Annotated in this window: 54 protein-coding genes (2 of these 54 only partly in view); 26 read left to right on the forward strand and 28 right to left on the reverse strand. The window is 33.8% G+C overall.

What is annotated here, in order from left to right; all coding sequences use genetic code 11:
- The 3 genes in view from AMQ68_RS06535 to AMQ68_RS06545 are tightly spaced (at most 9 nt apart) and all read right to left on the reverse strand, a layout consistent with a single transcriptional unit that may run on beyond the window.
- Window positions 1-325, reverse strand: the 5' portion of a protein-coding gene (locus AMQ68_RS06535) for a molybdenum cofactor biosynthesis protein MoaE (RefSeq protein WP_241775066.1). 95 nt of this gene lie to the left of the window's left edge; 325 of the gene's 420 nt are visible here — the first part of the coding sequence; the start codon lies at window positions 323-325; its stop codon lies beyond the left edge, outside the window.
- Window positions 326-329: 4 nt separating this feature from the next.
- Window positions 330-572: a MoaD/ThiS family protein gene (locus AMQ68_RS06540; RefSeq protein ID WP_054509763.1), complete on the reverse strand. Its 243-nt coding sequence runs from the start codon at window positions 570-572 to the stop codon at window positions 330-332.
- Window positions 573-581: 9 nt separating this feature from the next.
- Complete coding sequence (locus AMQ68_RS06545) at window positions 582-1337, reverse strand: sulfite exporter TauE/SafE family protein (protein ID WP_054509764.1); 756 nt, start codon at window positions 1335-1337, stop codon at window positions 582-584.
- 407 nt (window positions 1338-1744) lie between these two features.
- On the opposite strand from AMQ68_RS06545, the gene AMQ68_RS06550 reads away from it, so the two are divergent.
- Together AMQ68_RS06550 and AMQ68_RS06555 are read left to right on the forward strand one after the other, a co-directional pair.
- Entirely contained in the window at window positions 1745-2194 is a 450-nt protein-coding gene (locus tag AMQ68_RS06550; RefSeq protein WP_054509765.1) for a MarR family winged helix-turn-helix transcriptional regulator, read from the forward strand.
- Between the two features lie 21 nt (window positions 2195-2215).
- Window positions 2216-3064 carry a universal stress protein gene (locus tag AMQ68_RS06555; RefSeq protein WP_054509766.1) on the forward strand — a complete coding sequence of 283 codons (849 nt, stop codon included), beginning with the start codon at window positions 2216-2218 and terminating at the stop codon, window positions 3062-3064.
- 114 nt (window positions 3065-3178) lie between these two features.
- Here AMQ68_RS06555 and AMQ68_RS06560 read toward each other — a convergent pair whose 3' ends face one another.
- The gene (locus tag AMQ68_RS06560; protein WP_054509767.1) at window positions 3179-4648 is read right to left on the reverse strand and encodes a serine hydrolase; all 1470 of its coding nucleotides are present in this window, start codon (window positions 4646-4648) and stop codon (window positions 3179-3181) included.
- A 152-nt stretch (window positions 4649-4800) separates the two neighbouring features.
- Window positions 4801-5859, reverse strand: coding sequence for an AraC family transcriptional regulator (locus AMQ68_RS06565; RefSeq protein WP_241775067.1), 1059 nt, complete (start codon window positions 5857-5859; stop codon window positions 4801-4803).
- A 398-nt stretch (window positions 5860-6257) separates the two neighbouring features.
- Between AMQ68_RS06565 and AMQ68_RS06570 the strand changes: the two genes are divergently transcribed.
- From AMQ68_RS06570 to AMQ68_RS06595, 6 genes are all read left to right on the forward strand, one after another.
- Window positions 6258-8999, forward strand: coding sequence for a histidine kinase (locus AMQ68_RS06570; RefSeq protein WP_054509769.1), 2742 nt, complete (start codon window positions 6258-6260; stop codon window positions 8997-8999).
- Entirely contained in the window at window positions 8999-9256 is a 258-nt protein-coding gene (locus AMQ68_RS06575; RefSeq protein ID WP_054509770.1) for a sensor histidine kinase, read from the forward strand. Before AMQ68_RS06570 ends, AMQ68_RS06575 begins: the two co-directional genes overlap by 1 nt.
- Window positions 9257-9335: 79 nt before the next feature.
- Entirely contained in the window at window positions 9336-9974 is a 639-nt protein-coding gene (locus AMQ68_RS06580) for a response regulator transcription factor (RefSeq protein ID WP_054509771.1), read from the forward strand.
- Between the two features lie 148 nt (window positions 9975-10122).
- The gene (locus tag AMQ68_RS06585) at window positions 10123-12045 is read left to right on the forward strand and encodes a hypothetical protein (protein WP_054509772.1); all 1923 of its coding nucleotides are present in this window, start codon (window positions 10123-10125) and stop codon (window positions 12043-12045) included.
- Between the two features lie 303 nt (window positions 12046-12348).
- Complete coding sequence (locus AMQ68_RS06590; RefSeq protein ID WP_054509773.1) at window positions 12349-12708, forward strand: hypothetical protein; 360 nt, start codon at window positions 12349-12351, stop codon at window positions 12706-12708.
- Between the two features lie 298 nt (window positions 12709-13006).
- Window positions 13007-13573 (forward strand): AraC family transcriptional regulator, encoded by a 567-nt coding sequence (locus tag AMQ68_RS06595; RefSeq protein ID WP_054509774.1) that lies wholly within the window; start codon window positions 13007-13009, stop codon window positions 13571-13573.
- A gap of 82 nt (window positions 13574-13655) precedes the next feature.
- Here AMQ68_RS06595 and AMQ68_RS06600 read toward each other — a convergent pair whose 3' ends face one another.
- Together AMQ68_RS06600 and AMQ68_RS06605 are read right to left on the reverse strand one after the other, a co-directional pair.
- A complete protein-coding gene (locus tag AMQ68_RS06600; protein WP_054509775.1) occupies window positions 13656-14561 on the reverse strand; it encodes an AraC family transcriptional regulator in 906 nt (301 codons plus the stop codon).
- Between the two features lie 35 nt (window positions 14562-14596).
- Entirely contained in the window at window positions 14597-15412 is an 816-nt protein-coding gene (locus AMQ68_RS06605) for an SDR family oxidoreductase (protein WP_054509776.1), read from the reverse strand.
- Between the two features lie 315 nt (window positions 15413-15727).
- Here AMQ68_RS06605 and AMQ68_RS06610 point away from each other — a divergent pair, with 315 nt between their 5' ends.
- The gene (locus tag AMQ68_RS06610) at window positions 15728-15958 is read left to right on the forward strand and encodes a heavy-metal-associated domain-containing protein (protein ID WP_054509777.1); all 231 of its coding nucleotides are present in this window, start codon (window positions 15728-15730) and stop codon (window positions 15956-15958) included.
- A gap of 193 nt (window positions 15959-16151) precedes the next feature.
- Here AMQ68_RS06610 and glsA read toward each other — a convergent pair whose 3' ends face one another.
- The 3 genes from glsA to AMQ68_RS06625 all read right to left on the reverse strand — a co-directional run bounded on the left by glsA (window position 16152) and on the right by AMQ68_RS06625 (window position 20336).
- The gene (glsA, locus tag AMQ68_RS06615) at window positions 16152-17165 is read right to left on the reverse strand and encodes a glutaminase A (RefSeq protein WP_054509778.1); all 1014 of its coding nucleotides are present in this window, start codon (window positions 17163-17165) and stop codon (window positions 16152-16154) included.
- A gap of 205 nt (window positions 17166-17370) precedes the next feature.
- A complete protein-coding gene (locus tag AMQ68_RS06620) occupies window positions 17371-19134 on the reverse strand; it encodes an FAD-dependent oxidoreductase (RefSeq protein WP_054509779.1) in 1764 nt (587 codons plus the stop codon).
- A gap of 14 nt (window positions 19135-19148) precedes the next feature.
- On the reverse strand, window positions 19149-20336 hold the full coding sequence (locus AMQ68_RS06625) for an FAD-dependent oxidoreductase (RefSeq protein WP_054509780.1): 1188 nt from the start codon (window positions 20334-20336) through the stop codon (window positions 19149-19151).
- A gap of 317 nt (window positions 20337-20653) precedes the next feature.
- Here AMQ68_RS06625 and AMQ68_RS06630 point away from each other — a divergent pair, with 317 nt between their 5' ends.
- From AMQ68_RS06630 to AMQ68_RS06680, 10 genes are all read left to right on the forward strand, one after another.
- Entirely contained in the window at window positions 20654-21472 is an 819-nt protein-coding gene (locus AMQ68_RS06630) for an AraC family transcriptional regulator (RefSeq protein WP_054509781.1), read from the forward strand.
- Between the two features lie 72 nt (window positions 21473-21544).
- Window positions 21545-23650: a M13 family metallopeptidase gene (locus tag AMQ68_RS06635; protein ID WP_160317979.1), complete on the forward strand. Its 2106-nt coding sequence runs from the start codon at window positions 21545-21547 to the stop codon at window positions 23648-23650.
- A 180-nt stretch (window positions 23651-23830) separates the two neighbouring features.
- Window positions 23831-24454: a Crp/Fnr family transcriptional regulator gene (locus AMQ68_RS06640; RefSeq protein WP_054509783.1), complete on the forward strand. Its 624-nt coding sequence runs from the start codon at window positions 23831-23833 to the stop codon at window positions 24452-24454.
- Window positions 24455-24520: 66 nt separating this feature from the next.
- The gene (locus tag AMQ68_RS06645; RefSeq protein ID WP_054509784.1) at window positions 24521-25501 is read left to right on the forward strand and encodes a catalase family peroxidase; all 981 of its coding nucleotides are present in this window, start codon (window positions 24521-24523) and stop codon (window positions 25499-25501) included.
- Window positions 25502-25538: 37 nt separating this feature from the next.
- Window positions 25539-25778: a hexameric tyrosine-coordinated heme protein gene (locus AMQ68_RS06650; protein WP_054509785.1), complete on the forward strand. Its 240-nt coding sequence runs from the start codon at window positions 25539-25541 to the stop codon at window positions 25776-25778.
- Between the two features lie 275 nt (window positions 25779-26053).
- Window positions 26054-26920: a lipopolysaccharide assembly protein LapB gene (locus AMQ68_RS24875; RefSeq protein WP_054509786.1), complete on the forward strand. Its 867-nt coding sequence runs from the start codon at window positions 26054-26056 to the stop codon at window positions 26918-26920.
- 68 nt (window positions 26921-26988) lie between these two features.
- Window positions 26989-27657 carry an AraC family transcriptional regulator gene (locus tag AMQ68_RS24880; RefSeq protein ID WP_054509787.1) on the forward strand — a complete coding sequence of 223 codons (669 nt, stop codon included), beginning with the start codon at window positions 26989-26991 and terminating at the stop codon, window positions 27655-27657.
- A 733-nt stretch (window positions 27658-28390) separates the two neighbouring features.
- Window positions 28391-29308, forward strand: coding sequence for a hypothetical protein (locus AMQ68_RS06670; protein WP_123905627.1), 918 nt, complete (start codon window positions 28391-28393; stop codon window positions 29306-29308).
- Between the two features lie 53 nt (window positions 29309-29361).
- On the forward strand, window positions 29362-30270 hold the full coding sequence (locus AMQ68_RS06675; RefSeq protein ID WP_054509790.1) for a hypothetical protein: 909 nt from the start codon (window positions 29362-29364) through the stop codon (window positions 30268-30270).
- Window positions 30271-30322: 52 nt separating this feature from the next.
- On the forward strand, window positions 30323-31225 hold the full coding sequence (locus tag AMQ68_RS06680) for a hypothetical protein (RefSeq protein ID WP_123905628.1): 903 nt from the start codon (window positions 30323-30325) through the stop codon (window positions 31223-31225).
- 101 nt (window positions 31226-31326) lie between these two features.
- Here the strand turns inward: AMQ68_RS06680 and AMQ68_RS06685 are convergent, their stop codons facing one another.
- A complete protein-coding gene (locus AMQ68_RS06685; RefSeq protein WP_054509792.1) occupies window positions 31327-32451 on the reverse strand; it encodes an acyltransferase in 1125 nt (374 codons plus the stop codon).
- A 185-nt stretch (window positions 32452-32636) separates the two neighbouring features.
- Between AMQ68_RS06685 and AMQ68_RS06690 the strand changes: the two genes are divergently transcribed.
- From AMQ68_RS06690 to AMQ68_RS06715, 6 genes are all read left to right on the forward strand, one after another.
- The gene (locus AMQ68_RS06690) at window positions 32637-33695 is read left to right on the forward strand and encodes a sensor histidine kinase (protein WP_054509793.1); all 1059 of its coding nucleotides are present in this window, start codon (window positions 32637-32639) and stop codon (window positions 33693-33695) included.
- Window positions 33688-34392, forward strand: a complete 705-nt coding sequence (locus AMQ68_RS06695) for a LytTR family DNA-binding domain-containing protein (protein ID WP_054509794.1) — start codon at window positions 33688-33690, stop codon at window positions 34390-34392. Before AMQ68_RS06690 ends, AMQ68_RS06695 begins: the two co-directional genes overlap by 8 nt.
- Before the next feature lie 149 nt (window positions 34393-34541).
- Window positions 34542-35570, forward strand: a complete 1029-nt coding sequence (locus tag AMQ68_RS06700) for a bestrophin family protein (RefSeq protein ID WP_054509795.1) — start codon at window positions 34542-34544, stop codon at window positions 35568-35570.
- A 576-nt stretch (window positions 35571-36146) separates the two neighbouring features.
- On the forward strand, window positions 36147-36743 hold the full coding sequence (locus tag AMQ68_RS06705) for a hypothetical protein (RefSeq protein ID WP_054509796.1): 597 nt from the start codon (window positions 36147-36149) through the stop codon (window positions 36741-36743).
- Window positions 36744-36826: 83 nt separating this feature from the next.
- The gene (locus tag AMQ68_RS06710; RefSeq protein WP_054509797.1) at window positions 36827-37546 is read left to right on the forward strand and encodes an ABC transporter ATP-binding protein; all 720 of its coding nucleotides are present in this window, start codon (window positions 36827-36829) and stop codon (window positions 37544-37546) included.
- A gap of 152 nt (window positions 37547-37698) precedes the next feature.
- Entirely contained in the window at window positions 37699-38136 is a 438-nt protein-coding gene (locus tag AMQ68_RS06715) for a hypothetical protein (protein WP_054509798.1), read from the forward strand.
- A gap of 41 nt (window positions 38137-38177) precedes the next feature.
- Here AMQ68_RS06715 and AMQ68_RS06720 read toward each other — a convergent pair whose 3' ends face one another.
- From AMQ68_RS06720 to AMQ68_RS06805, 17 genes are all read right to left on the reverse strand, one after another.
- The gene (locus AMQ68_RS06720) at window positions 38178-38978 is read right to left on the reverse strand and encodes a patatin-like phospholipase family protein (protein WP_054509799.1); all 801 of its coding nucleotides are present in this window, start codon (window positions 38976-38978) and stop codon (window positions 38178-38180) included.
- A 150-nt stretch (window positions 38979-39128) separates the two neighbouring features.
- Window positions 39129-39728 (reverse strand): hypothetical protein, encoded by a 600-nt coding sequence (locus AMQ68_RS06725; protein ID WP_054509800.1) that lies wholly within the window; start codon window positions 39726-39728, stop codon window positions 39129-39131.
- 84 nt (window positions 39729-39812) lie between these two features.
- Window positions 39813-41201 carry a dihydrolipoyl dehydrogenase gene (gene lpdA / locus AMQ68_RS06730; protein ID WP_054509801.1) on the reverse strand — a complete coding sequence of 463 codons (1389 nt, stop codon included), beginning with the start codon at window positions 41199-41201 and terminating at the stop codon, window positions 39813-39815.
- 270 nt (window positions 41202-41471) lie between these two features.
- Window positions 41472-41903 (reverse strand): hypothetical protein, encoded by a 432-nt coding sequence (locus AMQ68_RS06735; protein WP_123905629.1) that lies wholly within the window; start codon window positions 41901-41903, stop codon window positions 41472-41474.
- Window positions 41904-41914: 11 nt separating this feature from the next.
- Window positions 41915-42175 carry a hypothetical protein gene (locus AMQ68_RS06740; protein ID WP_054509803.1) on the reverse strand — a complete coding sequence of 87 codons (261 nt, stop codon included), beginning with the start codon at window positions 42173-42175 and terminating at the stop codon, window positions 41915-41917.
- A gap of 322 nt (window positions 42176-42497) precedes the next feature.
- Window positions 42498-43391 carry a TIGR01777 family oxidoreductase gene (locus AMQ68_RS06745; RefSeq protein WP_054510045.1) on the reverse strand — a complete coding sequence of 298 codons (894 nt, stop codon included), beginning with the start codon at window positions 43389-43391 and terminating at the stop codon, window positions 42498-42500.
- Between the two features lie 445 nt (window positions 43392-43836).
- Window positions 43837-44541 (reverse strand): YqjF family protein, encoded by a 705-nt coding sequence (locus AMQ68_RS06755; RefSeq protein WP_054509805.1) that lies wholly within the window; start codon window positions 44539-44541, stop codon window positions 43837-43839.
- Between the two features lie 65 nt (window positions 44542-44606).
- Window positions 44607-45077, reverse strand: coding sequence for an SRPBCC family protein (locus AMQ68_RS06760; RefSeq protein WP_054509806.1), 471 nt, complete (start codon window positions 45075-45077; stop codon window positions 44607-44609).
- Window positions 45078-45130: 53 nt separating this feature from the next.
- On the reverse strand, window positions 45131-45943 hold the full coding sequence (locus AMQ68_RS06765; RefSeq protein ID WP_054509807.1) for a DCC1-like thiol-disulfide oxidoreductase family protein: 813 nt from the start codon (window positions 45941-45943) through the stop codon (window positions 45131-45133).
- 6 nt (window positions 45944-45949) lie between these two features.
- Entirely contained in the window at window positions 45950-46339 is a 390-nt protein-coding gene (locus AMQ68_RS06770; protein WP_054509808.1) for a hypothetical protein, read from the reverse strand.
- 78 nt (window positions 46340-46417) lie between these two features.
- Window positions 46418-46819 (reverse strand): hypothetical protein, encoded by a 402-nt coding sequence (locus AMQ68_RS06775; protein WP_054509809.1) that lies wholly within the window; start codon window positions 46817-46819, stop codon window positions 46418-46420.
- Window positions 46820-46826: 7 nt separating this feature from the next.
- A complete protein-coding gene (locus AMQ68_RS06780; protein WP_123905630.1) occupies window positions 46827-47171 on the reverse strand; it encodes a hypothetical protein in 345 nt (114 codons plus the stop codon).
- A gap of 69 nt (window positions 47172-47240) precedes the next feature.
- Window positions 47241-47744 (reverse strand): GbsR/MarR family transcriptional regulator, encoded by a 504-nt coding sequence (locus AMQ68_RS06785; protein ID WP_054510046.1) that lies wholly within the window; start codon window positions 47742-47744, stop codon window positions 47241-47243.
- 142 nt (window positions 47745-47886) lie between these two features.
- Window positions 47887-52452, reverse strand: coding sequence for a TonB-dependent receptor plug domain-containing protein (locus AMQ68_RS06790; RefSeq protein ID WP_054509811.1), 4566 nt, complete (start codon window positions 52450-52452; stop codon window positions 47887-47889).
- Window positions 52453-52455: 3 nt separating this feature from the next.
- Entirely contained in the window at window positions 52456-55227 is a 2772-nt protein-coding gene (locus AMQ68_RS06795) for a hypothetical protein (RefSeq protein ID WP_054509812.1), read from the reverse strand.
- A 44-nt stretch (window positions 55228-55271) separates the two neighbouring features.
- Complete coding sequence (locus AMQ68_RS06800) at window positions 55272-56363, reverse strand: TonB-dependent receptor plug domain-containing protein (protein ID WP_054509813.1); 1092 nt, start codon at window positions 56361-56363, stop codon at window positions 55272-55274.
- Window positions 56364-56375: 12 nt separating this feature from the next.
- A complete protein-coding gene (locus tag AMQ68_RS06805; RefSeq protein ID WP_054509814.1) occupies window positions 56376-56891 on the reverse strand; it encodes an RNA polymerase sigma factor in 516 nt (171 codons plus the stop codon).
- 238 nt (window positions 56892-57129) lie between these two features.
- On the opposite strand from AMQ68_RS06805, the gene AMQ68_RS06810 reads away from it, so the two are divergent.
- Window positions 57130-57671, forward strand: partial view of an aminopeptidase C gene (locus AMQ68_RS06810; protein WP_054509815.1) — the start only. Its footprint extends 661 nt past the window's final position; only the first 542 of its 1203 coding nucleotides appear in the window; it begins with the start codon at window positions 57130-57132; its stop codon lies beyond the right edge, outside the window.

Below are 57671 nucleotides of genomic sequence, written 5' to 3' on the forward strand. Positions count from 1 at the left end.
ATGCATCAAAAGCAGCATCTCTGTGTCTGCCATTGGCAATAATGACTACCGCAATATCGCCTGGGTATAAAACTCCGATCCGATGATGAATAACTATATTTTTTACGGCAAATAAAGAAATAGCTTCGTCTGCAATCTTCCTGAGCTCCTTCAATGCCATGGGTTTATAACACTCAAATTCTAAACGGATCACCTTTTTATTTCGAGTATTGTTTCTTACAGCACCAATAAATGATGCTGTTCCACCGCATTCAATATCTGCGGCAGCCGCAAGACATTCTGAAACATTTAGCGGTTCATCGGTTATTTTTATATCTATCATCATTTATTTATCCCCCACTTACAGGTGGGATAATGGCTATTTCATTATTACTTTTTAATACTAAATCATCATCTGCATATTCATCATCTACAGCAATAAAGTAGGACTTCAATTTTTTTATTTCCGGAAAATCATCTTCAAGCTTGTTTTTAAGCTCTGAAACCTTTGCGTATTCATTAATTTCTAATTGTATTTCAGATCCTTTAAAAATATCTTTTGTAATTCCGAATGCTAATATTTTAATTTTCATTTTACCTTTTTAATAGATATGATTCCAATGTTTTATCAGGATATTAATTCCTGCCGAAAAAACAAGAACTGCTGTCACCCTTTTAATCACAATAGGATTCCATCGCACAGATATTCTTGATCCAAGCTGTCCACCAATAAAAACAGAAAGACACGGATATAAAATTTTCATGTTAAGCATATTCCCAGACAACTGAGTCAACTGACCCGAAATCCCGGCAATGGAATTTGCTAATATAAAAACACTGGCAGTTGCTGCTATTTTTTTGGGAACATCCCATTTCATTAAATTCAATATTGGAGAAAGAAAGATACCTCCACCAATACCAACCATTCCTGATAAAAAACCTATTCCTCCGCCCAAAAAACTATTTTTCACGATATCAGATTTTTGATCTTTTGCTGGTGTTTCTGCACTTCCATCTATTTTAATCCAAAGCAGAACCGCTGCAATAATTAAACTTACTCCTAACATCATAAAAAATGTACTTTGGCTAATTTTCACAATCGCTCCCAGATAGGCCATCGGAACACTGACAATGGTAATAGGAAGTATCTTTTTCCAGTCGGTCTGTTTATTTTTAACATAAATATAAACACTGCCTACAACTACTATAATATTGCAGATGAGTGCTATTAGCCGTATTTCCTGATGGGGAAGACTGTACATCGCCAATATAGCAAGATAGCTTGATCCTCCACCAAAACCAACTGACGAATAGATAAAAGAAACGATCAAAAAAAAGACAAAAATTTCCAAATACATCCTCAAAAAATTTACAAACAGTATATGATTAAACTTATCTAATATACTCATTTTTGCGATTTGAGAATACGTTAATCTAAAAATACGCTATAACAAATCATGAAAAAACTATCGAATATAATAATTGCAACCTAAATATAATACCCCTAAACAATCAATAGAATTAATGATTCCGGTGGGAGCTTTAAAAGATAATTAAAAAGAATTTCCTCTGTAAATACGATGAATATTTCAATCCTTAAGTTTAAGTAAGACTGTTTTTCTAAGAAAAAAAAATCAACTAAAAAAGGGTATAATTTTAACAGTTAATAGTTTTAATTCAAACCAATTTTAACTATATTTGTTATGTAATGAATGAGATATTTTTATATATTTCACTTGATTTAATATCCATTAATTATTAAAATATGCCTGTAAAACAAAATAACATCTCAGAAATAGCCTTGGAATTAGGGTTGGCAATGGGAGAAATGAAAAGCCGATTGCGGCAGAAGATTCAGGCAAAAATTAATGAATATGATCCTGATCTTTCTTTTGAACTTATAGAAATACTCGGACTTCTCAGCAGGAATAACGGAATAAACCAGCAGGAAATAAGCAGTAAAGTAAGCAAAGATAAATCAAGCATTACCTATCTTATCAATAGTCTTGTAAAGCGGGAATTGGTTGAACGGGTAGAAAATACAACGGACAGAAGAAATAAACAAATCTTCCTTACTGTAAAAGGAAATGAAATTGTAGAAACCGTTTATCCCTGGGCATTGGAGCTGTATAAAAAAGCTGCTGATGATCTTGATGAAGATGATATAAACAGGGCTCTTCTCTTAGTAAAAAAAATGACCGCAAATCTGGAATAACTGAATTTTACACTAATTAATATGAGAACAATACTTATACCTGTTGATTTTACATCAACTACAGAAAACGCAGTAAGGCTTGCTGCTGAATGGGCAAAGCAGTTTGAATACACGCATATTATTCTTTTAAAAACATCTAAAGAGTCTGAATTTGATTATCTGCATATGGCAGAAGGTCATTCATTTGTTAATGAAGAAAATGTCAACAGCCTGTTGGAAAAAACAGAAGTACTGCTGAAGACGTTAAGCACGATAATCAACGAAAAATCACCTCAACTAAAAGTCTCAACGGCAGTAAGTGACTGGACGCTTACCAAAAGCATCAATGAACTGTTAAAAGATCATCCGTCGGTGGAATTGATTATTTTAGGAAGTGACGATCAGGCGGCTTCCAATGACAGTTTTGTTTCAGAAAATATTATAAGTATTGCAAGAACAAGCCCTGTTAAGACCCTAATTGTTCCGAATGGATACACGTATACTTCCATCAAAAATATTCTTATCCCATGCGATGTAAACGGTATAACAAAGCTAAACCGACTGTTTCATCATAAATCTATTATTCAGGAGCAGGATGTTAATCTTATGTTTTTGAATATTCATACAGAAGAAAAAACGGAGGCAAATAATGATAAAAAGCAAGAGCTGCAAGAATATATTCATCAATATTTAACCGAGATCCCAAGCAGCATTCACTATTCTTATGATGAAAATATTATCAACGGAATTCTGAATTTTGCATCATTGAATAAAACCGACCTTATTATTGCGTTACCGGGAAGACATAGTTTTCTATATTATATGGCGAGCAGAAGTATTTCTGAAGGCATTTATCAGAATGTTAATCAGCCTGTTCTGATATTAAAATAATGATCCATCATAGAAATGGATCATTATTCTACTTTTTAGAGATAGGGAAACAATAAACTTTGAATTTTCACATCATTTGATTCTTTTTTATAGATTCAAAGAGGTATGCAATACTTATTTGTCTTTATTACTGACTTGGGTTTCTACTTTCAGCTGATCTCTTATTAAGGTAACAGAGCTTAATTTACCATTGTTAAAATCGAATTTTAATAAGTTAGGATAGTCTACAATTTTAAATAATCCATTTTCCAGATACAGCAATTCATTATCATTTTTTCCTTTAAAATATCCCAAAAGTTGAGATTCTACGTAGAGATGGTTATTTTTTTCTACTATTTTGGTTTCCACTTTTTGTCCATAAAGGAAATCATCATACGTTCCTATTAGTTTTTGTTTTAGGCTTAATGGCATCTCCTGAACGTGTTCATTAGCTGGCTTTTTATTCCAATCCATCAATGTCAGAATTTTTCTTTGCGCCTGCCCAATCACAGGAATACGATTCTTTTTTTCGCCATTGGCAAGGAATACAAACCCGTTTCCATCTGTCATCGTCGCAAAAACACTCCCACCAACTCCAGTATTAGATCCGTTGCATGAAAACCAACCATAGTTGTTATATCCAAAAGACTTTTGCCATCCGTATCCCCAACCCCCAACGGCATTTTTTAAAGCGGTGACTTCCGTTACTTTTTGGGCTACACAATGAGAGATCACCTTGTTATTTTTATTGCGCAAGGCATTTTGTATCTCTATAGAAAGTAGGGCCAGATCAGAAGGTGTAGACCATAACCCAGATGCTCCCACTTGTGGAGTAATCGGTATTCCTGTTTTAATTACGTTTCCGTTTTCGTCATGAACAAGGGCAATATTGGTTAGGAACCCCTTTTCATTAGGTTGAATCATCGTTGTATTTTTCAAACCTAGAGGTGAAAAAATATGCTCTTTTGCAAGCTCCGCAATAGACTTATTGAAAGTATCTTCTAACGCCATCTGAACAATTACATACCCGCCTCCACTATATTCGAAATCTGTTCCTGGTGAAAAAAGAAACTCAATTTCCTTATCATATCTTGGTATCTGCCCTAGAAGACTTTGCTTTATGGTGGGGATTGTATCTCCTTCATAATAATCTGCAAATCCACCTTGATTCGTACCAGAAGTATGATTAAAAAACTGTTTCCAGGTTGGACTGTTATTTTCTGTAAACTTACTTTTTGGCAAATGCCAGCGTTTTAGGTACTTTTCTATGGGATCATCCAGATTAATTAATCCTTTCTCTTCAAGAATATGACAAAGAAGTGCTGTGATTGGTTTTGTAATAGACGCCGCAGAAAAAGCAGTATTTTCATCTATTTTTTCGGGAGAATTGGCAGACTTCACCCCCACTTGATTTGAATACACAATCTTATAATCTTCAAATACAACAAGACTAAATCCTCTAAGCTTGTATTTTTCTAATTGTTGATTAAGCTGTAAACTGTCTGTAAGAAAACTATAGTCAGCTTTTTTTGACAATACTTTATTACTTGTCTGGCAACTCGAAATGATTAGGATAAAGATGAGTAAATAAATAGCACTTTTCATGGTATCGTTTTTTAAATTAAAAATTATTTCGATACAAATATGTGAAAGATGCTCAGGCTATGCGACCGAGTAAAAGTAATCGGCCTTATTGGGTAAGAAAAATAAGTACGAGTATGGAAAGAAACGCGTACGAGTAATTACAAAACACTTTTTTACAAATACTTACGATAAAAAGTTGGTGTATTCCCCGTATGTTTTTTAAAAGCTGTATTAAAAGAAGATTTTGAATTAAAACCCACTTCATACAAGATTTCAAGAACGGTTACCTTACTTTTTGTGACATCTTTTAAAATTTCCATTGCATTTTCTATACGATAGGTATTTACAAAATCATAAAAGTGTTGTCCTAATTGATGGTTAATTAAAACAGATAATTCCCGAGTCGGAATATCCATATCATTAGAAATATCCTGAATGGTTAACGAAGGATTAAGAAATGGTTTTTCTTCAGCCATATACTTTTTGAGCCTTACCAACTCTTCATTGTACTCTTTGTCATTTACAGCTAGCTGATCGTTATTTTTCTGTTCTAAAACAATATCGGAAGCAAGCTTCAGTTTTGAATCTATATTTCTAAATAAACCGGGATTATTTAAGGCTTTAAATAAATACCAACAAACAATAAATAACTGAAATACGAGAAGTCCAATTTTTATCCACTCAGAAATATATGGATAATCTGAAAACTTAAAAATATTTTTTAACAGCGTAATTAAATATAAAATAGTCAGTAAAACCGTAAACTGAAACAACCACTGATAGGAATTAACACTAGCACCTGCGTAATTTTCAAGATAAAGTTTTTTTGCTTTTCTTAAAATCATAAAAACCGCAACAATATAAACCACCAATTGAATATGTATCAATATATGATTCAATTGCAGCTCTACCATATGTTGGCGATTTTCAATAAAACTAATTTTAGAAGCCACATCTACTCCATAAAAACGTGGGATTAAAATTATATTTGCCACCAAAAATGGAAGCAGGTGCAGCAAATGCTTAGGCTGAAGCTTAAAATCTGAATAACAAACAGACAATACATAGAGGTAAAAAACAGGAATTTGCAGAAAAGCAAACATACCTCTCAGCATTCCCAGATTTGAAGGACCGCCAACTGTCAGATTAAACAAATATTCGCTCACATCTATTGCCATTATCATGAGAAAAGCAGCAAATAAAGTATTGCTTGTTTTGTGATTTGTTTTCACGGTAAGCAGAAAAATAGCAAGAAATAATGAAATGAATAAGGAGATTGCAGTCACAACAATTAATACGTTCATCTTATCCATTATTTATTCTTTTTATTGATCATTAATTTCAGAAAAGTTGTTTTTTTTTAGCTTGTAGACAACATTTCAAGGGTTATATTCGTTTCTTGAGATTCAAACCTGAATCGTGCAAATATAAAAATTAGATTGGAAGTTATCTTTATTTTTTTTCGAAGGGAAAACATCATTTTCATAGTCACTTAGAATCCTTACAACACACTTTTTACAAGTCAATGATAAAAAATCACCCTCATTGATCTCATTAAATTAATTCCAATGCATTGAACTAATTAACTAACTTTATATTTCCGGTAAAAAGCACTTGAAAACCTTAAAACTTGTGGAATTATAAAACTTTAACCTGCTTTTTTTTCACTTTCCTTTTTCTTACCATTAAGGCGCAGGTAAATTTTGATTATTTTTCGGTAAGCAGAGTTACGCAAGATGATGGGCTTTCACAAGGCTCAAACTATTTCCGATATGAAGACCAAAAAGGATTTATGTGGATTACAGGAAATGATGCCCTCAACCGCTATGACGGATCTTCTGTAAAGGTGTATAACCTCAATTATTATTTTAAAAACTGCCCTGCTCTGCAACAGGCTTATGGCTTTGCAGAAGATCAAAACAACCTTTATATAGGTTCTACCAGAGGATTGTACATCTATAATTATCAAAAAGATTCATTTACATTAATTGATATTTATAAGGATCTGTCTAAAAATAACACGGCTATTCCTATTGGTTTTAGCGATCATAAGATCTGGTGTTTTAATTTAGATTATCAAATTGTAAGTTACGATCCGGCAACAAAAAAAATACAATTAGAAATACAATTACCCGTAGATCCTTTAAAATCAATTCATATTTATGATAATAACAGTTTATCGATTTATCAAAAATTGCCTTTCATTGATGAAGAACAAAATATCTGTTTCGTTACTAAAAATCAAATCATCACTTATCAGATTAAAAGGAAAAAAATCACATCTCTTTTTAAAACTCCTGATGATATTCTATTTTATTGTGCAACGTATAACAGAAAAACCAAGCTGTTGTATCTAGGGTCTAATCTGGGGATTTATGTTTTAAATAATAAGTATCAATTATCAAAAAGGATAACAGAAATTAAGGGGGAGAAATTATTTTCGGTGAATGCTATTTCTATATTTAATAATCTCATTGCCGTTCGTTCTGCAAATCTTGGGATGTTTTTTTGCGACACCAATTTTTCTACCATTAAAATATTTTCTAAAGGATATGAAAGAAGCTTTTGTTATTCTTTCGATAAAATTGGCCGACTTTGGATGTGTGATGATGGTCAGGGTCAAATGATTTTAAATTTCAAAGGTACTTTACTGAAAAATTCCAATGACATTCAAAATGATCTTAAAAACAGCTTTAAAGAAACCGGCGTGGGAAATATTTCGGAGGCTAAAAACGGAGATTTTATTATTCAGGGAGTTTTTGGTTTACAGTCTAAAACCAATCAGCTACAATTATTACAGAATAAAAATTACACGAATGTGAGTGTGTTTTTTGATCAATTAAAAAAAGAAAGTTGGCATTCCTATAAAACTGCAGACAATACGGTGATCATAGAAATGGCTGATGATCATAGAAATCGCAAAATCATCCTGAAAAATTCAAACTGCATTATCAAAAACATTGCTTTTCTACCCAACTACAACCCTATATTATCCAGTAACGAAGGTATCTTTTGGATCAATATACAAGAGGGGAAATTAGAAAAAATCAATGCACTTTCCCATCAGTCCAATTTTGTAGTCAATGCGCTTAGCAATAACCGAATTGCTATAAGTTATCTCAATCATGACATGATATTGGCGAAAATAAATGCTGAAAATAACATCCAGATTCTAGGTAAAATCCTACCCAATATTCAGTCTTTTTATATACAGGAAGACGAAAAAAAACATCAGTATTGGGTTGGTACCAATGAAGGCGTTTACCTTTTGGATAAAAATTTTAAAATCCTCACCCATTTTGACAGCAACAACGGCTTAGCAGGAACTTATATCTATGGAATTCTGCTCGATGAGGTTGGAACGGTGTGGTGCAGCCATCAACATGGGTTAAGCAGTATTAATACCAAAAATTTTCATATCATCAACTATGATAAAGACGACGGAATACAACATTGGGATTATAACAACAGAAGTTTTTATAAAGGAAGAGACGGAACGTTGCTTTTCGGTGGTGTGAACGGATTTAATTATTTCAAACCTCCATTAAAACTTAAAAGCTACTATCAACCTGAAATTTATTTAGATGAAATTAAAATTAATAATAACAGATTTACCCCCGAAAAAGGAAGCAATAAAATCTCCGAAATTGATGTAAAGAACGATGAGAACAACATTTCATTAAAAGTTCTGATTAAAGATCTGGAAAATGGAAACCGACAACGATTAATGTATCGATTTAAAAATCTGGATGCGAAGTGGAAACCCATTGCCCATAAATCTCCATTAGTCTTGAGCAGCCTATCTCCCGGAGAATACGATTTAGAATTTGGAATTTACAATAAATTCAGTCCCCGTATCATTCCTCAAAAAAAACTTTATATCAACATCAAAAAAGCATTCTATCAAACCTTTTGGTTTTGGGCATTTTTAGGAGGTCTTGTCATCGGTGGTTTTATTTTAGCTTACACCCGATGGAAACTGATGAAACAAAAAAACTATTATCAGCAGCAATTGGCTTTAGAAATGCAGCGAAGTAAAATTACTGCCGATTTGCATGATGATATTGGTTCAACGTTGAGCAGCCTGCAGATCAACTCAGCAGTTGCTACCGCATTTTTAGAGAAAAATAATATTTCTGAAACCAAGTCTATTTTAAATAAAATACAGCAGCAATCTAAAGATCTTTCCGAAAACATAGGCGAAATTGTATGGAGTCTGAAACCTGGAAAAGATGAACTGATGACCTTAAGCACAAGGATTCGAAATTTTGCCAATGAAATTTTAGGAAGTACTGATATTTATTATATTCCATTAGCATTGATGACGAAATTGATGATGAGATTAAAGATATTACAGCAAGGAAAAATCTGATGCTCATCACTAAAGAAGCGCTGAACAATATCGCAAAATACAGTAAATGTACCGAGGTTTCAATCATCTTTACCATTTGTGAAACCGAGTACAGGTTAGAAATTAAAGACAACGGAATAGGTTTCGATCCGGAAGAAAAAAAAGGAAACGGCATTCACAACATGAAAAAGCGGACCGAAGAAATGCATGGAACATTTGACCTTTTTATTAAAAACGGAACAAGCATAAAAATTAGTATCCCTAAATTTAGGGATTGATGCAGAGCCCCTTTCCCTCTACTTTTGTAATGGGGAAAAAGTAAATGATAACATACATTATAACCTGAAACAATAAACAATGATCCGCATTTTTGCATACGACGACAGCCTGGAACGTTTGGCCAGCCTTAAAGCACTGATTAGTCTGAGTGACAATTTAGAATACATTGGCAATGCTGAAAACTGTGAAAATGTATTAGCTGAAATGGAAAAATATAATCCTGATGTTGTTTTGATGGATATTAATATGCCCGTTGTAGATGGAATTGAAGGGTTGAAATTAATAAAAACCCACTTTCCTCAAATAAAAGTTTTGATCCAAACAGCGTACGATGACAGTGAGAAAATTTTCACAAGCATTTCGAACGGCGCAAGCGGCTACATCCTAAAAAGCGACAATCCCAACCGTATTTTACAGGCTATAGAAGAAGTACATGAAGGCGGCGCATCTATGAATCCTGCCATTGCGAAAAGAGTTCTAGAGTATTTTATGCCGACTAAAGAAGCTGAAATTCTTACTCCAAAAGAAAAGGAAGTTTTAAAGTTTTTGGCCGAGGGTTTCAGTTATAAAATGATTGCTGATAAACTGGGAGTAAGCTACTCAACGATCAATTCTCATATCAAACATATTTACGAAAAACTTCATATTTCCTCTCTTGGCGAGGCTATTTCATGGTTTTATAAAAACAACCCGCCTTATAGAAATAGCAATGATTAAAATAATCCACTACAGTCACTTTCCTGTCCATTTACTTTCATATACAACATTTTTACGTCCCTATAATTAGGGATTTTTTTGTGTTCTGATTCTTCACAATTTTGAGGTAATTAATTTTTTTAAAAACTAATGACTAAAAATATTCACCATGAAAAAATTTCGAATCATCACAGCATTATTTTCCCTTATCGCAATTGGGCAAAATACTCAGGCACAAACCCAAGACAACAATGGCAATGGCACTACCGTTATTGTGTGGCCTCATCGTCCGTTGTTATTCATTGGAGCAGGTGTTTACAATCCGGAAACTGCTTTAAAAAATGAAACGCATTTTAAGAATTTTACGGCTATTAAGTTGGATACTTATATTCCAATCATCAGCAAAAATAAATCAAGCATTGGAGTAAACACAGGTTTCGAATATAGCTTTGACAATAGTACTACTTTTGGAACATTACCCAATCCTTATCAGGTAACCGGACAAAGCAGTCCACCAGTTATAACCGTAAAAGGAACAGGAAGCCCAAAAGCACAAGGATTCAAGTTTGAAGCAGGACCTTCTGCTATGATAAAAACAGGAGATAGCGGTTTTGGAATAAATCCAAGTATTAATTTAGCTTATCTTACTCTAAATCATAAAAGTTTTACAGCGACACAAACGTCAGAAGTGAATGGAACTACCTACCATTGGGATTTACTGAAACAAGAGGAAACCAAAACCAACGGCCTCGGAATGATCCCCAAATTAAGATTGATCTATATGTTTGGCAGAATTGGAGTCTGGATGGAAGGAAGCTACACCCTGGGACCAAAAGTTAAAACTCTTTCTACCCTTTATCATCCTGAAGGAAATATGCACCAAGATGGAACTTATAGTTTGGGACAGATGAATTTCCCAACGTATACCACGTCAGAAAACAGTACAAGATATAGAGCTTTCGGCATAAGCGGCGGTATTGTCATAGAATTAGGGGGTGGAGAAAACCCACCAAGCACAGACAGAAGATTAAAAGGCAAGGTCATTCGTATGGGTGATAAAGGAATTGTGAGAAGAGACCATCCTCTCTATGTTAAAAATCCTGAAAATGATGGCACTCCGCTAAGTCCAAATACAGGAACCATACCTCAAAGAGCGCATTTACGTGTATTTTGCAAGGATGGGAAAAAGGTCCTTAAATATTATGATTACAAAGGTAATTTGTATAATGCCTTGTACACCGATCTTCCGTGTAATAATAAAACCTGGCCAATCAATGGTGTAGAGGGAGATCTAAGTACAGATGGTATTGATAAAACCATGACCCCTATCAAATGGAACGGTACCATATCCGGAATGTTTGATATTAAAAACCCTGATATTTTCGTTAATGCCGATTCTGGTATTGAACGGTTAATGAAAACAATTAATGATATGAAAACCTATCAGGCTGAAATAAAAACCGATGCCATTCAACAAAAATATCTCTCTATCATTCATAAAGATACTAATGAATTTATCCGAGAAACACTTCCGATTGATGAAAGCGGACCTATGAATCATGTTATTAATGTAGACATTCGATGTGTGGGCAGCTGTAATGGTGGTAATTATCAACCTTGTGCACTTGTAGAAATTCCTCAAGGAGGTTTTAAATGTCAGGATTGTGGAACTTTTTCTACCAACACAACCTGTCGTTCCGTTACGGGATGGTCTACCCCATCAGGATGGCATCATAATCTGTTTACAACACTAATGCCTTTGGTAGATGAAAATAGCAGTACAAGCTCTCCCTCTGTTTCAGATTTGATAAAAAGAATATTACCTAAAGATTACACGGCAAAAACAGTGGAAGTAAATACCATTGATCATCATCAATACATCTCAATTTTAGCTTCTAACGGTAATAAAAGTATCATACTCGTTAATCAATTAGAAAATGGGCTAAGCAATACGAATTGGATGGGCTATTTCTCAAAAACTTTAACAAATGAGGGCAAAAATATTCCCAATATGATTAAAAATGCCCGTCAAAAAACAATTGAGAATCATCAACAAGATTCAGTTGGACAGATTATTTTGTTTATAAAATAAGGGCTGGTTTGGTATTTCTATTAAAATAGAGATTATTAATAGAAGTTATTTAAACTTTATCTTTTAACATTGTGAAGATTTTCTACATCATGTTAAAAGATATTTTTTTTGATCATTCATCACATAATACTTGTTTTAAACAACAAATCACCAACATATAACTTATATTGAATTAAATATTGTAAAACATTTGAGTAAAATCTAACAAGATTTGGAACCCATACAATTTTTTTAACAAATTAAGTTGAACATTTTATTTTGAATTACTTTAGCTTCTTCATAAATTTGTAAAAAATTGCATTCATGAACTATACACTTGAGCTCAACGGGCAGGAGCCAAACTCTAAAATTGTTTTTAACACAATTGTATTTGATTCGTTCAAGGTTAATATAGTTGAAAGATATACTGGAAAGATGAATTTCAATCCAATACTATGTGAAGTCTTGTTTAAGGTTAGAACGATAGATAATGAAATTATTAACAGAAGAGATGGTAATGTAAGGATAAAGATTTTAGGTGATGATTTCGAAACCTATCAGAAATTAATAAAAGTCTTACAGTCTTATGACTATAAGAATAAGCTAATTAGTAGAAAAGATGCTGATCAGGATTATGTTCATTTTATTTTGGGCTTAGTCATTACTAATTATGAACTTAAATAGTCTTTTTTAAGAAAAAAGTTTCTAGTCTGTCCTATCATTCAAGTTATTAGAAGAGTAACTTCCCCATTCTACCAAATTCTTCCATGTGGATATTCCACCATTTGGTTTTAAAAAAAATACTGAGCAATCCGCTATCCTTAATTGATTAGGGTAGCAGATTGCTCAAATCGTATGTGCTATTTTTTGAGATAAATATATATTGGCCTATTTTTCAGCGATACAATTATAAACACATTCTATATCTAAACGCTCTTCCCCATTTAAATGATACATTTGTCGATTAAAATTACAATCCAATATGAGTCTGTTATTCATTAAAAATATGGTTTGCAACCGTTGTATAATGGTGGTTCAAAATGAACTCGAAAAACTCGGTTTGAGCCTCACTCATATTAAATTAGGCGAAGTCACTCTTGCAAATGCATTGAGCTCTGATGAAAAAAAATCTATTGAGGCTGTATTGGTTCCTTTAGGATTTGAAGTGATTGATGATAAAAAGAGTAGAATTATCGAAAAGATAAAAAACATTATCATTGACCTGGTCCATCATCAGGATAATGATATTAAAAAGAATCTGTCTAACGTATTGACTGAACAGATCAACCATGATTATAATTACCTGTCTAATCTCTTTTCTGAAGTGGAAGGCACAACGATAGAAAAATATTTTATCGCTCAAAAGATTGAAAAGATCAAGGAACTTCTCGTGTATGATGAGCTTTCGTTAAGCGAAATTGCTTTCCGTATGAACTATTCAAGTGTTGCCTACTTAAGCAATCAGTTTAAAAAAGTAACAGGATTAACACCAAGCCACTTCAAAAAAATACGGGAAGAAAAGAGAAAACCGTTGGATGAGTGCAAGTAAATCGTACAAATCAAATTCATAATAAGATTCACCAATGTCCTTATTACCTTTTTAACCTTTGGTTGCATTACTCAAGATTAATTTAATTAAGATCCCGATAATGGCTTGGAGAATAGCCTGTTTTCTGTTTAAATAGTCTTGTAAAATGTGATGGATTTTCAAAACCAAGTATATAAGCGATCTCACTAACAGACCTATCAGTACTCAATAATAAAGCCTTCGCCTTATCTAATAATTGCAAATGGATATGTTCCTGCGTTGTTTTTCCTGTAAATTTCTGCAACAAATCCGAAAGGTAATTCGGTGATAGATGCAACTGTTCTGCAAAAATTTTAACTTTTGGAAGCCCGCTATTTATAAAGGTATCCTGCGCAAAACGATCTTTCAGTAATTTTTCGAAAGCCTGTACTACATCTGTACTCACCTTTTCACGAGTGTAAAATTGACGGTCATAAAAGCGGCTGCAATAGTTGAGCAACATTTCGATGTTATTCTGAATTAAAACCTGTGTATGCTTATCCACATTTTGACTATATTCCTTTTCAATTTTTCTTATACAGTCAAGCAAAGCCAGTTTTTCTTCTTCAGAGACATGCAAAGCCTCGTTTGATTCGTAATTAAAGAAAGTATATTGCCCCATCTTTTGACTGAGCAAAGAATGATGAATAAGATCCGGATGAAAAAATAATGCCCAACCTTCTTCAAATGGCGGAGCTGAAATTGGTGTAGTGGCCTGCCCTGGCGCCGTAAACATAAGTGAACCTTCACTAAAATCGTAATACGACCGGCCATAGCGCAACACACCACTAAATTTTTTGCAGAAAACAGTATAAAAGTTCAGGCGGTAAGAAAATCCATCCCGATTGCCTAGAAAATGGTATTTAGTAAGATCAATAACGGTAACCAAAGGATGGCGAGGCTTACCACAGCCCCACAATTCATGTACTTCACTAATCGTCTGAACATCAATAAACTTCTGCTGAATCATAACTTAATTAAATTAAAAGCCCAATTGGCGAATTACTAATTTACAAAACGATCACGCATTATTTTTATAAAATCTGAATCGCTGTTTTCAAATTTTGTATCGATATAAAACTGGGCATCCTCTCCAATCACATAGCGTAACTGTGTTTTCTCATCTGTTGCAGCCTCATATATTGCTTGCCCAACATCTTCTGGAGTTGCTTTAGGCAAATGCGCTGTTGCTTGTGCATAACGCCCAAAGAAATTACCCATTAGTGAATTGTATTCAGAAACCTCATTTTTAATCATTTCCAAGCCGCCTCTAAAATTGGTATCTACTCCACCTGGTTCGATAATTTTAACAACAATACCTAAGGGAGAAAGCTCATGTGAAAGTGATTCTGAAAAGCCTTCTACTGCAAATTTGCTGCTATTATACAAACTCCCGAAAGGCAAACCAACCTGACCTCCAAAGGAAGATAAATTAATGATAATTCCACTCCCTTGCTGGCGCATCTGAGGTAAAACAGCACGGGTAACATCCATCATTCCAAAAACATTCACGGCATATTGCTTTTGAATTTGTTCTGATGTAGCAGATTCAAAAACTCCCATCAGCCCATAGCCTGCATTATTTAACAATACATCAATGCTCCCAAAATGTTGAACTGCCTCTTGTACCGCCTTTTGAATAGACTCAGAATCCTGTACATCCAGACGTGTAACCCATACATTTTTTAAAGTCCCTAATTCCTTCTCATTCTCAGGAGAACGCATGGTTGCAACTACATTCCAACCTTGTTCCTGAAATATTTTTGCTGCTTCTCTACCAAAGCCTGATGAGGCTCCTGTAATAATTATTGTTTTGTTCATTTTTATATTCTTTTATCTGATACAAAGATGCAAGGTTATAACTATAGCTTACTTACCCGATTCTTGGTATCACTTACCCTTTTTACGGTTGGAATTATTTATATAAGCAAAATAGAGTCATATAAAAAGAACCTCATCGTATGAACAGTTATAAAGGTATATAATAATTAGGTCTGCCTAATTGAAATGGTTTAATAAGCTATTATTCAATAGAGAATCAGTAAATCTTACAAATAAAATCGAAAATAGCGCAAAAAGAAGCGGTCTTATTTTACTCACCTTTGCTCTATCAGAAACAATTAAAATTAAAACAAAATGGAAAACAATAATCAAAATTTTCAGTTCAAGACCAATATCAACTGCGGAGGTTGCCTAATAAAAGTAACTCCTTTTTTAAATGATGCGGAAGGTATTTGCCATTGGGAAGTAGATATAGATAACAGGGATAAAGTACTTACCGTATCAGCAGATGGTATCAGTGAACAGGATGTTATAGCAATCGTTAAAAAGGCAGGCTTTACAATAGAACCTATTAATCTGTCATAAAAACAGGTATATATATCATGACTAATTTTGTAAGGTCGCCCTCAATTCCACTTAAAATCATTGCGTGGTAACCTTTTATATAAAGAGAAAGAGCATGGAGAAAATTCTCCATGCTCTTTTAAGGTTAAATATTATCGTATTTGAAAAATAATTACCGCAAAAAAAATTATTTTACTGTATATCAAAGTGATTTTTAAAATACACTCAGATTATATTGCTTCACCAAATCTAAAATCATGTGGTAGCCGGCTAAAGAATTCCCATGTTGATCCAAAGATGGACTGAAAACACCGATTCCCATTTTTCCGGGAACACTTACTGTAATTCCTCCGCCAACACCAGACTTGCTTGGTAATCCTACCATTCTGGAATATTCTCCACTGAATTCGTACATCCCGGCAGTCAACATTTGTGACTCTACCAATCTTGCAATTTCTACATTCTTGTAGGTAGAATCTCCGTCGTAACGAACACATTGATTCGCAAAGAAATAGCCTATTTTAGCTAAATCCTCAGCAGTAAGTTCAATAGAACATTGTTTAAAATAATTATCCAACTGATCTTCGTTTCCAGAGATCAATCCGTTATTTTTCATCAGGTAGAACATTCCACGGTTACGATGTCCTGTCGATTTTTCAGATTCATAAACAGATTTATTATAATCAATAGTCTGGTTTTTTGTAATAAATCTCACCATATCCAAAATTTTAATAAATGGTTTTTCACCATCTCCGGAAATTAAAGAAGTCGTAAGAATTGCGCCTGCATTCATCATCGGATTAAGCGGCTTTCCCGTTGTTTCAAGGTTTGAAAAATGATTAAACGGTTTATCAGATCCGAAATATCCCATTTTATCAAAAATATTGGCCTCTCCTTTTTCATTTACAGCAATCATCAATGAGATAATTTTAGAGATACTTTGCATGGTAAATTTCTTGTGTACATCACCTGTATTAAATACTTTACCATTTTTATCAACCACTGAAAAAGCAATGGCTTTAGCATCCATTTTGCCGAGTTCAGGAATATAATCTGCCACTTTGCCCTGAGTATAATAGTTTCTGTTTTTTTCAAGAATACCGCTTAAGGTTTTTTCAGAAATTGGGGTTACATCTACTGTTTTCTGAGCATACATCAACGTATTTAAGGATAGAAAAGCTGCAATACAAATTCCTTTTGCAGAAAATAAAAAGCTGTTTTTTTTCATAAAGAGTGTTTTTTGAATAAAATGTTATGATAAAGCTTAAAAAACAAAGATAACATATTTCATCTTTTATGAACAAATCCTCTTAAAACCATAGGTATCAGAGATTTATTTATTTTTCACATATAAAATCCGTCCCAATACTTAAAGATTGAAACGGATTCATTGGTTTTTATAGTCAATTTTTATTGTTTACCTATACACATACCTACCATCCTAAATAATAATCAGTACGCAACCAGATAGGACGATTCATTCCGAAATGTTCCTGAAGCATTTTCTCTGCTTCGCAGAAAGCGCCTTCCACCCAGCCTTGTTGATCTGAATAGGCTTCTCCGATAATATGGATTGATTCATCAGCTACAGGTTTTCTCATATAAGGCATCACATTTTTCACTGAGTATCCGGCTTTCCAAGCGTGATATCCTGCGCCGAATGGTTCATCGGTCCAATCTCTAAAATAGGTTACATAAGGATCTGGTATTGTTATATCTTGGCCATGTAATTCTCTCAATTGATTCATTAATTCGTCCACCATCAATTGAGTCGCCTGAACATCATCCAGTTGATGCAGCTCTTTCAATGATGCAGATTTAGCCGCTTTTACTTCAAAAAGTAATTGATCATCAGACAATGCTTTCCAGAAAGTTTCGGTTTCCATATCTCCGTAGCTTCCCAATAGCATTGAGTTGTTGGTTTCAGGATCTGTTCCAAAATAATAACACTGTCTCATGGGTAAATCGGTGATAGAATGCCCGGAATCAATTTTTAAATCTTTCCACCATGGATATTGAAAGCCCATTAAGATTTTAAAGGCAGGTTCCATAATCACCGAACGGATATTGGTATTGAGAACCGAATTTTCGTTGATATTGAAAAAGAAATTATTCTGATCCAGCAGCTCCAATGATTTTCTAGGCATCGCGAGAACCAGCGTATTCGCATAGACATTCCATGTGGTATTGGTTTTCAGATTAAGGAAGGTCAATTGGTATTTATGACTATGGGCTAAATGATGTTCTTTGGTGAAAGTAAGCAGTTTATTTTCAGACCAAATGCAAGCTCCGTCATGATCCATATAAGAATTGGCGACTGCATATGCAATACTGTCATAGCCTTCCTCAATCGTTTTGTAAATGGTTTCCGCAGAGAAATCTCCCACCATATAAGGGAAAGCCTCAGCTGAGTTCCAATTGATTGTATTCGAATAATATCCGCCGGCATTCGCTACAAACTCATAGCCTTCCTGCGAGATCTGATCTTTAATTAAATTCCAAAATCCTAAGTCATTAACTTTACGTTGATCATAAGGAGAGTTCGGGAAATTATAAACCAATCTAGGCTTGATGTGGTCCCAATCTTCGCTGGTTAATTTAAAAGAATAATCGTAGACCTTTTTTCCTTTAATGATTTTATCTTTATATTGTTCGGCTACCCAAGGATCTGCCATTAAAACTTCATAAATAACTTTATTGAAGAGCTGATCTGAACTGAAACCGTCGTCATCATCATTCAGATAATAGCGAGTCGCCAGTTTTTTACCTTCATCCTGAGCTACATTCCAAGCATCTTGTTTGAAACGTTCTTTTCGAAGGTACATTAACAGTTCGGCAGGATCGCCCATCGGAAATGGAATTGGCGTCATTTTATCTTTCAGAACAGGCGTACGTTTATTCAGATCTGGCTCGGTTAGAGGATAACCTTCAATTAATGTAGTTACAATTTCCTGAGAGGTGAGGTAACGCATTCCGCCTAATTCACCCCAGAAATTCATTCCCGGCATAACAACTGATTCCAGTCTTCCGCCTAGCTTATTGTTCATGTCGAAGATCTGTACTTGGTCGGCTCTAAATTTTTGATCAGCTATCAAACGATAAGCGGTGTATAATCCTGAAGTTCCTGCGCCAATAATAGCAACTTCTATTTTTAAATCGGAATGCATTCCGGAATTTAAAGGTGTCTTTTTATTCATAATGAGAGTTTTTTTTACATTGATTTAAAGAATTTACGTCCTAATTGGAAGTGTGAAATATCAAAATCTGTATGACCGTCTAATGCAAGATCAGACATGATTTTTCCTAAGAAAGGGGTGAATTTTGCAGCCCATCCTGTAGCATAGAGCACGATATTTTTATGATTCGGGACATATTTTGGAGCAAAATCAATCAACAGTTCTTTATTTTCTATGGTACTCAAGGCAATAAGACATGTTGAGGTATATTCCGGTTCTGTATTGAGTCCGGTCATGTGATTTTTCACCCATTCAGAAGTATAAGCCAGCTCTTGTGGATTAGGAATTAATGTTCTGTCACTTGGTTCTTCCAGAGGATTAATAACGAAGTCGGGGGCCACACGAATGTATTCAGGATGATCCCAATCTACGGACGGAAACCCGTAAAACTGATTCCCATTTTCAAGTATTGGATCCTGGAACACAAACCATGTAGGATATTGTATCGTAGGATCTGTTTTCTTAAAATAAGCGGAAGACATATTCCAATACGTAGCATCAATTTTAAAATCCAGTAAGTTGATTACACTGTTAATGTAGGGCCCGGGAATGATTGCCAGTTTTTTAGCAATATAAATTCCGTTAGGCGTGGTGATTTCAAAGAGTTTGCCATTTTGTTTGATCTCCAACACAGGTGAATCCTCTTTTAACTCAACCGTTTCTTCTTTCTTACACAAGCCTAAAAGAGTTTCAATGGTCGCTTTAAAATTAATGCTTGCACCATCGGGCTGAAACAATCCGATATAATTTGCCGGTAAGTTTCTAAAATGATATTGATCTTCAATTTCTCTTGCAGTAAGGTTCGTATAGGGAACATTTAAAGCTTTTAGTGCAGCTTCGGCTTCAGCAATATTTCCTTCAGTGGAATGTACATTGGGATCTCCAAACCAAAGGGTCCCTACTTTATCAAGTAAAGGGGTATCGGTTTCTTTTTGCAGTTCATCCCAATACGGCTGCGCATCCAACGCCATCTGTACCATATAATCATCCGGATATGGAATCCGGAACTGTCGAGATACTCCTGCAGAACTCCCTAATTGATTCACAAAAGTAAATTGCTCCAGCACTAAAGTATTTGCTTTACGTTTCCCCAGATGGTACGCAGTAGCCAAGCCTATTGCACCGCCACCAATGACAATTACATCATAGTTTTCTGTTTTCATGTATTTTCAGTTTTTAGCTTTTATGGTTGTTTAGTAATAAGTAAAGAGCCTCATATTTGAAGGATTATATTGAGATCTTCTTATACGAGCTTACTCAAACACCTTATTGTCAATATATTTTGTTTTTACTATCTATCTCAAAGTAACAAAGAAGGAGTTAGAAGTTTTATAGTATAAATTACCAATTGCTGCTTTAAGTATAAACACTTATGAGGATAAAACGCTTTGCTGAAGACCATTCTTGCTTACGCATTAACCTTTAATCAATATTTAATTATAACCCATCTTATTTTTGGGTAATTTTACAATAAAACAAGTTGTCAGAAATTGTGCCCATCTATCAGGAGTATTATGTAAAGGGAAATACTGCCCATTTCATTAAGAAGCTTTGGATTTTAAACAATCCTGAGAACTGCCCTGCCCTATTTAATAAAGGGGTACCGCCAAACGGCTGCTTTACCATAGCTGTTATTCAGGGAAACGGACTTAGCATAAGACATCAAAATCAAGTAAAACATCTACCTGAAGGGGTATATTTCTGCGGCCAGATCACTGAACCGATTTATCTTGATATTTCCTCCGGAACAAAAGCCGTGATGATTCAGCTTTTTCCGTGGACGCTTGTACATTTTGGAATTTCAAATGCTCAAGATTTTACTGATACAATTTGTCCTATTCATGAAACCGGAATCGCTACTCCATTAGATTTAATTAAAATGATAGGATTAGGCAATGAAAAGATATGCAGCTATATGATAAACGCTTTTCGTCCTTTATTCAGGAGTAATATAAACACCAATCTAATTCTTGAAAGTACACAAATAGTCATGGCCAGTAAAGGAAATATAAAGGTTTCATCCATAGCATCCTCTTTACACTGTTCAGCACGTCATCTGCAAAAAATATTTAAAAATCACATCGGCATAAGTCCAAAAGTATTTATCCGTATTATAAAATTAAGGGAAGCAATAGATGACATTGTGTATCCAAATACAAATGCTATAACAATGACAGAACTGGCTATATCAAACGATTATTATGATCAGTCTCATTTTAACAATACTTTTTCATCAGTCCTTAAAACAACGCCTAGAAATTTCCGTAAAGAAGATTACCTGCTTACCCTAAAAAAATAATGAGCTGTTCGTATTTTTACAATGATCATTCAAAATATAAAAGTAGCTTCGGCATTGATAAAGAATATAAAAATGAAACTTTCAAGATTGTCAATACCTCATCAGCCCCAACAAAATCCAACATCAAAAATAGGATTGATATACAAATTGATGATGATTGTTTTTGTATCTATTACTCCATTCTCCATCAATGCACAGTCTAGCGCACCCAATAAAGGGAAAGCGACCTTTGGAAATTGGGGTATTGAAACTCAGTTTATCAGCCAATCAATATTACCCGGTAATGATTTTTACAGATATGTGAATGAAGGTTGGCTTAATTCAAAGACTATTCCGGCAGGTTCTTCGGGACTTAGTAATTACAGTGTAGCGGGAAATAAGATCAGTGAAAGAATCGCAAATATGATTCATGATGGGGCTAAGGCAACAAGCACCAATAATAAATCACTCCAACAGATAGGCGCCCTTTATTTGGGCTACCTTGATACAGATAACATTGAAAAACTAGGTCTTACTCCTATTGAAAAGGATTTAAAAAGCATCCTCGCCCTAACCAGCTACGAAGGCGTTGCAAAATGGATGGCAAACCCCAAATCTTTCACCATCATAGGCATTCGTACAGGGCCGGATCTTAATAACAGAAGTCGATTTCTTGTTGCCCTTAACGATAGCGGTATTGGATTACCTGGCCCAGATTGGTATCAAAAACAAGATGCTCCATATACTGGATATCGCAAAGCCTATAAAGAATATATTATCAATACATTTAAACTTGCGGGCATTAATAATGCAGAAAAGCGAGCTGATGACATCCTTGAAATTGAAACCAAATTAGCAGCCGTGCAATGGACACCGGCACAAATGCGAGACAGCAAGATCAATTCCCACCTGATGCCTGTTTCAGAACTGAACACTTATGCTCCGGGCTTCCCTTGGAAAACCTTTTTGGCAAGCAGACAGGTAGATCATGTAAATGAAGTGATATTGCAGGCAGACTCTGCCATAAAAGCAAAAGCCGCCCTCTTTGCGAATACCTCTGTAGAAATTTGGACCTCCTATTTAGCGTTTCATTGGATCGTTAATCATGCTACTCTTCTTCCTGAAAAGTTTCGTAAAAGTCAGTTTGATTTTTACTATACAACATTAAATGGAATCTCAAAGGATACTCAAAGGGAACAAAAATCAATTTTATATGTTAATAATCGGGTGGGTCAAATAGTTGGAAAGTTATATATAGAACAATATTTTCCTGCTGAAACCCTCAAGAGCACCGAAGATTTAGTGAAATACATTCGCAAGGCATTTGCCATCAGATTAGAAAAGCTTGATTGGCTTGATGAAAGCAGTAGAAAAGAAGCGAAAACTAAATTGGATGAGGTGACGGTAAGAATAGGGTATCCTAAAAATTGGCGTGATTATTCATCCATTCATTTCGATGCTAAAAATCCTATTGATAACGAACATATTATAGCAAAAGCCAACTGGGATTATGATCGTTCTCTGCTTCAAAAGGTTTTTACCAGTAATGATTGGTATCAGGTTCCCCAAACGGTTGACGCAACCAGCAGTAAGCTTTACAATTCTATCGAATTTCCTGCAGGCATTTTGCAACCTCCATTTTTTGATCCTTCTGCAGATCCAGCAGTAAATTTTGGAGCGATTGGGGCTATTATAGGCCATGAATTAGGGCATTGTTTTGACGACGAGGGATCAAAGTTTGACGGACAAGGTATCGTTCGCGATTGGTGGACTGATAAAACCCGAAAACAATTTGAAACACGAACCCAACAGCTTATTGAACAATATGATGCATTCTCACCGTTAGATGGAATTCATGTAAACGGAAAACAAACATTGGGTGAGAATATTGGTGATCTAACAGGCGCTATTATTGCCTATGAAGCCTATCAGCTTTACTGTGCTGATCATGCAGATAAGCCTTTGATTTTGAATGGCTATACAGGTGACCAACGCTACTTTCTATCTTTTGCACAGACCAATCGTACCCTTTATACTCCTGAAGCATATCGTATAACGGTATCACAAAACTATCATGCGCCAGCAAAATACCGTGTAAATGGTGTGGTTAGAAATATGGATACCTGGTATAAAGCGTTCCAAATAAAGCCGGAAGATAAGTTGTATTTATCCCCTGAAAAAAGAGTGCGCCTTTGGTAACTTTCATCATAGATTTCTATTTAAAATCTTAATTAAAAGAATAAAAAAAACTAATTTTTGTAATTAATCGTAACATTACGGCCGACATTTGAAATGTAAATTTCTGTGTCGGTTTTTTATTTTATTACCTTTACGTAAGAAATTCAGGAACACGTAAAAAACCTTTTTAGATTGTAGAGAATGGATATAAAAATGCTGGAAAACTGTCTCCCAGACTTTGGAAGAGATCTTATCGCCGAAATTGATAAATTTGGGATTATAAAAAACTATTCCATAGATGATTTTGTTATCAAGCAAGGTCAGTATGTTCGGTATCTGCCCATTGTTTTAGAAGGAAGCGTAAAAGTATACAGCACAGAAGACGGCCTACAGTTTTTATTGTATTATATTCTCCCCAAACAATCCTGCATCTTTAGTTTTGCGCATTTATTCAGTCAGGATCCGATAGATTTTTCTGCAGTTCCGGAGGAAGAAACTCAGATTTTATTAATTCCAATTGAGAAGGCAAAAGAATGGGTCCTAAAATTCCCTTCATTTAACCATCTTATTATGGCCGAATTTCAAAAACATTACAATGATCTTCTGCAAACAACCAAACAAATTATCTGCTACAAACTTGAAGACAGGCTTTGGTCTTATCTAAAAACAAAGAGTGAAAACAGCCACTCAAAAGAGCTATCTATTACCCATAAAAATATTGCTGATGATCTGGGTACTTCGAGAGAAGTGATTTCAAGGGTGATGAAAAAGCTGGAACATGAAAATAAAATCTTTCAAGACGGGAGAAAAATAAAAATAGTTTAAGGTAACATTTGTTACTTATTTAAAATTTTGTACAGATTATTTTTGCCTTACCTAAAAGGCATTACAATGAAAACAAGCACACAATTCTCATTATTATTCTCTACCCTTCTTTTCACCGCAACCGCAAAAGCGCAAACTACGACTTATACTCCCCAACAAATGGTGGATGCTCTGCATGGCGTTTTTGGAAAACATCCTAACGCAAGAGCTGTGCATGCTAAAGGAATCATTACGGAAGGAAGTTTCACTGCCAGCACTGATGCTAAGAAAATCACTAAAGCTCTACAATTTAAAGGAGGGAAAACGCCTATTACCGTTCGTTTTTCAGATTTTACAGGCATTCCGACTATTTCTGATACCGATGGCCATTCAAACCCCAGAGGATTAGCGATTAAATTTCATTTATCGGATGGTACAGAAACTGATATTGTAGCCCACAGTTACAATGGCTTTCCCGTAGCAACAACCGATGAATTCAGAGAGTTATTATCAGCACTTGCCACCAACGGATCCGCTATTACAACACCCACACCATTAGATTCTTTTTTAGACACTCACCCTATTGCTAAAACATTCCTGACGAGCCAAAAACCGGCATCTACCAGCTTTGCTACTCTTCCGTATTATGGAGTTAATTCATTTAAATTTACCAATGAGAAAGGAGAATCAACTTTTATAAGATATCAGTTTATTCCTGAAGAAGGCGAGCAATTTTTAACCAAAGAAGAACTTTCTCAAGCGAGTCCCAATTATTTAAATAATGAAATTAAATCACATTTAAAAACTAAAAGCATAACCTTTAAACTCTATGCCCAAGTTGCTGAAAAAGGTGATATTATAGACAATCCATCCATTGCATGGCCGGATACCCGAAAAAGAATTCTGCTGGGAACCCTTTCAATTAAAAAACTAACCGCAAACTCATGGGAAGAAGATCAAAAATTATCTTTCATTCCCAATCATCTCACAAATGGAATTGAAACCGCAGATCCTATGCTTGAAGATCGTTCGAAAGCGTATCCCATATCGGTAAAAGAACGTCGTTAAAAATAAAATAGAATTTTTAACTTTAATAAAAAATAATATGTCTGAACACATTGAACTCATCCCAAAAAACACACTCATCACCAACACACCGGAAGAAGGCCGACAACTAGCCGTAAAAATGGCAAGGCTTATCATTAAAGTAACCCAGCCTGATGCTGAGGTAAGAGAAAAACTAAGGCCTGTGTATGCAGAAGACGCATCTATGCTCATCGCTATCGGCCAAACTGTAGCCACGGAGTTTGCCACCATTGCCGCTGCTAATAATTATTGGAGATAAGGGTCTTCCTAAGTACCAACCGCTTTCTGAGCGGTTTTTTTATTTGTATACAAAATCCTTTGATTCGTTCATTTCCTGTCAACTTATCTTAGGGCTGTATGATCTTATATAGATGAGAAATTGATATATTTTTTTAATTATTCTTTAATTAACGTCTTTAGATTAACAATCCCCAAATAGCAATTCATTTAATAGAGAATTAATATCCTTAAATTGGCTTTTTATATCCATAAACATTACATTTACACAAAAAATTCATCAATAAAAACTATTAAGTGAAAATTAAACTATGTAAACTAATATTTAAAGTATTTTTTTTATTTCAGCCTTTTATACTCATTCCCGCACAAAACCTGAATGATTATAATAAAATCTACACAAAAACTTATCTTGAGACATCACAGAAAGACCATAAAAAAGCATTAAAGATTGCAGATTCTTTATTTACAATCTCTGAAACACCTCATCTAAAGGCAAAAAGCCTTATGTTATCAGCCACATTACTGCAACAAACCGGAGACATTAAACAGGCCATCTATTATGCAACTCAGGCAGAGCAAGCCATCGAAAAATCTGATAAAAACATTTACAAATCAATAATATACGGTTTTCTAGCCACCCAGTATAGAAATATTCAACTGTATGAGTTCTCTAAAGAGTATACAGATAAAGCACTACATATCGCAGATAAAATAGAAGATCCTAAAAGTATAAGCAGCATTATAGGCCTTATTTGGCAAGAAAAGGCTTACTATGAACTTGAAAAAAAGAATTACGCACAATCTATCAACTGCGTTAATAAATCTCAAGAATATTTTCAGGGTGAAGTACAGAATAAAGATTTTTTAACAGCAAATAATAATCAGCTACTTGGCCTAGCCTATTTTCATACTAAAAAATTTGCCAAAGCTATGCTTGCGTATCAAAAAGCATTACAAACTCTGGATACTATGCCCGATAATTTCCTGAAAGGTTTTGTGTTGAATGGTATGGCCGAAATATATATCGAAACTAAAAATGTAACCAAAGCGAAGGAATATATGATCCGCGCCGAAAAAATTGCAGAGCAGTCTGATTACCTGTATTTAAAAAAAGAAATATACAAGACATCAAAAAATACTACACGCTTACTAAAGACTTAAAAAAACTAGAGCAAGCAGATGTAAAGCAGGATTCTCTTGTTGACTTAATAAACCGAAAATCCTCAGTATTGGTAAATGATACAGTTGCAAAACTCAATAAGAAACAAACTCAAACAGAAAATAAAGGTGATACTAAAGATAAAATTATTTTGTCTTCATTATTAATCATAACGATTGGTTCTGTGAATGTTTTGATCAGGAAAAGAAAACAGAAAAATAACAAAAAAACGCAACTGCTTTTAGATTTAAAAAACAAAGAAATTTCTAACAAGCAAATTGTATTACAGAACACAAAAGTAGTTTCTTCCGACATCACGGAAAATAAGCAGAAAGAATTGAAATCTGAACCAGATAAAATGATCATGTCTCTTGAGACAAAGCAGAAAATACTGAACAGACTGGAAAAATTTGAAAAATCAACCCTTTTTAACCGAAAAAATACGTCTTTATCTTTTTTAACTTCTTACTGTGATACCAATGCCAAATATCTTTCTTATGTGATCAACACGCATAAACAAAAAGATGTGACCAATTATATTAACGATTTGCGTATTGCCTATATCTTAAAAAAAATACAGGAAGACAGTAAATACAAAAAATTAAAAATATCTGCTTTAGCCGAGGAAACAGGCTTTTCTACGCAGAGTAAGTTTGCCTTAGCTTTCAAAAAGGTAACATCGGTCTCACCTTCCGTTTTTCTGAATAGTATACCGAAAGAAGATAAAGTAGATCTGTAATCTTTATAATCTAAAAATACAAAGAGACTTTACTCTTCCTTTTCCGTGATAGCAACCTGTATTATGTACCATAAGCAGGTCTTTTTTTTATCCTACCCACTTAATATATTTGGGTAAAAAATGACTTTTAAAAATAGTAAGTTGATTGTAAAAACAGATTGTATTTCATTTAGTTTCTCATTAATTCTACTCACATTTTTTTTATAAAATTATATTCAAAATCCATTATTCAAAACTGGTTTAATACCAAAATCCCAAGCAAAAACTAAAAGTATTGAAGGAAATACTGCTAATATATCACATTACACAGCAATACCATTAAAGCATTAAAAATAAGCTACTTAAAACAATTACAACATCCCCTATTTTACGTAATCCGGCTGTACTTATACTTGCAGCAGTTGGCAAAACATAGCTAATATTGCCATTCCAACTTTGGTATAGTCTTATGGTATTTGTAAAGGAACAAAATGTAAAAAAGAACTTCCAACCAACCTCCATCATAAAATTAAAAACAAAACTAATGTATACAGGCATGTAGTGATATCATTACAAATCTAAAAGCACATTAACCTCAACAGAAAATTTATTAAACATTGAGACTCGCCTGCCTTCATTCCCCCTCATAAAAGGCAGGCAAAGACCCACAATGATGAATCTCAAAAAAATTATTGAAAAGCTATGAATGATAAATATCAAAAATAAAAACAGTAATAAGCATTTTATACAACCAATGAAAAAACAATTATTAACAATTACAACCCTTGTGTTTTCCAGCTTTGCACTCAGTCAGGTAGGCATCAATACAGCGTATCCAAAAACGACCTTAGATATAAGTGCTGTTAGAGAAAACGGAGGAGTTATTACTGATAATTCCCAATTAATCGGGCTACAGGTTCCCAGCCTTACACGGGAAGAATTAACAGCCAATACAGCAGTATATGGTAACGATCAAAAAGGAGCATTGCTTTTTATTACTGATATCTCTGGAGGTAATTCTTTAGGCCAAAGAATTCATATAGAAAGTATAGGCTATTATTATTTTGATTCCAATAATGATGTTTGGCAAAAGTTTAGCCAGCAACCGCAGGCTATAATAAAGTCTTTCAGCGTTGGAGATATCACCCATTCAGTAGTAAATACTGATTATGAAGGATGGTACTTATTAGACGGAAGAGCTATTTCTTCTCTGCCTGTAAATGCTCGTACAGCAGCAAGTTCCTTAGGCCTTATCGCTAATCTTCCCGATGCTACCAACCGCGTATTGAAAACCAAAACAGGAACAGAGATTTTAGGCAATACAGGAGGAAATTCTACCCTTACCATCGCACGGACCAATTTACCTTCATTTAACATAGACGGCACCGTTTCGGGTAGTACAAATGTTGCTGGTAACCATAGCCACAGTGCACAATCAGGATATATTCTGTTTGGAGGAACCTCCAACAACAATAACGGAACTGGTCATTATGCTCCTTTTAACAATGTCATGTTTGGAGGAATAGGCTCTATTGCCAGAACCAACACCAGCGGTGCACATACCCATTCGGTTACTGGTACAGTTGCAGTACCTACAGGAGGAAGCGGAAATGTCTTAAATAATGTACAACCCTATTTAGCCGTCAACACTTTTATTTATTTGGGGCAGTAAAAGGAATAGTAAGTTAAGAATTATAACGCATAGTATCCAATCTTAAATTAACAATGAAAAAATATTTATTATTAGCAGGCTTTGTGGTAAGCCCATTTGTATTCAGTCAGATAGGCATAAATACAGCCTCTCCTAAAAGCACTTTGGATGTAAGTGTTTCAAGAAATACGTCCGGAACCATTCTAGACAACACCCAACATATAGGTTTGAAACCACCTCATCTTTCCCGAGCCGAACTCGGATTAAATACAAACTATACAGCAGAACAAACAGGCGCTTTAGTTTTTATAACAGATGTTTCTGCAGGCAATACTGTAGGCCAGCTTATAAAAGTCAACGCTGTTGGTTATTATTATTTTGATGGCAATATATGGCAGAAATTTAATAACCTTTCTACCAACGAAACAGCTTACATTACAGGGGATATTAAAAACTCCCTACAGCCTGGAGATCACGATGACTGGTACCTTCTAAATGGCAGATCTGTGGCGACTTTATCTGCCAACGCACGTATTCAAGCTATTGCCTTGGGATATACTGTTAATCTTCCCGATGCTACAGACCGAATGCTGAAAACTAAATCTGGAGTAGAAACCATAACAGCTACAGGAGGTGGCTCACTAGTTATAGCCCGTGGAAACTTACCTGCTGTGAGCCTACCTGCAAGTGTATCGGGTACAGCTACTTCATCTTCAGGAAGCCATACTCACACCGCTTCAAATGGACGGAATTTCTGGTTAGGAGGTTCGCTACTTGGAAGTAACGGACAGTCTTATTATACTGGAAACGGTACCCCGAATGCTTTTCAGGGAATAGGATTCGGAGCTTTAACAACCGCTGGAAATCATTCTCATACTATTTCTGGAAATTTCACAGTGGCTACTGGAGGAAGCGGTACTGCTCTGGATAATAAACAACCTTATGTAATCGTGAATACTTTCATCTATTTAGGAAACGATTAAAATTGAAAATAAGTGGTAAATGTTAACAGTACAAAAATCGAAAATCACAAAAATGAATAAATATTTATTATTAGCAGCCTTTATGATAAGCGGCACAGCATTCTGCCAAATAGGAATCAATACACAAAATCCTAAAACGACATTGGATGTGCATGCTAAAAGAGAAACTTCGGGTAGCATTACAGATCCTAATCAATTCAATGGTATACAGCCACCCCGCCTTACAAGAGAGGAACTTACCACAAATACAGCAATCTACAGTGGAGATCAAAAAGGAGTATTAATTTATATTACAAATACTTCAGGAGGAAATAGTTTAGGCCAACGAATTAAAATAGACGCTACAGGTTATTACTATTTTGATGGTACCATCTGGCAAAAATTAAGTTCACGAAACACCACTGTTAATCAATACACTATTGGTACTATAAAATCCTCCGTGAGAGCTACCGATCATAACGGATGGTATCTTATGGACGGAAGATCTATTTCTACTTTAGCAGCCAATGCACAAACAGCTTCCATAACCCTAGGCATTACAGCAAATATACCTAATGCAACAGACCGGGTATTGAAATCTAAATCGGAAACAGAAACTTTCGGAACTACAGGAGGCAGTAATAGTCTTACCATCGCCCAAGACAACCTTCCATCTTTTACGATGAACGGAAATATTGTCAGCGGAATTACCAATTCTGCAGGAGCGCATGATCATGCTCCTAATGTTGGGAACAGCCTTTTAACAACCAGTTCCGGACAGCCATTTGCACCTCAATATACCGCTGGTGGTGGTGCATGGGGAAGTACAGGTACGGGGGGCACCGCTGCTTCTGGAGCCCATACTCATACCGTTTCAGCAACAGCAGAAGCAATTGATTTAGGAGGAAGTGGCAATATGCTAAACAACCGATCTGCCTATTTGGTAGTGAATACATTCATATATCTTGGAGAATAAGCTTTGGGAATTAGTTCTCTATTGTAATCTAAAATCTTGCTTAAAGCATAAAAATACAACAACAATCCCCAATAGAAATTTCTCTGGGGATTGTAAAATTATTACGAATTATTTTTCCTGTTCAGAATTCTAAATTTCAATGTTGCAGAAGGATTTTCGATGATAAACCGATAAAAAAGTCCACCGCCAATACATCCGAGCAGACAGAGAAAAAGACTCAGATCTCCGGAGGGCTCTATCTTGAAATGACTTAAACCACTCTGAATTATATGAATAATTCCTTTATGGGAAAGATAGATCGCATAAGATAAACCTGCCAGCTGCGTGGTTATATATAATTTCGTTCTGCTGAGAAATGAGGTCTTTGAAATGGCAGACATTACAATAAATCCGTAGCTTATTGCCACAAACGTAAAACCAAAAACAGATGCTTCTCTTGAAGTCTGCTCTCTGCAGATCCAAAATGAAAGACTTAACAATATTACTCCTATGATAAAAAGTATATTCCCGTTGTTATGAACTGTTCTATTAAACTTTGATGAATACTGTAATAAGTAGCCTATAAAAACTCCCACCGCCAAACCATCCAACCGTGTATGGGTCGGATAATATATTTTCATATACCACAGCCTCCAGAAATCATCGGTTCCTATGCTCGATTCAATATCACCTTGCCATGCAATACATCTCATTATTATTGAAAACAAGATGAGCAGCACCATGAAAAAAGGCAAATAATTGAACATTTTTGTTTTTACGGCAAGCAATAACAGTAAAGGAAGAACCAGATAAAACTGCTCTTCAATACATAAAGACCATGCATGAGAAAATGTTCCCCGATTGATAACATCAAGCCCATAATTCTGCGTAAAAGTGAGAAATTTCCATAAAGAAGAAAGCGCTTCTCTTTCTCTAAAAAAGGGAAAACAAAAATACAATAAGACCGTAAAAAAATACGGTGGCATAATCCTGAAAATACGTTTAGTAAAGAATATTCTCAAATTAAAGTCTCCGCTTTTATTCAGTTCTTTAAACAGTTGGCTTGAGATCAAAAAACCACTTAATACAAAAAACAGATCAACTCCCGTCCAACCAAACTGCCCGATGGTATCAATCCACTCCGGATGTTTGAAGGCACGATAATGATATAACAAAACCAATAGTATGGCTAAAGTTCTTAGATGATCAAGCCCATACAACCTGTCTCTAGATGTGTCTTCACGCATTTTTTTTAATGGCAAATATGATGTATTGTGTCTGTTAATTTCAGTATTATATGTTGACAACATCCTTTTGAGTGTGAACGATACATTGGGCTTTATACACTTCAAACCATGTTGTTCGTCACCCATTTAATCCGTTTGAATGAATATCCCCTCTCCTATTTTAGGAATTCATAATTTTGAAGGTTATGAAAATTGAATTAGACAATAATATCAAGCAAAATATTTTTTTCCAGCTGGTTTTTTGGCCTGCCTTATTTCTATTTGCTATCGTAAGAGATTATGGTGACTATGAACCTTCGGAATTTATGGACGTTGTTATTTATAATTTCTGCCATTGGATTTTTCAGATTTTCAGCGCCAACTTTATCTATTATATTCTGTTCAGAAGATTTTTTGATCAAAAAAAATACATCAGATTTTCAGTCTGCCTTCTATTCAGTCTTTATATTATTTCTGTGATCAACAGGATTTTTATTGTGTACGCGGCAGAACCTTTTTTTATTAATTTACCTCAAGACAGTTTTACCAGCATCTTTACAGATATCAATTATCTTTTGGCTCATTATACTTTTCCCATTATCAGCAGTACATTTATTTTCATATCCATCATGTTTTTTGTACGGTATAAAGATGAAAAACAACAAACGATGAGGTTGCTTAAAGAAAAAACAGAACTAGAATTACAATCTCTGAAATCTCAACTCAATCCTCATTTTCTTTTTAATACACTGAATAATATCTATTCTTTATCCTTAAGCAATTCTGAAAAAACCTCAGAATCAATAAGCCGTTTATCTGATATTCTGGACTACATTTTATACAAAGGGCAAAAAAGATGGGTTCCGATATCTGATGAACTTACTATTATTGATGATTATATTGCCCTTGAAAGCCTACGCTACAATGAAAGACTGAAAGTTAGTAGAAATATAGAACTCAATTTTTCGAATACAATTCCTCCTCTGTTATATCTTACATTGGTTGAGAATGCCTTTAAACATGGTGCCGGAAAAACAGCCTATGAAGTGCAAATAAAAATTGAGGTAAAAACCAACAGAGAATTCTCTTTTTTCAGAATTGAAAACACATGCGAAACTCCACGTCATAAAGACAATAAAGGGATAGGCATACAAAATATAGAGCGACAGCTCCGTCATCATTACCATGATAATTTTTCGTTTCTTATTTCCCAGGAAAATAATACTTTTATTGTTGAAATAAATACGCCTGCAGCATATGATTAATTGTATTATCGTAGAAGACGAACCATTAGCCGTAACATTGCTGGAAAACCACATTTCTAAGTTTGAGACAACATTAAAAGTAGTAGGGAAAGCAGCCAATGCTATGGAAGCCTATCATCTGCTTCAGACCAAAAATGTAGATTTAATGTTTCTGGATATTCAAATGCCTCATCTCAACGGAATTGATTTTCTTAAGTCTTTACATCATAAACCCAATACTATTTTCACCACCGCCTACCGTGATTTTGCGATAGAAGGTTTCGAACTGGAGGCCGTAGATTATCTTCTAAAACCTATCACTTTTAATCGTTTTTTTAAAGCTATAGAACGTGTACTGAGGAATACAAATATCAATTCGGTGAATGATTTTATTATAATTAAAACAGAAGGAATGCACCGTAAGCTTTTGCTCTCAGAAATTATATATTTTGAGAGTCAGGGAAATGACATTAAGATTGTTTTAGTCAACAGTGAATCTCTTATTTCAAAAAGCAAAATAACAGAACTGGAATCCCTGTTATCTACCAAAGGTTTTATAAGAATCCATCGGTCATTTATGATCAATTCTCATTACATTACCGCTTTCAATAACAATGAAGTAATGCTCGGTTCTCATCACATTTCTGTAGGGAGAAGCTTCAAAAGTGAATTTGATTCTTTTATAAAAGGAGTTTCCAATCGTTCTATTAATCGTTAAGGGTTTCATCTTCAAAGCTTATATTAAGTTTCAATTAAGATTACAAGTCTTACACCACTCAATGAAAGATTGGCGATGTTTTTGCTTAGAGCTGAAGTATTATTTTTTCCAAAATAAGGAGATCTCTAATCTTAAAATAACTTCAGTATATGCTTGTAAAAAAATCCTTTAGTATAAAAGACATATGGCAGTTTGCAGGTCACCACTTCTGGTGGTTGATTACTTATATGATCATCATTTCCGTAGCGTACAAAGTACTAGGTTGGCATTGGATCGCTATTCCCTGGTTGCCGATATCACTGGTGGGTACTGCCCTAGCTTTCTACATCGGTTTCAAAAATAATCAATCTTATGATAGGGTTTGGGAAGCTCGTAAAATATGGGGAGCAATTGTTAACAGCAGCAGAAGCTGGGGAGTAATGGTTAATTCATTTGTCACCAACAATTCCAATACACAGTATACCCGTCAAGAGCTTGCAGACATTAAACAACGATTGATCTACCGCCATATCGCCTGGCTCTATATTTTACGGGAGCAGCTATTGGTCCCTACACAATGGGAACATGTAAGCCTAAAATGGGTGCATGGTAAAATGGCTCTAAAACGTCAGGAATTAAGTGGTATAGGTTTATTTAAAGATTATTTAAACGAAAAGCAACAGGAAAGCTATTTTTCCACTGAAGCAGATTGGCAGTCTGCAGCCAATAAAGCCACACAAATTATCAACCTGCAGGCTCAAGATTTAGCAAAACTTGAAGAAAGAGAAATTCTTCATATGCGAAGACAGCTTGATCTGCAGCAGATCTTAAATCATTTTTACGACCATCAGGGAAGAGCTGAGCGTATCAAAAAATTTCCTTTACCCCGTCAGTACGCCAGCCTGAGCTTTATTTTTAACTGCATCTTTATTTTTCTTTTGCCTTTAGGTATCGTGGCCGAGTTTGCAAAATTGGGGGATGCCGGTGTCTGGTTGATGATTCCATTTGGCACAATCGTAGGATGGATTTATGTTGTCATGGAATTAATTGGTGATTATTCTGAAAATCCATTTGAAGGACTGGGAACAGATATCCCGATGCTTTCTATTTGTCGCACTATAGAAATTGATTTACTACAGATACTCGGAGAAACAGACCTTCCTAAACCAATACAGCCTGTACATGATATCCTTATGTAAAACTTTATAAAAACAGTACTACTAACCTCTATTATAAGCAAATGTCCATTCACAATCAACACGAATGAAATTTATATAATTTTAACTAACTTAGCTACCTTAATTCTTAAATAACACACAGATGAAAAAAAACTTTATGTACAAAATCCCTCTTCGCCACAAGCCACAATCACTCATTCTTACATCCTTAATTCAAATCGTTTAACATAATTCTTAATTCAGAATTGATATATCTCTACGATCTTAAAAGCAGAATTAACATTTATTTTAAATTAGCATGGTTTTTCTGGTAAAAAATAACTTAGCAACTGTCTCTTAATAAATTACACGCCACATGAATTTATTGTAACGCAGCCATTTTTTTAGCAGGAACAACACCAAAAACCTTTATATTAGACTCATTAATAACGGATTAATAACAATAATCACGCTTCAATGAAATGCATACCATTTATTGCCTATTAATCATTGATATTAAAAAAAAATGCTACTTTTGCTCAAGGAATAAAAATTGTTTTTTAGCGTTTTTATTAGTAATTTAGATATACCAAATTATAAAACATTAAAAATCATCACATGAAAAAAATAATTCTACTATTGACTTGCATGTTCGGGATTTCGGTTTTTTCACAGATTAAGGTCTTGAAAAACGAAACTTTAGTGGAAATTGGTAAGGATAATTCCGTTGGTTTATATAAAAAAGATGATAAATTCACGATCAACTATCAGGATCTTAATACCGCTAATCTAAATACTTTCAGGTCTTTTTCATTTCAAAATATGAATAAAGATGTGGAAGGATTGTATAAAATGATTACGGACGGATTTATAGATTCTCCTGAAGGAAATATTGTCTTGGAACTTCCTAATGATATCATTGAACTTCATTATGAGAAAAACTACGGCCAACCCACTGTTCAGTTTATTCAATACATCAACAAGAACAAAAAGTACGTTGGAAAATCGCAGTTTCTGAATAAAAAACAAGTGGATAAAGTTTTTGGAAGAACAAATGGTAAGTCTTCATTATATGATAGACCAGGAATGAAAACAAATGCAACTCAGACAACGGCTGCCACAACCAATACTATGAGTACCGCAATACCATTAAATGATACGCCTACCAAAACAGCAACTTCTTCTTCGCAAAAAAACAAGAAATATAAAAAATAAATAATCTTTATAAAACATAATTAAACTCATTCTTCCCGGATGAGTTTTTTATTTCTATTTTTGTAAAAACATTGTTTTATATTATGTCACTTCAAATAACCAATCTGACCAAAAAATTTGGTGAACAAACCGCATTGAATGCCCTTAATATTTCAATTGATAAAAATGAGATCATAGGTCTTCTAGGTCCGAATGGAGCCGGAAAATCTACCCTAATGAAATCTATTGTAGGAGCATTGAAAATAGATGAAGGTGAGATAATTTTTAATGGAAAAAACATTTCCGAACATGAGATTGAAAGTAAGAAAAACATTGGTTTCTTGCCTGAAAACAATCCTTTGTATATGGAAATGTATGTAAAAGAATACTTGCAGTTTGTTGCAAACATTCATAAAATCTCTGAAAAAAGAGTGAACGAAGTGATTGAATTAGTGGGAATTACTCCTGAAAAATCTAAGAAAATCAGTCAGCTTTCTAAAGGGTACAAACAAAGAGTTGGTTTGGCACAGGCCATTATTCATCAGCCGGATCTTTTAATTTTAGACGAACCTACTAATGGATTAGATCCTAACCAGATTATCGAAATCAGAAATGTGATCAAAGAAATCGGAAGAGAAAAAACAGTTTTGCTTTCTACCCACATCATGCAGGAAGTTGAGGCGCTTTGTTCTCGTGTAATTCTTATTCATAAAGGGAATATCCTTCAAGATTGTCCGATTGATGAATTTAAAGGTAAATTTGAAAGTCTGGAAGAGGCTTTTGCGAGCTATACTCAAACGGAAGCAGTAAGCATCACCGAATAATATAATCTTCATATAAAGTCCTACTATTTGTAGGATTTTTTTGTTTGAATAATTCTTTCTGTTTAAATAAACCTATCCATTTTTCATCACCCTGAAAATTTGAAATTTGGCATTAAATTTGAGAATAACCAAAATACATAAAACTCATTACAATGATTAAAAAAATCTTTCTCGGAGCATTTTGTATCGCTCAGTTTTCATTAGCCTACGCTACAGAAGTTAAAAACGAATCACCAACATTATCTACGGTTTCTACTCCTTACCAAAAGGTACCTAAAACCGTAATTATTAAAACAAGCAAGTTCAAGATCAGAATAGACTTACAGCCTAATGGGCAATATCTTTATCAGTCTTGGGGAGTCAATTCAAAGATCACTTCAAAACCAAGCATGATCATTCCGAATGGAGAGCTAATTCCTGACGGCAATGGAGGAAATTATTATTATGAATTCAACAATAATGGCTTTACCTATCAAATATGGAGAAATTACCTGACAGACTCTGCTTCCAAAGCACCTTACACGTTGGTTGTAATTGATTCAAACGGTAAAACAATCGTTAATCAGGACGGTCGAGTTGTAAAAAATTAAGCATAAAAAATCCCACTTTTACGGTGGGATTTTCTTTTTATTTATGTTCCTGATGGTTTTAATTCTGTGAAAAATCCACTTTCATCAAAACTATCTTTTGCAGCGTTGTATCCTATATTAAAAATTTCTTCCAAACGGTCTTTCTTACGTTCAAAGGCTCCATAGCTTGAAAGATCTTGTGAGGTGATAAACCAGTCGCAATATCCAAACTTTACTTTTTCAACTCTGTAAGAAAGGAGATCATAAGAACGGGAAACAATGGCTTTTATCGTTTTTAAATCATGAATATTAATATCATGTGGTGGAGAAACAAATACCCCGATCAATTGATCACATTCATCTCGGATAACATCTGCCGGAAAGTTATTTAAAACCCCTCCGTCACAATACATCTCATCTCCTAAAATATAAGGGGTTGTCACTCCCGGAATAGAGCATGAAGCAATCACAGCATCTGTTACTCTAAAGCTTTCATCAAATATTTTCTGAGTTCCGGAAACCAATTCTGTTGCTACAATTTTCACTTCTTTATCCAAATCACCAATTTTCATATCATGAAAAATAGGTTTTAAATAATTATTGAAGATAACCGAAGAAACCAATCCCGGCTGATTGAAGGTAAAATGTTTCCAGTTAAAGAAATAAACCGACTGAAAAAAATCTAGAATCTCCTCAGGTGTTCTTCCCACTGCATGCAGACAACCCACAAGAGATCCTGCGCTACAGCATGATAAAACATCGATATCGATATTTTTTTCTTTCAAGAATTTTAAAACTCCTGCATGGGCAATACCCTTTGTTCCGCCTCCGGATAGAACCAATCCTGTTTTTTCAAAATTCATAGAATAAATTTAAGAAAACAGAGTGAGAAAATGAGATTAATTTTCCTAAACATGTGAATTTTAAAATTATTTTAATAATTCTTTCATGAATCTTAAAATCGATCATTACTTCACAAAGAAAACACAGACGAATCTTTGCTTTCTTTACATTTATTTTTTATCGTATAGTTTAAGGATGTTTAATATGTCTTTATCTTCAATTACAACATCTACTAAAGCTGATAAATCAGGATAGCTATTTAATTTTTCTTTGAGCTGAGTAACAGAACCTCGCATCTTTAAATGCATTTCAATTACACTTTTATCTTTACGGAATAGTATATAATCGGTATCGTTTGTTTCATAGGTATAAATAGGTCCCGAATAAGAGCTTTTTCTATACCAAGCCGTTTTCTTTCCATTATACATGATCTGAAGTAGCCCAATGTCTTTAGAAAAAATAGATTTCCCATTTAAGAATTTCCTTTTAACTTTTTTGAGATCAGTAACCTCCATATACCGAACATCATCTTCGTTGACTTTTACTTTTTTACCTGACGGATCCAACACTGTCATTTGCTTAATATAGGTTGCGGGAGAAAACTCTTCGTTTGTATAAAATCCAATATTCAGCACCTTTGTCTTTATGGTGTCTTTGGAACTTTTTAATACATACTTTATGGGAAAATAGATCTCTTGAGATTTATCTTTCTGTTGGGAAAAAAGAAAGTGAATAGAAACAAGAGCCAAAAATAAAATACTTTTTTTCATAGGGGTATCATTTATAAGAAAAGCCCAGAACGAATCTGGGCTTTAAATATAGTGTAAATAATTTATCGTTATTTAGAAGCCATATTAAATATGAATCACCTCACCGTAAGCAGCAGCAGCAGCTTCCATGATCGCCTCAGAAACTGTTGGGTGTGGGTGGATAGACTTAATGATCTCATGACCTGTAGTTTCTAGTTTTCTAGCAACAACAGCTTCAGCAACCATATCAGTTACGCCTTCACCAATCATGTGGCAACCTAACCATTCTCCATATTTAGCATCGAAAATAACTTTGATGAAACCATCTGTATTTCCGTTTGCAGTAGCTTTTCCACTTGCAGAAAGAGGGAATTTACCTACTTTAATTTCATATCCTTTTTCTTTAGCCTGCTTTTCTGTAAGACCTACAGAAGCAACTTCAGGGTGACAGTAAGTACATCCAGGGATATTGCCATAGTCGATTTTCTCAACGTGCATTCCTTTGATCTTCTCAACACAAGTGATTCCTTCAGCAGAAGCAACGTGAGCAAGAGCCTGCGTTGGGATAATATCTCCGATTGCATAGTAACCCGGTACAGAAGTTTCGTACCATTCGTTTACCAATACTCTTCCTTTATCTGTTTGGATACCCACTTCTTCAAGACCAATGTTCTCGATGTTTGCAGCAATACCCACAGCAGATAATAAGATATCAGCTTCTAAAGTGATGGTTCCTGTAGCTGTTTTCACAGTCGCTTTCACTCCTTCTCCGCTTGTATCAACGCTTTCTACAGAAGCATTTGTCATAATTTCGATACCTGTCTTTTTCAAAGATTTCTCCAAGTGTTTAGAGATGTCTTCATCTTCTACAGGAACGATGTTTGGCATAAATTCAACAACAGTAACTTTCGTACCCATTGTATTATAGAAATCAGCAAACTCAACCCCAATTGCTCCAGAACCTACAACAATCATAGATTTTGGCTGCTCAGGAAGAGATAATGCCTGTCTGTATCCAATTACTTTTTTACCGTCTTGAGGTAAGTTTGGCAATTCTCTTGAACGTGCTCCTGTTGCAATAATGATATTACTTCCCGCATATTCAGTTACTTTACCGTCTTTATCTGTAACAGAAACTTTTTTATCTTTTAAAACTTTAGCAGTTCCTAAAATAACATCGATCTTGTTCTTTTTCATTAAGAACTCAATACCTTTGCTCATTTTACTCGCAACGCCACGGCTTCTTTGAATAACATTCGGGAACTCAAAACTTGGTTCCACTTTATTCAAACCATAATCTTCCGCGTGGTTGATGTAATGAAAAACCTGAGCAGATTTCAACAAAGCTTTCGTTGGAATACATCCCCAGTTAAGGCAAATTCCTCCTAAATTTTCTTTCTCGATAATTGCAGTTTTGAAACCCAATTGTGCTGCTCTAATAGCTGTAACATATCCACCAGGACCACTTCCGATGACAATAATATCGTAGTTCATTAGCTTAAAAATTTTAATGCGAATTTAAGGAAAAATATTGGATGTATCATGTTTCTTGAAATTCATGAGTCATTGCATAATAAAGCATGCTTTCACTACATTTTTAACAAAAAAAGAGAACACAAAATGCATTCTCTCTAATTAAAAACTGTTTTATTTAATAAAATTCATAAAATAAAATTATTGAATAAGTCTATTTAAATTCCAATTATTTGAACTAAAATTTATTTTCTGATAAAGTGCTACTACAAAGTTTTATTAAATCATCCATTAAATTTTATCTTTTTCTCTTTTTAAAAGCTGTTTTTGGCTTTCATACTTTTTCTTTAAAGCTTCTTTATTGGCTTTCTTTTGGTTTTTTCCAAGAACTTTATCATTCTCAATGAGTTTTTTTTCTTTTTCGTATCTCTTATCCAGCTCATCGATTTTGTTATCCACTAATCTCTTTCTTCCCTCTTTAGAATTTCCGTATTTATTTTTATATGCAGCATCATATGCTTTGTTTTCATGATCTTGTTTTAAAGCAAACTGTTTTTTTAATCTCGCTTTTTCAGGACCGGATAACTTTGGATCTTCATTTATTTTTCGATATTGCTCAGCATAAACCTTATTAATTTGATCCTGAGTTTTTTGAGCAGAAACAGTAGCGAATAAGCCTAGACAAAACAGGCTTGCCATTAAAAATTTGTTCCTAATATTCATATTATATGATATTACATTTTTTTCAATAATTTTTTTTGACTTTGATATTTTTCATTCAATGCCTTAAGCTGATCTCTTTTCATCTTCTTGGTAGCCAATGGATGATTTAAAATCAATTTCTTTTCCTGATTATATCTTTTATCTAGCTCTTTCGATTTAATATTTACGAGTTCACTTTTTGAAGGATGAGGAGGTGGTGTAGGATGTTTTTGTGCTGAAACATTCGTTGCTAATCCTACTAATAAAATGGTTGATATTAAAAACTTTTTCATACTATTTGATTTTAAGAATGATTTTAACTTATTAATCACTAAAGATTAAATTCATTCAGGTTCATCATGAATATTACATATATCATACCATAATTTTATATTATTCTTAAAAAGCGATCTTTTTTATCGTAATTTATTCAACCTCAACATGATGTTTAGCGGTAGATTTTTAGAAGAATTTATAACCTTCATCTATGACTTTTATATTTAAAGTTTCGGCTAAAGCCAAAATTGTATTGTTTGCTTTTGTAAACGGACTAAAGTCCGTTCCTATTGATTTCCAGTTTTGTGTTTATAAGAAAAACATTTGTACTTTTTGTATTTAAATCAAGTTGTTAAATGCAGATTCAACAGTTGGATAAGAAAATTGAAACCCGTTTTTGATTAATTTTTCAGGATAAACATTTCGACTTTTTAATAATAACTCGGTTTCAGTTTTTAAAAATAGAGATGCAAGTTCTAATTGCCAAACTGGAGCATTTAATCCAAAAGGAACTTTCATTTCTTTTCTCAATTCTTTCATAAATTGTTCGTTGGATAAAGGATTTGGAGCCGTTATATTGATTGGCCCTGAAATATTCTCATGGCTAATAATACATTCTACAGCCTTACAGAAATCATCAATATGAATCCAACTAACATTTTGATTTCCCCTTCCCTGCTTTCCGCCAAGACCTAATTTTGTGATCAGTTTTAATTTAGGAAAAGCGCCGCCATTATTTCCTAAAACAATTGAAGTCCGTAAGGCTACTTTTCGCAGATTTTCGTTTTTAGCCGTAAAAAATTCTTTTTCCCAGCTTTTACAGATGTTCATAGAAAAATCATCGCCAATGATTCCATTCTCTTCTGTATTTAATTGGGTCTCTGAATGCGTGTAAATTGTTGCCGAACTAGCATTCAGCCAAACTTTGGGTGTATTGATACATTGATCAATCGCTTGTTGAAGGATTTTCGTGCTGTCGATTCTTGAAGAATATATTTCTTTTTTATTCTTTTCTGTATATCTGCAGTCAACAGATTTTCCTGTAAGATTGATCAAAACATCTGTACTTTCAAGAATATTTTTCCATTCACCTAAGTTTTTTGCATCCCAATAGATTTCATTTTCTCTTTTGGGACTTCGTGTTAAAATATAAACTTGATTCCCTTTTTCTGTAAAATACTGTTCCAGATTTTTTCCTAGAAATCCGGTTCCGGCGGCGATGATTATTTTCATGGTTTTTATTTTCTTTAATTTTTGATAGGATTCCATTCTATATATTGATCGAATCCTCATTTTGTGACTTTAATTATTTTTTCCAAATTTTGAAAAGCTTAATTCCTAGGTAGATTAACAATACTACTGTTATGAGATTTTCAACAATGAAAACTAAATATCCGGGTATACATGGTATTTGATTTTGCTGAAATATCAAAAATAAAGCTATAAAAGAGCAATTATATAAAATACGGGTCCTCAATCCCTTCCTTTTTTCATTAAGAATCATATTTATTACAATCAAAGAAAGAATGGGAAAAACGATGTAGGTAACCGTAAGTAAAAAGATTACAAGCCCTAGGTTTTCAACTAAATCGATCATAATTTTTGTTTACTATTTTTATTGAAATGCTTCGACTCCACTTAGCATGACATTGCGAGTACTAATTTTATTTTTTGTAAATTAAGCTAAATATTTTTTAGTCTTTACTTCAATTTCAGAGCCTTCAGCAAGCATCACAGAGTTTGGCTTTTGATTATTCAAAAATCTAAAATCTTGTCCGTAAATTTTATTGAAATCAATTTCCAATTGATAGCTTTTCACTACATAATAATCCCATTTTGGATGATAGACTTCATATTCTGAGGTTTTATTTTCTCTTTTTGTAAAACCAAAATAATGTTCAGTAATAAATTCAAATTCTGAATGAGTTTCCATGGGTAGTGGCTCTTTTTCAGCCTTAATTTCTATGGAATGCCACATTTTATCTTTCCAAGAATATTTAATCAACAGTTCATTCTCATTTTCCTGCATTAGATTCGTCATAGGCATTGTCTTATAATTCTCTTTATAAATGGTGTTGGCAACAAAGCTCAATGCCACTTTTGGAACAATTTCTTTGATAAAAACCACACCTCTTTTCCATTCATTTCTTTCTTTTTTCTTTACATAAAATCTTAAATTGACTTCTTCAAAATTTCGATGAAAAGGGATTGAAAGTCCTAATAATTTGGTATTTAAAAACATAAAACCCACCAAACTTACATAACATTTTCCTTTATAAAAATCCAGTTCGGTACCTTCGGGAAGATATTTCAATAAGATTTCTGGGTTGATTTCGTAATTGATGATGGCTAATTTTCGCCATTCGGCTTTTAGGAAGTTCATTGTGATGTTTTTTTGTTATTAATTAATTGGTTGATATATTTAATAGGATTTTATCCTATCCTATTTTAAGTCGCCACTTTGTGGCTCTTAGATTCTGCCGTAATTTTGATTAATTTATTTCGTTCTAATAGAAAATTTTTCATATAATTTTTAAGAAAAAAATGGTTGAAAAGTTTTCCAATGATTCCAAATGGAGATTCAAATTCGAGAATGTCAGTCATTATTATACTTTTGCCCTCTTGGTTAAAAATATGTTGATGTTTAAATGATTTAAAAGTTCCTTTCAACATGATATCTGTGAATTGATAAGGTTTTTCCATGCTGACAATCTTTGAAGTATGGGTTTGATAAACTCCTAAGTGTTTTGCCCGCCAAGTCACTGTTTCACCTTCTTCAATTAATCCTGAAATTCGGCCAGCAATCGCTTTTTCGCCCGTTTTAAAAGTTGATTTTTGATGTAAATCAATGTCTCTTGCTAAGTCGAAAACGGTTTTAATATCAGCTGCGATGATTGTTTTTAGATGTATTGTTGTCATTTTTTTTATTCATTTTTTCGTTGATAGAACTTGCAACTCATTCAAAAGCTTTTTTAAAAACTTAGCAAAATAATCACTGCCAAAGCTGTCATTCTGAAAAGAGTCCATGAAATAGTTGGAAGAAAATTTAATTTTAGTATTTTACATCTTCTGATATGTTCCATGAACATGATCAAAACCACAATTCCGAAATAAATGATATTGAAAGCAGGACTAAGGTTAATTAATAAAGCAGGAATTAAAAGTAAGGTTCCGATCAAAGAAACGGTCATCATATTTCCTATATAATTCCAAATCTTTTCTTTTAAATAAACCTTTAAAAATAGGGTTTGCCAAGCAATTTGACCTAAACAAACGATCAACTCTCTTAAAAAATGATGGTCTCCATTTAATCCTAATTTTGTGGTAAACAAACTCAAAATATAAGCTGAGAAAAATACAACGAACGCAATGTATGTGATTCTGTATTTCAAATTAAAATCAGGAATACAAGCTTGTTCTGTTTCATCTTTTTTTGATGGAATAATCTGTTTTCGGTTGTAAGAAACAAAAGAATACAGCTTTTTGAAAAACCAATACAAAGGTTGTATTCTGGCAATTTTCTCCAAAAGTGGAAAAGAATTTCCGATGATTAATAACAAACTGTCCAAACCGTAAACGACTTCATTTCTGTTGTGATCTACCAAAGCAATTTCGTTTTTTGCCCGTTTGAAATCTATTAATTCTTTATTCTTCAAAGACAATTCTGTAAAAGCTTCTCTTCCACTTTCATCAAGCATTCCGCATTTTGTAAAACCTTTTGAATAGATGTTGCACATCGGACATTCATTGTCGTAGATCAGCGTATGGTTTTGTAGTGTTTTCATGGGTGTTTATTTTAAATTTTTATAGTCGTAATGGCAAATTATATAATATGCGATGGCAAGAACCGGTGTTCCAAACATCCCAAAACATAAAACAGCATATCCGAAGCCTCTATAATAATCGTTTTTGATGTGTAAACCTGAAAGAAGAATCAGCGATAAAAGGCTTAACATAAAAAACATACTGATAAAATAATAGACTTTAAACCAAAATGTTTTGAAATATTGTTTTGAAAAAAATCTTCTATTTGAGCTAATAATATGATTTAAAGCGATTAAAAAATAGATAATAGCCGAAATAGGAGATTTTAAAACCACAAAATCAAGAATTAGAAAAATAAAAAATAAGGCCAGTAATAAAGACTGAATATTATAATCTGATTTGATAAAAGTTTTCATAACAATAGATTTTAAAGGTTTAAGAAATCTCCTCGTGTCCGTTTATTTTGATATTTGAAAGTGAAATACATCCAAATTTTAAAGATCAATGTTTTCATGTTGAAGTTGTTTTTCTTTGTTCATGGAATGTTTACGGCCTTTTAAGAAAAGTAATAAGTTTAAAAGCATCATTATTCCTAAGTAAATTGAGAAGCCTCCGATTTTTGTACTTAATGCTACGACCAGGTTTTCTGCACTTTCTATTTGAAAAAATTCGATAATACACAAGGCAAAACCAATATTTAAAAGGTAAAAACCAATTTTAAAAAGTGAATTGGTAGCCATTGCAATGTCTTCTTTCTGATGAAAAATATCAATCATAAATGTTTTTGAATTTTTAAACAGAAATTGAGAAACCAGCACCGTAAGCGTAATTACAATGGGTAAGTAAATCATGTACGCTGAGAAATTGTACGTTTGGGTAAGGATAGTTGCAATCATGATAGTTTTATTTTATTGTTAATTTTTTTCTTAAAATATAAAGGGTGAAAATATTCGTAAAATGTAAAAAGCAAAGAATCAAAATAATGTATCCAACACGGGTAAAAACCGTTATTAAAACATCTTCTAAGCTTGCTATATTCCCCCAAGAACTTAAGCTGAGAGCGATGTAACCAAGGTTGACCAAATAATAACTTCCCAATAATATTCTGTTAACCGTTAAACAAAAGTCTTTGTCTTTGATCAAATATTCCAAATACACTTTTCCAGAATTAAAGCATCTTCTGCCCACATCCACCGTGATATACGAACTGATGCAAAGAAAAAGGATGTATGAAATTATATTGAACATTTTATAAATATTATAGTTTCAGTAATTTTTGAAAGTTCATCTGAAATAAAAAAGGATTTGAAGTCCTTTTTACTTTAATAAGTTGGTAATCTTTCCGACCAGCCAATGATCATCACTTTTAATCGCCAGATCCATAATATTATTTATTTTTCCTGTTACAGAACTGAAATCATCCATTAGTTTAATAAATTCTTTCGCTCCTTCGGAATCTTTATCTTCTATATTTTTAAGTTCTTCTAAAAATGCAATTACAGGTTCAATCTCCCTTTTTCTACGCTCTTTTGTAATTTGTTTGAATAAATACCAAACGTCTTTTTCTGCTACAAAATATTCTTTCCTCTCCCCTTTTACGAACTCTTTTCTTACAATTCCCCAATCCATCAAGGCCCGAAGATTCATATTCGCATTTCCTCTTGAAATCTCAAGTTGCTCCATCACCTCATCGGTAGATAATGCTTTATCACTTGCCAAAAGTAATGCGTGTACCTGCGCCATCGTACGATTGATTCCCCAATTGGTAGCAAATGTACCCCAAGTCTGAATGTATTTTTCTTTAGCTTCTGAAAGTTGCATTTTGTTTGATCTTTTAATTTCTATTACAAATGTAATAATAATTTTTGAACTTTCAATAATATTTGAAAGTTTATTTTTTGTTTTCGCCTTTTTATGAAAAAGATCTTTATTCCAGTATCGAATAAAGATCTTTGGTATCTGTTTAAGGTTGGATGATCGTGGTGATTCCTTGGTTCCAATATTTTGCTTCCGGCATATAATAGAGATATACATTACTCGATTTTCCAGTATATTCTCCGGCAAATTCTACTTTTAAATCCAGATTAATCACTTTCGTTTCGTTGGCATCAAAATGTTCCCAATACAATACCAAATAGTTATCGAAAATTTCATAATAAGAAATCTGCTTTTTATCAATGAGATCTTTTAACAAAGCATTTTGTAACGTCAACCCGGCAGGAATCCCGATTTTAGCTGTTGTCATGGGTAACTGACCATTGATCTTATTTTTAATTAAAACCGTCATTCTGTTCGTCTCTCCTACTTTTGAAGTTTCCGAAGCCAAGTTTGTTTCCATTGTTAAAGGAATATCAGTACTTTTTGGAGCAAGCAATGTATAAAATTGATAATCTAATTTATACGGAAGTCCTTTTTGCGTAGGATAGCTTACGTGAATTGTATTTTCTCCTTCTTTCAATGCTGATGCAAACTCATTATTTGGCTTAGTATCAACCCCATTAATTTTTATATTCGGCCTTTCTTTTCCATATAACTTTTCATTTTTAGCAAAAAACTGAGATAAAGCTTCCAATGCCAATGTTGTTGCCTGCGTAGAACCAAAACCGTAATATCCGTTATAATTGATTAATTCATCAGCAACTTCAGCAATTTTTAACTGGTTTAGTTTTTCATCTTTTTGTAAAGCTATAACATACAACGCCAAGGTTTCTGCATTGGCAGACCTTCCTCCCGAACCCGTAAAAGTAGTTTTTGTTTTTACATCTTTGTTGTCATATTGCTGATTCAGAAGATTCATTACGACATGGTATTCCTTATCTTTTCCAAGATGGGCAGAAACATTCGCCATCAAAGCCAACTGATAAGAATCTTTTGTTGCCAAAGCTTTATCCAGACTCGTTTTATAAGAACTTTCCACTTCACTTTTCAACCCAATTTTAGATAAAGCATATAAAACATACATATTTCTGGACCATGCATATTCGGAGTAAGGATAATTGATTTCATAACTTTTCCTTACTTCAAAAACACCGTTTTGCTTTTTCTTAGACAGAATGAAAGAAGTTAGATTCTGAATCAGTGTTGCATCAATATTTATATATTTCTTTAAATCTCTAAATTCCAGCAATGCAAAAGCAGAAATAGCCACATCAGATTCCACAGAATTAAAGTATCCGAAACCACCATCTTTGTTTTTATAACTCAACATTTTCTGATATCCTTTTTTCATATTCCGAATCACAAGACTTTCTGTTTCCGGAGTGATATTTTTGATGGATCTTAGATAATCCAGAATAAAAATATTAGGATAAACCGTTGACGAAAGCTGCTCAAAACATCCATAAGGTTCTCTCTTCAGTCTTTCCATATCTTCAAACATCTGCAACGCTGTATTTTCATATACATAATAAGACGAAGAAAAGCTTCTGTTGATATAATTCGGGATATTGATTTTTAACTCTTCAGATTTATTATTAATAATTGAATAATGATGCGGAAAACCTTTCTCTTCAACAATAAAAGGCAGAATCATGGTTTCTCTGAAATCACCTGATTGTATACTGAACTGGATATTAGAATTGATGACCTCATCTGTCTGAATTTTCACAAATAATCTTCCTGATTCTAATGGTTTTAGCGTAATTATACTATCTGATCTTATTAATTTAACCCGATTAGGAACCATCACATTCATCATCATTTTTTTTGTTTCTGATGAATTATTTTTAATCACAACAGGAATCAGCATTTGGTCTGTCCTCGTAAGATATTGCGGAATCTTAGCATCAATAGAGATAAGACTTTGGGCCGCATACGTTGTTTCATCTCTTCCAATTAATCCTGAAGACGAAATTCCTTCTGTCATAATTCTAAAGGCCGTATTGGCGTCAGAATTATAAAATTCAACCTTCGCTTTTCCATTTTTATCTGTTTCTACAATAGGATTCCAGTAAATGCTTTCTCTGTAATCATGTCGATAGGATGTATTGGTACTTTCATAAACGGGATAATAAAAATCTCTGCTGTAAGAATACCTTACCAAACTATCTTGGGGAATATTCATGACTGCATAATATGATTTTGGGGTAATATCAAGTTTGATATGGGATATTCGGTTTTTGAAAGAATTAATGACAATAACACCGTTTGCCCCCTGACTTCCATAAATAGAAGTCGCCGCAGCATCTTTAAGAACTGTAATACTATTTATATCATCAGGATTAATTATCGCTTTAAAATTTTCTACCGGAACACCATCCACCACAAACAAAGGAGTTTTATTAGATACCGAAGCAGATCCTCTTATTCGTAAACTTGTTACAGCTCCAGGCTGGCCAGTGCCGGAGTCAATAACAATTCCAGCCACCTTACCGCTTAAAGCTGAAGTGATATTAGGATTTTTAAAATCATTATTTTCTAGTGTTACCGAGGCTATGGACGATTTATCTTTTGCAGACTTATAACCAAAGCCTACAAATACAACCTCTTCAATTTGTTGAGATTTCACTGTATCACTTACCTTTCTCCCCTTAACTCTTGAAGTATTAGGACGATTTTCAGTATAGCTTTTATTTTTTTCAACCTCTGTCGTTTCCTGTTTCTCTGTTTCTTCTTTTAACTTTATTTTACCGGTCTCTTTTACTTCTTCTTTAACAACCTCTTCTACATTTACATTATTCAGTACTTTTTTCGCCAACGGATTTACTAATAACTTATAAGACAATATTCTGATCTTTACTTCCTGCTTTGGTTGAAAAGATTTTGCAATCAGATTATAAGAATTTCCACCATTCAGATCTGAAAAATAAAAGGTTCCATCATCTGAAGTGACCTGTTTTTTGATTAATGAACCATTAACCAAATATACCTCAGCTTTTACAGGATTTTTGTTTTCATCTTCTACCACTCCGTAAATCGGGTTCTTTTTCTCTGGAAGATATTTATACTTTTTATTTTTAATGATTTCAGGAATCAGTTCGAAGTATCTGTAGCCGTTTGTGAGCATAACCAGATCAAGACTCTTCTTCGCTTTTTCTTCTTTTTTATCAAAATAAAATGATGGCCTTTCAATCTTTCCTCTTAATTCAGAATCCATTAAAAACCACGAAATAATGCTATTTTGTTTATCGTCAGCATACGTCCACAGTTTGTCATCAACCACGCTCATTGCAAGATTTGCGGGAATTGGTTTGTTATTTTCGTCAGTCGTTTCAATAGTTACAATCACTTTCTCTCTTGGAAGATAATTTTTCTTTACAGGCGTTACCTTCACATTCATCTGCTTGCTTTCATTCGCAAAAACAATACGCTCGGCAAGAGGAATTTCTCCTTCAAAAACAGTAAATCTGCAAATCCCGATTGGAAGTTCATTTTCTGGAACCTGAATCTCATTCAGTCCTTTTTTTAATGAAATTGATTGGCTGTAAATTTCTTTTTCACGGAAGCTTCCTTTTATAAGAATATTCCTTTCGCCTGTTGAAATGATTTCAAAATGGAGCTTTCCATTTTCTTTATTTACATTAAAAACAACCCCCTCATCTTGGGCTATCGGAAGTTGATAAATCTGATTGATATTTTCCGGTTTTATCACTTTAGCATAATAATTTTCTCCTTTTTCAGGCGTAAAAAGGAAACTTCCCATTCCGAAATTATAAGCCGAAACCTCTATGATTTTTTGATTATTTTGATTAAAAATTGCTAAAGTAGCATCCACAGGTTTTTCAAATTCATCTAAAATTTTAAAAGCTATATTTTGTTCGAGTCCGTTGATGAAAGTTCCGCCCTCAGGCATTAGTTTCACTTCAAGATTATTCAAAACAATCGGAATATTTCTGGAAATGGATTCTGTAAATCCGTCAAAATTCACTTTGATATTCAACAAAGCATCAGAGGATTTTAAAACTGTAGGAAGATTAAATTTCAACTGTTTTTTACCCTCTTTATCTGTCATTACTTTTCCTTTTGAAATGATTTCACCGTTGTGCATCACCGTATAATCTGCTTCATAGAAAGGGATTGGCAAATTACTAAGGCTTCTCATCGAAAAATCGGCTAACACTTCATCCCCTGCTCCATATCCTTTTTTAGGAAAATCGAGTTTCATTAAAATTCTTGGGGAGACAATTTTCTGTAATGTAATTTCTTTTTCAAACGCATTTTTGCCTTCTTCGTTTTGCATCCAATTGGTAAAAGCACGAATCTTATAAATTCCCCCTTTCATCCCATCATCAAAAGAGAAATAACCTTCTGCATAGCCATTTGTAATTTCGTATTTATCTTTTTTAATAACGCTTCCGCTTGGATCGATCAATTCAAAATTCACGACTTTACTTTGATCGGCAGGAAGGTTATTTTCCGCTGCTACAATGTAAATTTTAAAGTACATCGCCTCACCAGGTTTATAAAAAACATGATTGGTCTGTATGTACGTTTTCTCTTTCTCGAAATCTTTAACCTGATTTTGGGCTTTCAAACTTAAATTTGAAAACAAAAAACCTAGTACAATATATAATGTAAACTTGAAATTCATAAATTAAAATTGAAATGAAACCATGCATCCAAAAGTCTTATAAGAAGGGAGATTAAAGAAATCCAGCCCTCTTCCGTTATCAGAATCATAGAAATTTTGATTAGGGTCTACCCCTTTATTCGCCTGCCAAAGCAAAATATTATTCACATACCATGTAATTCCTAATGCTCTTTTGAAAATTCCTACGTCAAATTTTGCAGTCAAAGAAATAGTATTGATTCTTATATAATCTGCTTTTTGAACATAATTTTCCGCTACTCCTAAGTATCCATATCTCATCCATTTATTTTCTGAAACGTTTTGGTTCGGATTGTAAAAATCAACAGGAATCTGATTGTTATTCCCTCCAGTGCTTACTCCTTGAAATACATAATTTTTGATATTCCTTTCGTCTGCAGAAGTTTGAGAACGTCCGTAATAATCAAGCACCGCCTGAGTTCCATTCCATACTTGTCCGCCTTTTTTCCATTCCCAATTGATGTCTAATGATAACATTTTATACGTTAAGTTATGATTAAACTTCAATACAAAATCTGGTGTTGGATCTGCAATAATCTTCATTCCATCCGCTTTTTTAGGATATCCGAATTCATCAATAATTAATTCTCCATTAGCATTTCTTTCAAAATAACTTCCCATGACCACTCCTAAAACCTGACCTTCCGTCAATGTCTTATAAATATCATTGAAACCTGAAAGGGCAAGATTATTATACCCTGCATTTACCTTATCAACCCTATCTCTATACTTAAAAAATGAAACTTTCTGATTCATTCTAAAATCTCGGTCCAAATAAATATTGTCGTAAGAAAAATTCACCTCATAACCGCTGTAGGTATGATCTGCAAGGTTTTTTAATTTCAACTGATTGTTTTCAAACACAGGAAAAATATCGTCTGTTGTTTTTCTTTTAAAATATTCCGCTTCAACATTCAGGTTACGTCTGTAGCTCAATATAAAACCGGTTTTCCATTCTTTACTGTTGATATTTGATACGTTTTTAAAGGTATCCACTTCATTGATCGGGAAATATTGATATGCATTTTGGGCATTCAATAAAGTAGTTCCGTAAGAAGCGTAAGATCGTGTAATTTCAGGCTCTGAATTCAATTGTGTGTAGGTTCCGAGCATTTTAAAATTGATATTATTCCAATTAAAAATATTTTCAAACGTAAGATAAGCACCTGCCTTTGGAAGCCAATAATTATTTTCTTTAGAGGTATTTGAGATATAAAATGCATTTCCGATACTAGCACCTGCTTTAAAGTCATTGTACGCATCATAATCCAGCTTATAATTGAAAATATAATCTTGTGACGTTCTTTGATATAAATACCTTTTATTACTTGAGTCATTATAAATATCTGACTCTCTACTATTTAAAATATGATTAAAACTAACCGCATTTTTAAAATAGCTTCCGCCAAAAGAATAAGTTCCTAAAATATTAGAATTATATAATTTATTATTTTGAGTTCTTTCATTTAAAATACCATTAACAAATCCGTATGTTGAAGATTTGTAGCGATCTAAATTCCAGAAGTAATCATTTTCATAAGACTGACTGATATTTAATCTGAAATTTCCCCAATTTCTCGCCAGATCAAAACTAAATTGTCTTCTGTTATCCCGATAATTGTATTTATTTTTCTGATCAAATAAAAACTCCGGATTGTCTGCAAACTGACTGTAACTTCTTTGTGAACCATTTGACAAATACAAATTCTGGTCGTTCGAAAAAGAAATCGGCGTCAGTAAAGAATTTTGGTAAGCTCGGTTGAAAAGTCCAATTCTGTTAGCGTTTGTAGCTTTATTTTCTTCATAATTAAAAGCGAAGTTTAAGCTGTATTCTGAAATTTTTGTACTCAGTTTTGTTTTAAAAGAATTGATGATATTATACTGATCAATAAAATACATCTGATCTTTCTGTTGTCCTATCTCTAAGGATACTCGCAGTTTTTCATCATAATAGCTATTATTACCCATGAAGGCATTCAACCGTAATTGATTGTTGTATCCCACAGTGGTTTTAAACAGATCATTATTATAAGCTTTTGCGGGTGAATTTCCGTTGGTTAAGGGAATTAACCTGCCGTTTTGATCATACTCATAAGCCTGATGATTAAATCCTAATGTGGAAATATCCTGTCCAAAACTGAAAAGTTCATTTGTTTCAGGACCTCGCCAGATCAATTGACCGTTTTCTGATCTTCCCTGAACATATTGAGTTTGCGTTTGAGGAATAGAATTCCGGTTTTTGATGTCAAAAGAAGTGGTGAAACTTCCGTTAAAATTCAAATATTTTTTTGATTGACGTTTCAGTTTAAAGCTGTTTTCATTAATCTCTTTTAATTTTCTCACTGAATTAAAATTAATATCTGAATTCAATGTCAAGCTTTTAGGTGAATTTTCAATGCTAAATTCATCATTCGCTTTTTTAGAAACTAAACTATCATAGGCATTACTTCGAATATTTTCGACTCTTTTTTTACTAATTTTATTTTCTAAGATAGATTTAAGCTCGCGTGGTCCGTAGACAACAAGCGTATTTTTACCATTATTCCAAACCAAAGTGTCATATGCTTTTGCAGCAATGATGGCAAAGCCTTTCTCATCAGTCAATTCATAAACACCGCTGTTTTTATTTAAAACTTTTAAAAAATTCTGAGGTTTTTCTTTGTGACCTAAAAAAGTACCCGAATAATATAATATCGAAGTTTGCGCCAGAAAAAAATGAACCGTTAAAAAGAATAATAAAAAATAAATTTTCCTCATAAATGATTTTGTGTATTAGTATTGAAAAAGAGCTTCAGAAGGAATTATTTTTTCTGCTGATCATTTTTTTTCTTTTCCGCTTTTAAAGCAGCTTTCGTTTCCACTACAATTACGCCGTTTACCGCTTTACTTCCATATATTGCAGTTGCTTTTTCTCCTTTTAAAACCGTCATCTTTTCAATGGAATCAGCATCTAAGCTTTTAAATTTCACTGCATCAGAAACTACTCCATTGATAACATATAGAGGATTTGAATCTTCTTTATTAGAACTCACTCCTCGAATCACAATCGCATTACTAGAATCAATTTTCCCAGAACCCATATTAATTGTTAATCCTGAAACAGCTCCCTGAATGGAATTTGCAGCATATTTATTTCCCACTTTTTCAGTCGACATTGGAACCGAAGCAGTCTTTTGTCTTACATTATTATAGGCCAAAACTGTAGGGTTTAATCCATCATAAGGGGTGATAGGTTCAGCTTCTGAATTTTCCAGTAAAGAACTTACCAATGAATTATTGGGTTTATTTTCAATATCCATAGAAGAAATCGACTGTACAGAAGACGTTATATCTTTCTTTACTTTTTTAGTTCCCAACGCCATTACCACAACCTCTTCAATATTTTGTTGCTTTAAAGAATCTGCTTTATAAGGCACAATAGATGCAGGTGCAGGCATGCTTTGCGCTACAGGATCAGAAATAGGAGAAGGAGCAATATAAGGATTAAATGCAAGACCGGCAGAGCTTTCAAGCATTACAATTGGAGCTGGAGCTAGATTTTTTTTCTCAATATTTTCTTTTACCATCTGATCTATCTTCTGAATCTTTGCAGAGGGTGCAATAACAGGAGCATTGTTAGAAGTTACAATATTCTTTGCTATAACTGGCTTTGTAAGCTCAACTCCATTTTTATTTTCATTAAAAAAGTAAAATCCACCTACCCCAATCATTAAACTTGCAGCAATTCCATACGGAAGCCAAATTGGGAGAATCCTTCTTTTTTTATGTTCTTTTGTATCTAATTTTTCTTCAACTTTAGCCCAAACTTTATCAAACCCCGGAAAAGTCGCAGGTTCATCTACATCTTTAGAAGCCTCATTGAATTTTTTATCGATATCGTGATTATTTTCCATTGTCTTAAAAGTTTAAATGTTTTGATTGATCAAAAGTTCCTGTAATTTTTTTCTGGCAAAATTGAGTTGAGATTTTGAGGTTCCTTCACTAATTGAAAGCATCATTGCAATTTCTTTGTGCGGATATCCTTCAATCGCAAACAGATTAAAAATCGCACGGCAACCTTCAGGAAGAAAGTTCAATAAGCTCAAAATATCTTTCTCGAAAGAAATAATATCTGTCGTATCCGAGGACTCTATGGAATGATCATCCAATGAAATATGTAAAGCCTTTGTACTTCTCAATTTTTGCAGACATTCATTTACCGCAATTTTTCTAGCCCAACCTTCGAAAATATCATGATTCTGAAGTTGATCCATCTTTGTAAAAATTTTGTAGAACGTATCGGCTAATACTTCCTCAATATCTTCATCGTTTTTAAGATAGCGTTTGCAGACCGAATATAATTTTCCCGCCATTTTTTCGTAAACTTTCCGCTGTGCATTGCGGTCGTTCCGTTGACATTCTAACAGTAATTCTCTTTCCATAGTCAGGCTTTATACTCATATAGATGCAGAAAATTTCAAAAAGGTTGGAAGCATCATAAACTTTTTTTTAAAATTAAGCTAAAAGGCTAAGCTGCGAAAGCTTAGAAAGGTAATTTTAACGAATGCTAAACTATAATTTCACCTTTTCATAAAAAACTTTCATTTTAAATTTAACTTTTCCCTTTGTAACATATCTTACCACTTACCGACTATTCATATAAATAATCTTTTTATAGTAATGAAAAATAACAAAATTGCATCATTACTTTTTGTTTTGTCTGCAGGAAGTATGATGTTTGCACAGGATGACTTAATTAATAAGTTAAAAAACAACCAATCTCAAAATGCTAATTTTAAATTCACGACTTTAAAAGACGTGGGGGCAACTTCAGTAAAAAATCAAGGTTCATCAGGAACTTGCTGGAGCTATTCAGGAAACTCCTTTCTTGAATCTGAAATGCAGAGAATGGGTAAAAAGCCTGTAGATTTGGCAGAAATTTTTACGGCAAGAAATTCTTATCACGATAAAGCAAAATTATACGTTCTTAACAACGGAGCAATCAGCTGGGGAGATGGTGGAGAATTACATGATGTAGTGAATATGTACAAGAAGTACGGAGCTGTTCCTCAGGAAGCTTATACAGGCTTAAGAAACGGACAAACAACCAACAACTTCAAAGAAATGCAGGATAAAATAAAACCTGTGTTGGATAGTTTGGTTCAGGCAGCTACAAAAGGAAAACTTTCTGATAACTGGATGGATTCTGTAGATGCTATCTT

This window comes from Chryseobacterium sp. ERMR1:04, from assembly GCF_001297705.1.
Taxonomy (GTDB): Bacteria; Bacteroidota; Bacteroidia; order Flavobacteriales; family Weeksellaceae; genus Chryseobacterium.

Excerpts from the sequence above, each read along its gene's own strand:
- AMQ68_RS06540 (WP_054509763.1), bottom strand. The coding sequence starts at position 572 with ATGAAAATTAAAATATTAGCATTCGGAATTACAAAAGATATTTTTAAA.
- AMQ68_RS06545 (WP_054509764.1), bottom strand. The coding sequence starts at position 1,337 with ATGTATTTGGAAATTTTTGTCTTTTTTTTGATCGTTTCTTTTATCTAT.
- AMQ68_RS06550 (WP_054509765.1), top strand. The coding sequence starts at position 1,745 with ATGCCTGTAAAACAAAATAACATCTCAGAAATAGCCTTGGAATTAGGG.
- AMQ68_RS06555 (WP_054509766.1), top strand. The coding sequence starts at position 2,216 with ATGAGAACAATACTTATACCTGTTGATTTTACATCAACTACAGAAAAC.
- AMQ68_RS06560 (WP_054509767.1), bottom strand. The coding sequence starts at position 4,648 with ATGAAAAGTGCTATTTATTTACTCATCTTTATCCTAATCATTTCGAGT.
- AMQ68_RS06575 (WP_054509770.1), top strand. The coding sequence starts at position 8,999 with ATGCTCATCACTAAAGAAGCGCTGAACAATATCGCAAAATACAGTAAA.
- AMQ68_RS06580 (WP_054509771.1), top strand. The coding sequence starts at position 9,336 with ATGATCCGCATTTTTGCATACGACGACAGCCTGGAACGTTTGGCCAGC.
- AMQ68_RS06585 (WP_054509772.1), top strand. The coding sequence starts at position 10,123 with ATGAAAAAATTTCGAATCATCACAGCATTATTTTCCCTTATCGCAATT.
- AMQ68_RS06590 (WP_054509773.1), top strand. The coding sequence starts at position 12,349 with ATGAACTATACACTTGAGCTCAACGGGCAGGAGCCAAACTCTAAAATT.
- AMQ68_RS06595 (WP_054509774.1), top strand. The coding sequence starts at position 13,007 with ATGAGTCTGTTATTCATTAAAAATATGGTTTGCAACCGTTGTATAATG.
- AMQ68_RS06600 (WP_054509775.1), bottom strand. The coding sequence starts at position 14,561 with ATGATTCAGCAGAAGTTTATTGATGTTCAGACGATTAGTGAAGTACAT.
- AMQ68_RS06605 (WP_054509776.1), bottom strand. The coding sequence starts at position 15,412 with ATGAACAAAACAATAATTATTACAGGAGCCTCATCAGGCTTTGGTAGA.
- AMQ68_RS06610 (WP_054509777.1), top strand. The coding sequence starts at position 15,728 with ATGGAAAACAATAATCAAAATTTTCAGTTCAAGACCAATATCAACTGC.
- glsA (WP_054509778.1), bottom strand. The coding sequence starts at position 17,165 with ATGAAAAAAAACAGCTTTTTATTTTCTGCAAAAGGAATTTGTATTGCA.
- AMQ68_RS06620 (WP_054509779.1), bottom strand. The coding sequence starts at position 19,134 with ATGAATAAAAAGACACCTTTAAATTCCGGAATGCATTCCGATTTAAAA.
- AMQ68_RS06625 (WP_054509780.1), bottom strand. The coding sequence starts at position 20,336 with ATGAAAACAGAAAACTATGATGTAATTGTCATTGGTGGCGGTGCAATA.
- AMQ68_RS06635 (WP_160317979.1), top strand. The coding sequence starts at position 21,545 with ATGAAACTTTCAAGATTGTCAATACCTCATCAGCCCCAACAAAATCCA.
- AMQ68_RS06640 (WP_054509783.1), top strand. The coding sequence starts at position 23,831 with ATGGATATAAAAATGCTGGAAAACTGTCTCCCAGACTTTGGAAGAGAT.
- AMQ68_RS06645 (WP_054509784.1), top strand. The coding sequence starts at position 24,521 with ATGAAAACAAGCACACAATTCTCATTATTATTCTCTACCCTTCTTTTC.
- AMQ68_RS06650 (WP_054509785.1), top strand. The coding sequence starts at position 25,539 with ATGTCTGAACACATTGAACTCATCCCAAAAAACACACTCATCACCAAC.
- AMQ68_RS06670 (WP_123905627.1), top strand. The coding sequence starts at position 28,391 with ATGAAAAAACAATTATTAACAATTACAACCCTTGTGTTTTCCAGCTTT.
- AMQ68_RS06675 (WP_054509790.1), top strand. The coding sequence starts at position 29,362 with ATGAAAAAATATTTATTATTAGCAGGCTTTGTGGTAAGCCCATTTGTA.
- AMQ68_RS06680 (WP_123905628.1), top strand. The coding sequence starts at position 30,323 with ATGAATAAATATTTATTATTAGCAGCCTTTATGATAAGCGGCACAGCA.
- AMQ68_RS06685 (WP_054509792.1), bottom strand. The coding sequence starts at position 32,451 with ATGCGTGAAGACACATCTAGAGACAGGTTGTATGGGCTTGATCATCTA.
- AMQ68_RS06690 (WP_054509793.1), top strand. The coding sequence starts at position 32,637 with ATGAAAATTGAATTAGACAATAATATCAAGCAAAATATTTTTTTCCAG.
- AMQ68_RS06695 (WP_054509794.1), top strand. The coding sequence starts at position 33,688 with ATGATTAATTGTATTATCGTAGAAGACGAACCATTAGCCGTAACATTG.
- AMQ68_RS06700 (WP_054509795.1), top strand. The coding sequence starts at position 34,542 with ATGCTTGTAAAAAAATCCTTTAGTATAAAAGACATATGGCAGTTTGCA.
- AMQ68_RS06705 (WP_054509796.1), top strand. The coding sequence starts at position 36,147 with ATGAAAAAAATAATTCTACTATTGACTTGCATGTTCGGGATTTCGGTT.
- AMQ68_RS06710 (WP_054509797.1), top strand. The coding sequence starts at position 36,827 with ATGTCACTTCAAATAACCAATCTGACCAAAAAATTTGGTGAACAAACC.
- AMQ68_RS06715 (WP_054509798.1), top strand. The coding sequence starts at position 37,699 with ATGATTAAAAAAATCTTTCTCGGAGCATTTTGTATCGCTCAGTTTTCA.
- AMQ68_RS06720 (WP_054509799.1), bottom strand. The coding sequence starts at position 38,978 with ATGAATTTTGAAAAAACAGGATTGGTTCTATCCGGAGGCGGAACAAAG.
- AMQ68_RS06725 (WP_054509800.1), bottom strand. The coding sequence starts at position 39,728 with ATGAAAAAAAGTATTTTATTTTTGGCTCTTGTTTCTATTCACTTTCTT.
- lpdA (WP_054509801.1), bottom strand. The coding sequence starts at position 41,201 with ATGAACTACGATATTATTGTCATCGGAAGTGGTCCTGGTGGATATGTT.
- AMQ68_RS06735 (WP_123905629.1), bottom strand. The coding sequence starts at position 41,903 with ATGAATATTAGGAACAAATTTTTAATGGCAAGCCTGTTTTGTCTAGGC.
- AMQ68_RS06740 (WP_054509803.1), bottom strand. The coding sequence starts at position 42,175 with ATGAAAAAGTTTTTAATATCAACCATTTTATTAGTAGGATTAGCAACG.
- AMQ68_RS06745 (WP_054510045.1), bottom strand. The coding sequence starts at position 43,391 with ATGAAAATAATCATCGCCGCCGGAACCGGATTTCTAGGAAAAAATCTG.
- AMQ68_RS06755 (WP_054509805.1), bottom strand. The coding sequence starts at position 44,541 with ATGAACTTCCTAAAAGCCGAATGGCGAAAATTAGCCATCATCAATTAC.
- AMQ68_RS06760 (WP_054509806.1), bottom strand. The coding sequence starts at position 45,077 with ATGACAACAATACATCTAAAAACAATCATCGCAGCTGATATTAAAACC.
- AMQ68_RS06765 (WP_054509807.1), bottom strand. The coding sequence starts at position 45,943 with ATGAAAACACTACAAAACCATACGCTGATCTACGACAATGAATGTCCG.
- AMQ68_RS06770 (WP_054509808.1), bottom strand. The coding sequence starts at position 46,339 with ATGAAAACTTTTATCAAATCAGATTATAATATTCAGTCTTTATTACTG.
- AMQ68_RS06775 (WP_054509809.1), bottom strand. The coding sequence starts at position 46,819 with ATGATTGCAACTATCCTTACCCAAACGTACAATTTCTCAGCGTACATG.
- AMQ68_RS06780 (WP_123905630.1), bottom strand. The coding sequence starts at position 47,171 with ATGTTCAATATAATTTCATACATCCTTTTTCTTTGCATCAGTTCGTAT.
- AMQ68_RS06785 (WP_054510046.1), bottom strand. The coding sequence starts at position 47,744 with ATGCAACTTTCAGAAGCTAAAGAAAAATACATTCAGACTTGGGGTACA.
- AMQ68_RS06790 (WP_054509811.1), bottom strand. The coding sequence starts at position 52,452 with ATGAATTTCAAGTTTACATTATATATTGTACTAGGTTTTTTGTTTTCA.
- AMQ68_RS06795 (WP_054509812.1), bottom strand. The coding sequence starts at position 55,227 with ATGAGGAAAATTTATTTTTTATTATTCTTTTTAACGGTTCATTTTTTT.
- AMQ68_RS06800 (WP_054509813.1), bottom strand. The coding sequence starts at position 56,363 with ATGGAAAATAATCACGATATCGATAAAAAATTCAATGAGGCTTCTAAA.
- AMQ68_RS06805 (WP_054509814.1), bottom strand. The coding sequence starts at position 56,891 with ATGGAAAGAGAATTACTGTTAGAATGTCAACGGAACGACCGCAATGCA.